This window comes from Woodsholea maritima DSM 17123 (assembly GCF_000382325.1).
GTDB lineage: Bacteria > Pseudomonadota > Alphaproteobacteria > Caulobacterales > Maricaulaceae > Woodsholea > Woodsholea maritima.
In genome coordinates, this window is sequence record NZ_KB908056.1 from 561796 (window position 1) to 619466 (window position 57671).

General features: G+C 57.9%; 47 protein-coding genes (2 of these 47 only partly in view). 32 read left to right on the top strand and 15 right to left on the bottom strand.

Annotation, left to right across the window (positions count from 1 at the left end):
• Both H151_RS16795 and gcvA read right to left on the bottom strand, forming a co-directional pair.
• Positions 1–939, bottom strand: partial view of a methyl-accepting chemotaxis protein gene (locus H151_RS16795; RefSeq protein WP_169336697.1) — the 5' portion only. Its footprint begins 756 nt before the window's first position; only the first 939 of its 1695 coding nucleotides appear in the window; its start codon is at positions 937–939; its stop codon lies beyond the left edge, outside the window.
• 116 nt (positions 940–1055) lie between these two features.
• A complete protein-coding gene (gene gcvA, locus H151_RS0102690) occupies positions 1056–1982 on the bottom strand; it encodes a transcriptional regulator GcvA (RefSeq protein WP_019960086.1) in 927 nt (308 codons plus the stop codon).
• Positions 1983–2086: 104 nt separating this feature from the next.
• On the opposite strand from gcvA, the gene cysG reads away from it, so the two are divergent.
• From cysG to H151_RS0102825, 27 genes are all read left to right on the top strand, one after another.
• On the top strand, positions 2087–3493 hold the full coding sequence (gene cysG, locus H151_RS0102695; protein WP_019960087.1) for a siroheme synthase CysG: 1407 nt from the start codon (positions 2087–2089) through the stop codon (positions 3491–3493).
• The gene (locus tag H151_RS15275; RefSeq protein ID WP_019960088.1) at positions 3493–3768 is read left to right on the top strand and encodes a DUF2849 domain-containing protein; all 276 of its coding nucleotides are present in this window, start codon (positions 3493–3495) and stop codon (positions 3766–3768) included. Before cysG ends, H151_RS15275 begins: the two co-directional genes overlap by 1 nt.
• Positions 3769–3780: 12 nt before the next feature.
• Entirely contained in the window at positions 3781–5415 is a 1635-nt protein-coding gene (locus tag H151_RS0102705) for a nitrite/sulfite reductase (protein WP_019960089.1), read from the top strand.
• A complete protein-coding gene (locus H151_RS17290) occupies positions 5405–6514 on the top strand; it encodes a phosphoadenylyl-sulfate reductase (protein WP_019960090.1) in 1110 nt (369 codons plus the stop codon). Before H151_RS0102705 ends, H151_RS17290 begins: the two co-directional genes overlap by 11 nt.
• A gap of 6 nt (positions 6515–6520) precedes the next feature.
• Positions 6521–7552, top strand: a complete 1032-nt coding sequence (locus H151_RS0102715) for a cysteine synthase A (protein ID WP_019960091.1) — start codon at positions 6521–6523, stop codon at positions 7550–7552.
• Positions 7553–7580: 28 nt separating this feature from the next.
• Entirely contained in the window at positions 7581–8360 is a 780-nt protein-coding gene (locus tag H151_RS0102720) for a ferredoxin--NADP reductase (protein WP_019960092.1), read from the top strand.
• 142 nt (positions 8361–8502) lie between these two features.
• The gene (locus H151_RS0102725) at positions 8503–8874 is read left to right on the top strand and encodes a glycine zipper family protein (protein WP_019960093.1); all 372 of its coding nucleotides are present in this window, start codon (positions 8503–8505) and stop codon (positions 8872–8874) included.
• Positions 8875–9078: 204 nt separating this feature from the next.
• A complete protein-coding gene (locus H151_RS0102730; RefSeq protein WP_019960094.1) occupies positions 9079–9951 on the top strand; it encodes an AfsR/SARP family transcriptional regulator in 873 nt (290 codons plus the stop codon).
• Positions 9952–10288: 337 nt separating this feature from the next.
• A complete protein-coding gene (locus H151_RS0102735; RefSeq protein ID WP_156823345.1) occupies positions 10289–10552 on the top strand; it encodes a hypothetical protein in 264 nt (87 codons plus the stop codon).
• On the top strand, positions 10552–12798 hold the full coding sequence (locus tag H151_RS0102740) for a phage tail sheath family protein (protein WP_019960096.1): 2247 nt from the start codon (positions 10552–10554) through the stop codon (positions 12796–12798). The genes H151_RS0102735 and H151_RS0102740 overlap by 1 nt, the downstream gene beginning before the upstream one ends.
• Before the next feature lie 45 nt (positions 12799–12843).
• A complete protein-coding gene (locus tag H151_RS0102745) occupies positions 12844–13356 on the top strand; it encodes a phage tail protein (RefSeq protein WP_019960097.1) in 513 nt (170 codons plus the stop codon).
• 24 nt (positions 13357–13380) lie between these two features.
• Positions 13381–14202, top strand: coding sequence for a hypothetical protein (locus H151_RS0102750; RefSeq protein WP_019960098.1), 822 nt, complete (start codon positions 13381–13383; stop codon positions 14200–14202).
• Positions 14199–15254 (top strand): hypothetical protein, encoded by a 1056-nt coding sequence (locus H151_RS0102755; RefSeq protein WP_019960099.1) that lies wholly within the window; start codon positions 14199–14201, stop codon positions 15252–15254. Before H151_RS0102750 ends, H151_RS0102755 begins: the two co-directional genes overlap by 4 nt.
• A gap of 2 nt (positions 15255–15256) precedes the next feature.
• Complete coding sequence (locus tag H151_RS0102760) at positions 15257–16303, top strand: DUF4255 domain-containing protein (protein WP_019960100.1); 1047 nt, start codon at positions 15257–15259, stop codon at positions 16301–16303.
• Entirely contained in the window at positions 16304–17683 is a 1380-nt protein-coding gene (locus H151_RS0102765; RefSeq protein WP_019960101.1) for an ATP-binding protein, read from the top strand.
• On the top strand, positions 17680–17919 hold the full coding sequence (locus H151_RS0102770; protein ID WP_019960102.1) for a hypothetical protein: 240 nt from the start codon (positions 17680–17682) through the stop codon (positions 17917–17919). The genes H151_RS0102765 and H151_RS0102770 overlap by 4 nt, the downstream gene beginning before the upstream one ends.
• Before the next feature lie 2 nt (positions 17920–17921).
• Positions 17922–18554: a hypothetical protein gene (locus H151_RS0102775; protein WP_019960103.1), complete on the top strand. Its 633-nt coding sequence runs from the start codon at positions 17922–17924 to the stop codon at positions 18552–18554.
• A 3-nt stretch (positions 18555–18557) separates the two neighbouring features.
• Entirely contained in the window at positions 18558–18896 is a 339-nt protein-coding gene (locus H151_RS0102780; RefSeq protein ID WP_019960104.1) for a hypothetical protein, read from the top strand.
• Complete coding sequence (locus H151_RS0102785) at positions 18893–20047, top strand: phage late control D family protein (RefSeq protein WP_019960105.1); 1155 nt, start codon at positions 18893–18895, stop codon at positions 20045–20047. The genes H151_RS0102780 and H151_RS0102785 overlap by 4 nt, the downstream gene beginning before the upstream one ends.
• Before the next feature lie 12 nt (positions 20048–20059).
• Entirely contained in the window at positions 20060–20887 is an 828-nt protein-coding gene (locus H151_RS0102790) for a phage baseplate assembly protein V (RefSeq protein WP_040758583.1), read from the top strand.
• Positions 20884–21282 carry a GPW/gp25 family protein gene (locus H151_RS0102795; RefSeq protein WP_019960107.1) on the top strand — a complete coding sequence of 133 codons (399 nt, stop codon included), beginning with the start codon at positions 20884–20886 and terminating at the stop codon, positions 21280–21282. The genes H151_RS0102790 and H151_RS0102795 overlap by 4 nt, the downstream gene beginning before the upstream one ends.
• 21 nt (positions 21283–21303) lie before the next feature.
• Positions 21304–22482: a baseplate J/gp47 family protein gene (locus tag H151_RS0102800; protein ID WP_019960108.1), complete on the top strand. Its 1179-nt coding sequence runs from the start codon at positions 21304–21306 to the stop codon at positions 22480–22482.
• A complete protein-coding gene (locus tag H151_RS17920) occupies positions 22479–25409 on the top strand; it encodes a baseplate J/gp47 family protein (RefSeq protein ID WP_019960109.1) in 2931 nt (976 codons plus the stop codon). The genes H151_RS0102800 and H151_RS17920 overlap by 4 nt, the downstream gene beginning before the upstream one ends.
• Positions 25406–27013: a hypothetical protein gene (locus H151_RS0102810; RefSeq protein WP_019960110.1), complete on the top strand. Its 1608-nt coding sequence runs from the start codon at positions 25406–25408 to the stop codon at positions 27011–27013. The genes H151_RS17920 and H151_RS0102810 overlap by 4 nt, the downstream gene beginning before the upstream one ends.
• A gap of 34 nt (positions 27014–27047) precedes the next feature.
• Positions 27048–30866, top strand: coding sequence for a hypothetical protein (locus H151_RS0102815; protein ID WP_019960111.1), 3819 nt, complete (start codon positions 27048–27050; stop codon positions 30864–30866).
• Positions 30867–30875: 9 nt separating this feature from the next.
• A complete protein-coding gene (locus tag H151_RS16800; RefSeq protein WP_019960112.1) occupies positions 30876–32360 on the top strand; it encodes an eCIS core domain-containing protein in 1485 nt (494 codons plus the stop codon).
• A gap of 9 nt (positions 32361–32369) precedes the next feature.
• On the top strand, positions 32370–36437 hold the full coding sequence (locus H151_RS0102825) for an eCIS core domain-containing protein (protein ID WP_019960113.1): 4068 nt from the start codon (positions 32370–32372) through the stop codon (positions 36435–36437).
• Between the two features lie 4 nt (positions 36438–36441).
• Here the strand turns inward: H151_RS0102825 and H151_RS0102830 are convergent, their stop codons facing one another.
• The gene (locus tag H151_RS0102830) at positions 36442–37098 is read right to left on the bottom strand and encodes a DUF599 domain-containing protein (protein ID WP_019960114.1); all 657 of its coding nucleotides are present in this window, start codon (positions 37096–37098) and stop codon (positions 36442–36444) included.
• A 185-nt stretch (positions 37099–37283) separates the two neighbouring features.
• On the opposite strand from H151_RS0102830, the gene H151_RS0102835 reads away from it, so the two are divergent.
• Positions 37284–39128 (top strand): ABC-F family ATP-binding cassette domain-containing protein, encoded by a 1845-nt coding sequence (locus tag H151_RS0102835; RefSeq protein WP_019960115.1) that lies wholly within the window; start codon positions 37284–37286, stop codon positions 39126–39128.
• Positions 39129–39429: 301 nt separating this feature from the next.
• Here the strand turns inward: H151_RS0102835 and H151_RS0102840 are convergent, their stop codons facing one another.
• Positions 39430–39897: an Lrp/AsnC family transcriptional regulator gene (locus H151_RS0102840; RefSeq protein ID WP_019960116.1), complete on the bottom strand. Its 468-nt coding sequence runs from the start codon at positions 39895–39897 to the stop codon at positions 39430–39432.
• A 113-nt stretch (positions 39898–40010) separates the two neighbouring features.
• Between H151_RS0102840 and H151_RS0102845 the strand changes: the two genes are divergently transcribed.
• Positions 40011–41210, top strand: a complete 1200-nt coding sequence (locus H151_RS0102845; protein ID WP_019960117.1) for a methionine gamma-lyase — start codon at positions 40011–40013, stop codon at positions 41208–41210.
• 3 nt (positions 41211–41213) lie between these two features.
• On the opposite strand, the gene H151_RS0102850 is transcribed toward H151_RS0102845, so the two are convergent.
• The 4 genes from H151_RS0102850 to H151_RS0102865 form a co-directional block, all read right to left on the bottom strand.
• Positions 41214–42590 (bottom strand): DUF5690 family protein, encoded by a 1377-nt coding sequence (locus H151_RS0102850; protein ID WP_019960118.1) that lies wholly within the window; start codon positions 42588–42590, stop codon positions 41214–41216.
• A gap of 26 nt (positions 42591–42616) precedes the next feature.
• Complete coding sequence (gene phnX, locus H151_RS0102855; RefSeq protein WP_019960119.1) at positions 42617–43435, bottom strand: phosphonoacetaldehyde hydrolase; 819 nt, start codon at positions 43433–43435, stop codon at positions 42617–42619.
• Positions 43436–43548: 113 nt separating this feature from the next.
• The gene (locus H151_RS0102860) at positions 43549–46152 is read right to left on the bottom strand and encodes a TonB-dependent receptor (RefSeq protein WP_019960120.1); all 2604 of its coding nucleotides are present in this window, start codon (positions 46150–46152) and stop codon (positions 43549–43551) included.
• 141 nt (positions 46153–46293) lie between these two features.
• Positions 46294–47196, bottom strand: a complete 903-nt coding sequence (locus H151_RS0102865; RefSeq protein ID WP_019960121.1) for a LysR substrate-binding domain-containing protein — start codon at positions 47194–47196, stop codon at positions 46294–46296.
• A 260-nt stretch (positions 47197–47456) separates the two neighbouring features.
• Between H151_RS0102865 and H151_RS0102870 the strand changes: the two genes are divergently transcribed.
• Complete coding sequence (locus H151_RS0102870) at positions 47457–48614, top strand: TIGR03364 family FAD-dependent oxidoreductase (RefSeq protein WP_019960122.1); 1158 nt, start codon at positions 47457–47459, stop codon at positions 48612–48614.
• A gap of 3 nt (positions 48615–48617) precedes the next feature.
• Here the strand turns inward: H151_RS0102870 and H151_RS0102875 are convergent, their stop codons facing one another.
• From H151_RS0102875 to H151_RS15290, 3 genes are read right to left on the bottom strand one after another with little or no spacing between them, the layout of a single operon-like run.
• The gene (locus H151_RS0102875) at positions 48618–48989 is read right to left on the bottom strand and encodes a hypothetical protein (protein ID WP_019960123.1); all 372 of its coding nucleotides are present in this window, start codon (positions 48987–48989) and stop codon (positions 48618–48620) included.
• Positions 48990–49004: 15 nt separating this feature from the next.
• A complete protein-coding gene (locus H151_RS0102880) occupies positions 49005–50399 on the bottom strand; it encodes an MBOAT family O-acyltransferase (RefSeq protein WP_019960124.1) in 1395 nt (464 codons plus the stop codon).
• A gap of 2 nt (positions 50400–50401) precedes the next feature.
• The gene (locus tag H151_RS15290) at positions 50402–51271 is read right to left on the bottom strand and encodes an SGNH/GDSL hydrolase family protein (protein WP_019960125.1); all 870 of its coding nucleotides are present in this window, start codon (positions 51269–51271) and stop codon (positions 50402–50404) included.
• A 273-nt stretch (positions 51272–51544) separates the two neighbouring features.
• Between H151_RS15290 and H151_RS0102890 the strand changes: the two genes are divergently transcribed.
• The gene (locus tag H151_RS0102890) at positions 51545–52723 is read left to right on the top strand and encodes a BaiN/RdsA family NAD(P)/FAD-dependent oxidoreductase (RefSeq protein ID WP_019960126.1); all 1179 of its coding nucleotides are present in this window, start codon (positions 51545–51547) and stop codon (positions 52721–52723) included.
• Between the two features lie 4 nt (positions 52724–52727).
• Here H151_RS0102890 and H151_RS15295 read toward each other — a convergent pair whose 3' ends face one another.
• Genes H151_RS15295 through H151_RS0102910 form a run of 4 tightly spaced genes read right to left on the bottom strand, consistent with a single transcriptional unit; the run spans position 52728 to position 56852 of the window.
• The gene (locus tag H151_RS15295; protein ID WP_019960127.1) at positions 52728–53396 is read right to left on the bottom strand and encodes a GntR family transcriptional regulator; all 669 of its coding nucleotides are present in this window, start codon (positions 53394–53396) and stop codon (positions 52728–52730) included.
• Between the two features lie 33 nt (positions 53397–53429).
• The gene (locus H151_RS0102900) at positions 53430–54866 is read right to left on the bottom strand and encodes an aldehyde dehydrogenase family protein (protein ID WP_019960128.1); all 1437 of its coding nucleotides are present in this window, start codon (positions 54864–54866) and stop codon (positions 53430–53432) included.
• A 31-nt stretch (positions 54867–54897) separates the two neighbouring features.
• Positions 54898–55905 carry a 4-hydroxyproline epimerase gene (locus H151_RS0102905; RefSeq protein ID WP_019960129.1) on the bottom strand — a complete coding sequence of 336 codons (1008 nt, stop codon included), beginning with the start codon at positions 55903–55905 and terminating at the stop codon, positions 54898–54900.
• Positions 55905–56852 carry a dihydrodipicolinate synthase family protein gene (locus tag H151_RS0102910; protein ID WP_019960130.1) on the bottom strand — a complete coding sequence of 316 codons (948 nt, stop codon included), beginning with the start codon at positions 56850–56852 and terminating at the stop codon, positions 55905–55907. The genes H151_RS0102905 and H151_RS0102910 overlap by 1 nt, the downstream gene beginning before the upstream one ends.
• A 209-nt stretch (positions 56853–57061) precedes the next feature.
• On the opposite strand from H151_RS0102910, the gene H151_RS0102915 reads away from it, so the two are divergent.
• On the top strand, positions 57062–57671 hold the beginning of the coding sequence (locus H151_RS0102915; RefSeq protein ID WP_019960131.1) for an NAD(P)/FAD-dependent oxidoreductase. It continues 665 nt past the right edge of the window; only the first 610 of its 1275 coding nucleotides appear in the window; its start codon is at positions 57062–57064; its stop codon lies off the right edge, out of view.

Consider the following 57671-nt stretch of genomic DNA (forward strand, 5'->3'; position numbering starts at 1 on the left):
CTCCATCGCTTCAGCCGATTGGCGCACCGCAGCCAAGGCCTTATCCGCGGTGGAATCGAAGGCCTTCACAAGACCAGCAATCTTTTCAGCCCGCGCGGTTTGCGCCGCGACGTCTTTTTCACGCTGCGATTGGAGGCGGATATTATCCTCGCCCTTCTCTTTGAAGAGCTCCAGGCTGCGCACGATATCGCCCAGCTCATCCCCGCGCTCCAGCGCCTTGATGTTGATCGAGTAATCGCCATCCGCCAACAATGATGTCGCTTCAGCAATCTTAGCCACAGACTGGCTGGTCATCCGGCCAAAGATAAAAGATGCACCTAAGAGGATGATACTGATCACCACGGCCGTGCCCATGAAGAGCATGATCGCGGTACGGGCATTGGCTTCTTCCGCACTTTTTTGGGTTTCCGCGACTTGAAGCGCGGTATTTCCCAAGCCCTGCATGTCCGAGCTTAAAACCCCGAAGGTTTCATCAAAGCGCTTCAAGAAATTCACTGCGCCCGCGAAATCCAGCTCCAACATTGAGCCAACAACTTCCAGACCGCCGCGATATAGCTCTAATTGTTCAATGGTGTGGGTCAACGTTTCCTGGTGCGAGGCTAAAACCGCATTGCCCTGCAAGCCCTGAAGATGAGAAATCAACTCACCAATCTGGCGGTCGACTTGCTGAAACTGCGCGGTGACATTTAAATTAGGGTCAGCCGCGCTTTGTGAGACGATCCGATAGACATTGCCATTGATCATCTCAAACTGGGCACGCGCATTTTGCACCTGAACGCCAGCTTCCATGGTTTCAGCAATAACCTCACGCCCATTTGAGGCTTGGTTAAGGCTCTGCACGCCGATGAACGCGGTTGCGACCAAAGCAATCAAGGCGATAACCGGTATGACGGCAAACTTTATCGAAAAGGGCCAGTCTTTCACCTGGGTTATATTCATCGACTCACTCCAAGAAACCCCATCACTGATCTTATTCAAATAAGACCAAAAGGTGAGCGGATGCTTAACCACGACTGTTAAGGCCATCATGAAGTGTGAAAAAGATGCTTTAACCTCTAAAGCTCGTCCATGGCATCTTGGAAGCGAACCGCTTCGGCCAGGATCCAATCCATGAAGGCCCGCGCTGCGCGGCTCAGCGTGCGGCCCTTGGGCGTAATGACGTAATAGGCGGCCCCAACATCCAGGCTGCCGCCGGGAAAAATACTTTCCAGCTTCCCGGCGCGGACATAATCCTGCACCAGCGCCCGGCGGCCTAAAATCGCACCCTGACCGGCAATCGCCGCATCAATCACCATGCTGGCCTGATCAAAGCGTAGCCCACGCGCGACATCGGCGCCATGGGCCGCGCGTGAGGCAAACCAGCTGCGCCAATCTGCTCCATCGACCTGGGTTTCCGGCGAAAGATCATGGATAAGGGGCCATTGATCAAGATCGCCCGCCGCATGGGGCATGCCACAGCTTTTCAACACACTCGGCGCAGCGACGGGAAAGACTTGTTCTTTCATCAAGCGCTCGGCATTAACCCCGCGATAACCGCCCTCCCCATATCGGATGGAGAGATCGACCTGACCGCTTTCGATATCGGCCAAAGCCTCATTGGCCTGGATCCAGACCTCAATATCAGGAAAATTTGCATGAAAACGCGCCAGGCGCGGATTGACCCAGCGCGCGGCAAAGCCCGAGGGAAGGCTGACCGTCAGGCGTTCACCTTCGCGTGAACCGCGCATGGCCTCTGCCGCTTCGCCTATCAACTCAAAGGCCCGGCCCAAACGATCCAGACCCGCCGCCCCGGCCTCTGTCAGCACGACTTTGCGGCCCGTTCGCTCAAACAAGTCCACGCCCAACATGTCTTCAAGCTGGCGTATTTGTTGGCTAATCGCCCCGGCCGTCACGTTCAACTCGGCCGCCGCCAGCGCAAAGCTGCCGCAGCGCGCCGCCGCTTCAAACGCGCGCAGAGCATTAAGGGAGGGGAGAGCGGGCATGGTCGACCTTAGTTTTTCTATCCAATAAGGACAATATAACTCGTTTGTATCATTTTTTCTATACTCTTATGTAAGGGCTTCATTCTTTTGCAGGAGGCCCCGGCATGCAGACCTTTATGCCCGCGCTTAATTTGGACACTGTGACCATCGCCGTGATTGGCGAAGGTGAAGCGGCTGAAAACAAAGCCCGTTTGTTCATGGCCGCCTCTTGCCGTCTGATCTGGTTCACCCTCAACCGCAAAGCCGACATTCCTCGCGATTTGGCGAGCCGCGCCGAAGTGCGTAAAGGCCCGATTGCCTGGGGTGCGCTAAAACCCGCCCGTTTGGTCTTTATTGGCGTGCAAGATCGCGCCAAAGCCACCCATTTTGCCCGCCGGGCCCGTCGCTCAGGCGCTTTGGTCAATGTCGTCGATACGCCGGATCTGTGTGACTTTACCACCCCCGCCATCGTCAATCGGGGCCCGGTCAGCGTGGCCATCTCCACCGGCGGGGCTGCGCCCATCCTGGCGCGCGATGTGCGCTCAGCGGTTGAACAAGTTCTCTCTCCCGGTCTCGGCCTGTTGGCGCAAACCGCGCGCGATCTACGCGATGTGGTGAAGGCGCGCCTGCCGCAGGTTGATGATCGCCGGCGCTATTGGGAAAAGGCGCTGCGCGGTGTAGCCGCCGAACGCGCCGCTGAAGGCAATGCCCCGGCGACCCGGCGCGCCTTGATCGAGGTTTTGAACCGCAATGATGAAACCCGCAAAGGCATTGTCCACATCGTGGGGGCCGGTCCTGGCGATCCAGAGCTGATGACCGTGCGCGCCGCGCGTCTTATTCGCGATGCTGATGTGATTGTTCATGACCGCCTGGTCTCTGAAGGTGTTCTCGATCGTGCGCGCCGCGATGCGATCCGCATTGATGTGGGTAAGACCAAGGGTCACCACCCGGTGCCCCAGCGCCAGATCGAAGAGATTATGATCGAGCACGCCCAAAAGGGTTTGCGCGTTGTCCGCCTGAAGGGCGGTGATCCGTTTATCTTTGGGCGCGGCGGAGAAGAGCTGGATGCATGCCGTCAAGCTGGGATTGAGGCCTATGTTACGCCGGGGATTTCGGCGGCACTGGCCTGCGGCGCGAAGGCGGGCGTTTCTCTCACCCATCGTGATCATGCCCAGGCCGTGACCTTGGTATCGGGCCAGCCTAAACCCGGTGGGCGGGATGCCGATTATGCGGCGCTGGCCAGTGAAAACCATACCGCCGTCTTCTATATGGGCGTTGGCACTGCGGACAAGATCGCCAGCCGCTTGATCGAGGCCGGTCGCCGGGCCGATACGCCGGTCTGCATCGTAGAAAAAGGCACTTTGCCCGATGAGCGCGTGCTCTACACCACGTTGGAGGCCTTGGGCGATTTCATTCACAATGCCGGGGTCAAAGGCCCTGCCGTTCTGATCGTCGGGGAAGTCGCCAAAGCCCAGGCCGATATCCGCGCGCGTGAAACCTTTACGTCTACGCTTGCCAGAGAGGTCGCCTAATGCTCGCGATTACCGCAAACCGATTGGATGATGGCCGTGTGGTCTATCGCACGCCCCTGGGCGCTTGGAGCGCACATTTAAGCGAAGCTGAGCTGTTTGAAACTGCGGCTGCGGCCGAAGACGTTTTGAAACTCGCCCTCAGCGAAGAAGGCGTCGTCGTCGATCCCTATACGATGGATGTCGAGGCCGGGGTGCCCGGTGGCAAGAAACGCATCCGCGAAACCATCCGCAATACCGGGCCCAGCGCCAGTACCGTTCTAGAGCTAAACGCATAAGAGGCTTTCATCATGTATCAGTATGACGAAATTGATGAAACTTTGGTGCGTGAACGCGTCGCCGAGTTTCGTGACCAGGTAAAACGCCGCATCACCGGTGAGTTGAGCGAAGACGCGTTTAAGCCGCTACGCCTGCAAAACGGGGTCTATCTGCAACTGCATGCCTATATGCTGCGTGTGGCCATTCCCTATGGCACATTGAGCGCTGATCAGATGCAGGCCCTGGGTGAGATTGCCCGCGATTATGATCGCGGCTACGGCCATTTCACCACGCGTCAGAATATCCAATACAATTGGCCGCGCCTGGTTGATATTCCAGACATTCTCGACAAGCTGGCCGGGGTGGGCATGCATGCCATCCAGACCTCGGGCAATTGCGTGCGCAACACCACCACAGATCCCTATGCCGGGGCCGCCGCCGATGAAGTTGCCGATCCGCGCCCGTGGTGTGAGTTGATCCGTCAATGGTCGACCTTCCACCCGGAGTTCAGCTTCCTGCCGCGTAAGTTTAAAATCGCCGTGGTCGCCTCCAAGGCGGACCGCGCCGCGATCCAGGTCCATGATATTGGCCTACGCCTAAAGACCAATGCGGCCGGCGCGCTGGGCTTTGAAGTCTTTGCGGGCGGCGGTCAGGGTCGTACCCCGCGCCTGGCGGTGAAGCTGAATGACTATGTCATCGCTGAAGATCTGCTGGCTTACATCACCGCGATCTTGCGGGTCTATAACCTCGCCGGTCGGCGCGATAACAAATATAAAGCGCGCATCAAAATCCTGGTTGAAGAAACCGGACCCGAAGCCTTCACGGCTGAGGTTGAGGCTGAATTTGCCAAGCTGCAAGGCGGGGATCTGACCTTGCCAGCCGAAGAGATTGCGCGGGTGTCAAACTTCTTCACCCCGCCACCGGTGGAAACGCGCGGCTTTGACCTCAAAGCGCAAAGTCAGGCGTTCCAGATCTGGGCCGAACGCTCGGTTAAAGCCCATAAGACCGAAGGCTGGGCCTCGGTCCTTATCTCGCTCAAGCCCGTCGGCAAGGTTCCAGGTGATGCCACGGCGGAACAAATTTTCGCCATGGCCGAGATTGCGCGCCAATATGGCCTTAATGAGCTGCGCGTTACCAAAGAACAGAATATCGTCCTACCCCATATCCCTCAGGCCGATCTGCCTGCGGTCTATGAAGCGCTACGCGCGGCCAATCTGCACGCTGATAATGGCGGGCTGGTCACCGACATCATCTCCTGCCCGGGGCTTGATTATTGTAACCTCGCCAATGCGCGTTCCATCCCGATTGCCCAGGCGATTTCAAACCGTTTGAGCGAAACCGGGCTCGACCGCGAAGCCGGGGAGTTGACCTTGAACATCTCAGGCTGCATTAACGCCTGCGGTCATCACCATATCGCCAATATCGGCCTATTGGGCGTCGATAAGCGCGGGGAAGAGTTTTATCAATTGACCCTTGGCGGGGCTGCGAATGAAAACGCCGCCATTGGTCGGATCGTGGGACCGGGCCTCTCTGGGGAGCAGGTTCCGCAAGCTATTGAAGATGTCGTGCGTACCTTCATTGCGCACCGCCAGGACGGGGAAAGCTTCAACACGACGCTGGCCCGGATCGGCTTGGACCCCTTTAAGGAAGCCGTTTATGCGCATTGATCTTGAACACCGCCCCGCCTTGGATCTTGACACCGCAGAAGGGGTCAATGAAGCCAATATCCATGTCCGTTTAGAAGGCAGTGTGGATTGGGAGCGCGTGCGCGCCTTGGCCCCGCGCGTTGAGCGCTTCGACATTCACTTCCCTAAATTCGCCGATGGGCGCGGCTTCTCCATTGCGGCACGCCTGCGCGAAGATATCAAATTCCAAGGTGAGGTTAGCGCCAGCGGTCATCTGATCCCCGATCAAGCCCGTATGCTGACCCGTGTTGGCTTTGACAGCGTTGCGCCGAACTCAAACCCTGAAGATCCGGCTTGGAAAAAGGGCCTCACCACCTTTTCTGAGGTCTATCAGCCCTCCAATGATCGCCGCTCCACGGCCCTAGAAAAGCGCACGCTGGCCGCTAAGCAAGCCTTGGTCGATAGCCTCAATAAGCGTCTTCGCGGGGCCCCGGCCGATGAGATCCTGCGTGAAGCCACACGCCTGTTTAAGGGCCGCATTGCCACGCTGTCATCCTTTGGTGCTGAGGCCGGTGTGTCCTTGCACCTGGTGTCTCAAGTCGCCCCCGATACCCCGGTTCTGTTCCTGGATACTGAGCGCCATTTTGACAAAACCTTGAAATATCGCGATCAATTAAGCGAGCACCTGGGCCTGACGAATATCGTCAACATCCTTCCCGATGCGGATGAAGCCGCTGAAGACGATAGTGATAATCGCCTCTGGCAACGCGATACTGATGCCTGCTGTGATCTTCGTAAAGTGCGCCCCTTGGATCGGGCTTTGAAAGGCTATGACGCCCTGATTACGGGCCGTAAGCGCTTTCACAGTGCGACCCGGATGAGCTTGCCACCTTTTGAGCTGCTCGATGGGGTGATCCGCGTCAATCCGCTGATTGATTGGGACCGGGATCAAGTGCTTTCATATTTTGAAGAGCATGATATTCCTGAGCACCCAATGAAGGCTGAGGGCTATCCCTCCATCGGTTGCTGGCCCTGCACCCAGCCGGTGGCCGAGGGCGAAGATATTCGCGCCGGTCGCTGGGCAGGCAGTGAAAAAACCGAATGCGGGATCCATTTTTCGGCCAAATCGAAAGTGGCATAACATCTGATGACCCGCGCTAATCCTGCCATTGTGGACCTGATCGGGTCCACACCCCTGATCCGTTTGCATGGCCCGTCTGAGCGTACGGGCTGTGAGATCCTGGGCAAGGCAGAATTTCTTAATCCCGGGGGCTCGGTCAAAGACCGCACCGCGCTGGGTATCATCCGCGAGGCGGAACGCTCTGGCGCGCTAAAACCCGGCGGAGTGATTGTCGAGGGCACGGCAGGCAATACCGGAATTGGCCTGGCGCTGGTTGGCGGAGCTTTGGGCTATGGCGTTGTCATCGTCATGCCGACCACGCAAAGCGCGGAAAAGAAACAAGCCTTGATGGCATTGGGCTGTGAAGTGATTGAGGTCGACCCGGCCCCCTTCTCCAGCGAGAACCATTTCGTGCACACCTCGCGCCGTCTGGCCCAAAAGCTCAATGAAACTGAGCCCTATGGGGCGATCTGGGCCAATCAGTTTGACAATCCCGCCAACAAGGGCGTTCACGCGGCCACGACGGGCGTGGAGATCTGGGACCAGACCGAAGGTAAAATCGATGCCTTCATCTGCGCCGCCGGGACCGGCGGCACTATCGCCGGGGTTAGCGAGGCTCTACGCGCGCGCAAGGATGACATCATCATTGGCCTGGCGGACCCGGCAGGGGCTAGCCTCTACAGTTATTATACCACCGGAACGCTCGCCTCTGAAGGCTCCTCGATCACCGAAGGCATCGGCGTGGGACGCATCACCGGCCAGCTGGATAATTTAAAAGTAGACCATGCCTTTCGCATCTTGGATGAAGACTTCCTGCCGGTTCTGTTTGATCTGGTGACCGAAGAAGGCTTGTCCTTAGGGGGATCAGCTGGCGTCAATGTCACCGGTGCCATCGAACTTGCCAAAACCCTAGGCCCTGGCAAAACCATCGTGACCATGCTGTGCGACAGCGGATCACGCTATGCCGGGCGTCTTTATAATCCGGACTATCTTCAGGCCCGGGGGCTACCCACCCCACCCTGGCGGTCCATATCCCGTGCCAGCGGCCTGATCGGCTAAGGCGTTCTATAAAAACTAGAGAGAGACCATGTCCGCTTTCTACGAAGAAACGGTCTTATCCGTAAAACATTACACAGACACTCTGTTTTCTTTCCGCATCACACGCCCGCAAGCCTTTCGCTTTCGCGCGGGTGAGTTTGTGATGATCGGCCTTGAGGGCGAGAAGAAGCCGCTGATGCGGGCCTATTCCATCGCCAGCCCCACCTGGGATGAGGAGCTGGAGTTTTACTCCATCAAAGTTGCTGACGGGGCGTTGACCTCTCGTCTGCAACACATCAAGGAAGGCGACAAGATCCTGTTGGGTAAAAAGCCCGTGGGCACCTTGGTCACCGATGCCTTGACCCCTGGAAAGCGCCTGTTCTTTTTCTCCACTGGAACCGGCTTTGCGCCTTTCGCGAGCCTGATCCGCGAGCCAGATGTGTATGAGCGCTTTGACGAAGTGATCGTCACCCATACCTGCCGGACTTTGGCGGAGCTTACTTATTCGCGCGATCTGGTTGAGAGCGTCTTGAATGACGAGCTGGTCGGCGAAATGGCCAATGGCAAGCTGCGCTATGTGTCTTCCGTGACCCGCGAAGATGGGCCTTTGATGGGCCGCATCACCGATCTTATTGAAAACGGTAAGCTGTTCGAAGTCCTGGGTGAGTCTAGCCTTGATCCAACGAGTGATCGCGTCATGATTTGTGGCTCATCAGCGATGCTGGCCGATACCCGCGCCATCGTCGAGAAGTTCGGCTTCAAAGAAGGCTCAAATGCCGCTCCGGCCGATTATGTGTATGAGAAAGCCTTTGTGGGTGACGGCATATAACATCATATTAACTTTGCCTTATTTTGATCCTAAAAAGGTCCGATCAAATCTTGATCGGGCCTTTTTTGCGTCCTAGTCGGGGTGTTTACTCCCCCTCAAGCAAGAGCCATGGGGGCTCTCTTTTCTTTAAAGGCTTGGGGCCATGAAACTCGTATCTGTTATCACTTTGGGCGTGATTGCCCTTTCCACTGCAGCCTGTGCAAACTCTGGGGCCAGCTATCGTCCGATCGTGGATGGGCCACAAAGCGCGACCTATGAAAGCGATCTGGCCGCCTGCCAAGGCGTGGCGCAGCAACGCTCTTACCTCAATGGCGATGTACGCAATGACGCCCTGATCGGGGCCGCCGTTGGCGGTGCCATTGGCCTGGTCACCGGCGACAGTGAAGACGCCTGGGACGGTGCTTTGGGGGGCGGCCTGATGGGCGGGGGAGCGGCCATGCACGAAACCCGCGGTGAGCGCCGCGACATCGTCATCGAGTGCATGAAGGGCCGCGGCCACAACGTCGTGGGCTAAATTCAAAGCTTAAGGCCTTTCAAGGCTCTGACGTGATCCCCATCACGTCAGAGCCTTTACCGTATTTAGGTCCGGACAAAAAAGTTTTTTGCCCCGCCATGCACTTATCAGATGCAAGCGGTAAATTTGCTCGCCCTTGGATAGACTCTCTTTTTTTGCGAACTTACACTAGCCTCATTCATCCATGAGAGGGGCTAAGCAACCATGGTTGCGGCTTTGTCATTGCACATTATGGGCCCGCATCTGATGCGGTTAGATGGCAAGGCGCTGGCCTTAAGTGTCAGCGGACCGTCGCTGTCAATTCTGCGATATGGCCTGATTTATCCCACCCAGCCCATGCGCCGCGATATGCTGATGGAGCTGTTGTGGGAGGGACTTGATCCCGATCGACGGCGACACGCGCTCAATTCTGCAGTCTGGCGTCTGCAAAAAGCGCTCCAAGATATCGAAGGCATCGACCTCCTCACAGATAAAGACAGCTTGCGTTTCATGCTCGCGCCCGGTTTACGCACCGATATTCAAGCCCTGAGCGCCGCCGTCGAAACCGCCGAGATTAGCCCGCAAAGCCTGGAGCAATTAGGGCAACTCCAATGCCAGCTCGATGACACCCAACCCACACTTTTTGGCGGCGATATTGAAGACTGGGCCTTGAGCGAGCGCGAACGGGTGATGGGCCTGCGCATCCGGGGACAAATCCTTTTGATGCAGGGACTGGGCGAGCAGAAACGTTATGAAGAGGCCCTGCGCTATGGCCGCGCCATCCTGGATGAAGACCCCTATCGCGAGACCGTCCATTGTGAGCTGATGTGGCTCTATGTCCTCAATGGCCAACGCGCTAAGGCCATTCGCCATTTCCTCAGCTATCGTGATCTTCTGGGCTTGGAGCTGGGTATTGAACCGATGGCGGAAACCTGCGCGCTGTTTGATCATATCCGCTCTGGCCTGAATGGCGCTGTCACGCCCACACTGTGCGCGGATTTTAGCGTTTCAAGCTTTCACGGTGTGCTCCACTCGATTGAGCAATCGCGCCACGATATTTATCGCGCCTTATGCGCGCATACCCGCCAACCGGCTTAGCTTTATCTTCTCCCCCCTTTAGACGCGGCGCTGGATCCAAATCCGTCACAGCGCGTTTTCTATTCATAATTTCAATGGATACGCTCCTGCGGTTGACGTCGAGGGGGAGCTTATCTATGCACAAACCTATAGCGCTAAAAAATATAGCGAATTTCTCTTTGTTCTTATTGCTGTGAGCCATTGGTGAGCATAGCGCGCGCATCGCCTTATCGCGCGAACACTCCATCACAAGCCCTCATCAAGCCGCATAAATCGCGCCTGGCTATCCTCACGCCATGTCTTGGGCTGACCTTCAATGGGGTCAGCTCAGGTCCAGCCTGACCGAAGCGAGCCCGTTTTGAATGATCAACACACGTCCAACGGTTCAAGCGATGAGCGTTTCGCATCCAGCGATAGCGCCAGTTTTATCGTGCGGGTGCGGCGTGAACGTGCCCGCCTGGATGGGCCTGCCCAAGGGTTCCGTTTGGAAATCGAAGACGTTCAAAACGGCGAGCGCAAAATCTTCACGGCCTTTGATGGCCTGGTTCGCGATCTGCGCCAGCGCCTTGGCCCTTATATCTCGGCAAATGCCGCCAGCCCCCACCCCGAAGGAGAGCCCTGATGTATAAACATCCTGGCGTTTATATCGAGCATGTCCCTTCAGGCCTCCTCGCGATTGAGGCGGCCTCTACCTCTATTGCCGCCTTTATCGGTCATGTGCCGCGCGGCAATCTGATCACGGCCAATGCTGAAGAGGGCGAGCCGGTCTATATCACCAATATCAGCCAATATGCCCAAGCCTTTGGCGTGTTAAATGACCAAGCGGGCGGCATTCGCGATGGTGCGAACCCGGATTATTTCGGCCATAGCGTCGCCTCTTTCTTTGCCAATGGCGGCACCAAAGCCTATATCGTGCCGGTTGGGGATGGTAATGGCGATAAAGCCAGTGCGGCCTTGGTCGATCCCTTTGATAACACAATGGCCTTTTACTTCACTGCGCGTTCGGCCGGGGTGTGGGCCAATGATCTGTTTATTGAGATTGAACGCACTTTGGATGATGCCGATCCGGCCAATCATCTCTATGGCATCAATATTGGCCAGAAGAATGAGAAGGGGGAGATTGAGGCCTTGGAAGCCTTCTCCAATCTCTCGCTGAACCCCGAAGCGGGTAATTATCTCGCCGCCAAAGTCGAAGATGAATCCGCACTCATCTCCATCCGTCATCTCGACATTACCGATGGCGATGCCGGACGGCGCAAGGCCCTCATTGGGGCCTCAATTGCGAGCCTGGATCTCGCAACGCTCACCAATGCCGATCAACTGACCTTGAAGCTCAATGCCGGGGCCGAGTTCACGATCAATCTCGCCGGCGGTTATGGCGATCTGGCGGCCATCGCCAGCGATATTCAAACCAAGGTGCGCGCCGGGGCCGGTGAGGCGCGTACCGGCTTCACCGCAGCCATCACCAGCGATAAGCGTCTGTTGATGATCCCTGGCGGAAATGTTGCCAACCCTGCGATTGCGGCCAAAGGCTCTGCCACCGCGCTCAAGCTGGGTCTTGACCCCACCGTTCATCGCGGGCGTCCCGTTGGGGCGATTGATTTCGCTGCCCTTAATGGTCAGAGTGTGACCCTGACCGTCGGTGCAAAAAATGCCGTGGTCAATCTCGCCAACCCCGCCAATCTCGCCGCCGTCGCAACACAAATTCAAGATGCTGTACGCGCTGCGCCCAATGCGGTCGCCAGCTTCTCTGCCGATGTGGTCAATGACCGCTTGGTGATGCGCACGAACGACGCCTTTGTCGCCAGCGCCGTTCAGGTGACCGGCGGCACGGGCGCAGAGACCGTTGGGCTTTTTGCCGCCGATGCTGGGGAGCTTCGTCCCACCGCCGTCAATTATCCTGAAAGCTATAATGGAGCCACCAACAGCGCCGAAACCCGCATGGCCGGTGGGCTGGATCATGGGGCCCCCAATGTGGCGGCCTATCGCGCGGCCTTCATTCGCCTGAGGGATTATCGCGACATCTCCATCGTGCTGACACCAGGTCATCACTGGATTGAGGGCGGGGATAACTCCATCATCGAAGCCGCGCTCGCCCATTGTGAATTTATGCAGAACCGCTTGCTGTTGATTGACCCGCCGCGCCCCACCCAAGCGACCAAGCTGGAAACCCCCAAAGACATTAAGGATCTGGGGGCACCCACCTCGCCTTATAGTGCGCTCTATTATCCTTGGCTGACGGTGGCCAACCCCCATTATGATCCCGATACCGCCGCCAATAAGCCCAAAACCGTCGACATTCCCCCGTCCTCCTTTGCAGCGGGTCTATGGGCGCGCACGGATGCGCGGCGCGGGGTTTGGAAAGCTCCTGCCGGGCTAGAAGCCAGCGTGCGCGGTGCGCTCAGCCCGACCGTGCGCATTGGCGATGATCTTCAGGACAATCTCAATGAGTGGGGCGTCAATTGCCTGCGCTCCATCATTGGGCCAACGGTGATTTGGGGCGCACGCACCCTGGCCACCAAGACCAAGCCAGAATTTCGCTATGTCCCGGTGCGTCGCACCCAGAGCATGATCGGGGAAAGCCTTTATGGCGCGCTGCAAACGGTGGTCTTTGAACCGAATGATCACAAGTTGTGGTCCGCACTGAAAGCGGCCGCCGCCACCTTCATGGAAAGCCTGCATCGGGCCGGGGCTTTCCAGCCCGCCAAAGCCTCCGAAGCCTTTTATGTCCAATGCGGGTTAGGCGAAACCATGACCCAGGGCGACATTGATGGCGGCATTGTGCGTCTGGTGGTCGGCTTTGCGCCCTTGAAACCGGCGGAATTCGTTGTCGTTCAGATCAAACAAATCGTGGGCCGTTCGGCCTAGGGCACGCTGCGTATGCGACCCTATAGACGTTGAAGGAGACTTGTCATGCCCGCACCGATGTTCCCCACGAACGCCCACCGCCATGATCCCTATCGCACCTTCAAATTTCAGGTGACGATTGATGCCAAAACCGTGGCGGGTCTGTCGAAAATGGGCGCGTTGAAACGCACCACCGAACAGGTCAAATGGCGCGCTGCCGGTGATCCCTCATACCAGCGTATCATGCCAGGCGGATCCAGCTTTGAAGCCGTGACTTTGGAGCAAGGGCTCAGCCATGACACGATTTTCGAAGAATGGGCCAATGCCGTCAATAATGTCGCCGATGGCGATGCGGGGATGAGCCTGTTAAAATATCGCCGTGAAGTGGTGATCAATGTGCTCAATCTGCAAGGCATTCCGGCGATTTCCTATCGCCTGCGCCGGGCCTGGGTTTCGGAATATCAGGCCCTGCCGGAATTTGATGCCAACAATATGAATACGGTCGGCATTCAATCCATCACCATCCAGCATGAAGGCTTCATACGCACCAGCCCGGCTGAAGATCCGGCAGAAACCTAAGGCTAAGCGCTAAAGCGTGTCATCATGGCTGAGCTTCGCCCCGTCACCACCCTCGCCCTGACGCATCCGCGTTTTGTGATGCGTGCGCTCAATGGCCATGTCGAATTGGCCATTGCCGAGGCCCTGCGCCTGAGTACGCGCGCGCATCAGGTGACGGGGTTGATCCTGGCCAGTTTAGAGATGCTGGAGGGCGAAACGCCGCGCCGCGATCAGATCATGGCGCTCGGCTCCGGCCCCCGCGCCTGGCTGGTCCATAAAATCGCCCTGCGCTTTTGGCCCGATCTCACCTGGTTTGAAGGCCAATGCCCGCACTGTGATGCGCCCTTTGATCTTGATCTTCCCATCGCACACAGCCCCTTTACCCCTGCGGGGCCGGGCTATCCCGTGATGGAAATTGACACCCAATTGGGTAGACGCACTTTTGAAGCGCCCAATGGCTATCACGAAGTCGCCCTCGCCCAGGCGCTCGATCAAGATCCGCTCGCCGATCCGCGCCCGATCATGGCCGCGCTGTTGAGCCTCCACCCCCATGCGAAGGCCGAGGCTGAGGCCTTCTCAAACGCCGATCTCGACCGGCTTGATGACGCGCTTGATACCCTGTGTCCTCAATTGGCCGATTGGGTCGAAACGCCCTGCCCCAGCTGCCAAGCGCCCTTGGAGCTCCTGCTTGATCCCTTCACCTTTGGCTTGCCGCGCGAAGGCCAGATCCTGCGCGATGTGCATATTCTGGCGCGCAGCTATGGCTGGCGCGAGGGCGAGGTTTTAGACCTGCCGCGTAATCGGCGCTCACGTTATGTCGACTTCTCCCGCCAGGGCGGACCTTCGCGCGCGGAGGCAGGGTTATGAGTTATCTCAGTCGATGGGCCAGACGCGCCGCGCCCAATCTCATACCCTCAACGCCTTTACGGCCCAAGGGCTTACCGCCCAGCGTGGCACGTGCTGAAACCCTTGAAGAGGAGCCGCCCGTTCAAGCGAAACCTCTGACATCCAGCCTTCATCGCGAGGTGAAACCCGCCGATGAGGACGAGGGCATGCAGGCCAAACCCCTCCTCAACCGTGCGCCCGCAGAAGAAGAGACAAGCGAGCCCGAAGCCCAAGCGCTCCATCGCGCACCGATAGATGAGCCCCAGGACGCGCCGCAAGAGGAGGCCGTTCAAGCCAAGCCTTATGCCGCGCCCCGTCTGACCCGCGAGGCCGCACAATCCCCCGAAGAGCCCGCAGAAGAGACGGCGCAGCCGCTCTCGCGCGTTCTTCATCGCGCCGCTGACCCGGTCCCAGAAGACACAGAAAAGCCCCAAGCCCAGGCCCTTCATCGTGCTGCGGCTGACCCAGTGTCCGAAGAGCCCACAGACGACGCTGTCCAGGCCAAGCCCCGCCTTCACCGCGCGCTTCCCGTTGGGATGGAGGAGGTGACGCCCGAAACCACGCCCCAGCCCGAATTCGCCGTTGGTGAAGAACCCGGGCCCGAAGTGCAGGCCAAAGCCCTACCCACCGCGCATCCATTCTCGCGCCCCACTCCAGCGGCAAAGCCTGCCCATCCCACGATTGCCGATGTTCGCGGTCTCACTCCGCTGACACCGTCGGCCAAAACCTTGCCCCCCGAAAGCCCGGCAACAGGCGCGAGCGACCGTCCTAGGGTCGAAGGCGCTCAATCACCCCCGCCTTATAGGCCGCAAGACAGTTTCACGCCCTGGCAGGAAGCCGACAGCTTCGCCTCCAATTTGGCAGAAACGACGCATTATACCCCACAACCCGCCAGTCAACCGACGGAGGTCACGATTGAGCAGGTCGATGTCATCATTCATGATGATGGCAGCCGCCCCGCGCCTTCAGCCTCCGCGTCCTCTCATCCGCGTCAAGACCAACGCTTTCGCGCGCAATTCTTGGGGGGGCTATAGCCATGGCTCTTGCCCCCACCTCGCTCTCGCTTGCGGTGCAAGGCATCGCCGATGTGCTGGATGCCCATTTTAACGGCGATGTTCAGATCTCTATTGATACGCCCTTGCGAGCCCAGGAAAATGCCAAGGGCGGGGATCGGCCCTATCTCAATCTTTTCATTTATCGCATTGCGCCGTCTGGATTTCACAGTGATCTCGGCCCGGAAGACCCGGCGTTTATTCGGCTTTATGGCCTGTTAACGCCGTGCATGACCAATCAAAACGGTGAAACCGGCGATGAGGAATTACGCATTCTGGGTCATGCGCTGAGGGTTTTGCATTCCCAGCCCATTCTGCCGCTGGCCGCTTTGCCGCCCGCTCATGGCGGTGGGGATCCAGACTTTCGCACCGAGCTGGGTGAGCCTCGCCTGACCCGCTATCGCCTGCAAACCCTGATGCAAGCGCCCAGCATGGAAGAGCTTAATCATATCTGGACCACGCAAGGCGGCGATCTGTCCTATCGCCTGTCCGCGGCTTATGAATTTGCGCTGGTGCCGATTGAGCCCCTGACCCTTCGCGAGCCCGCCGGGCCGGTCAGAAGCGGGGTCATTGACCTCACCCCATCCGTGGCACTTGATCGCGATCCGATGGCACCGGGCGAGAGCCTTTTGGGCTTTGCCTTGGCGGGAGACACTCGCGATACCGCGCCGCCGGAGGTTTGGCAGCCCATCTTATTATTTGCCGAAAACGACACCTTCACCACCACCCGCGCGCAGGCCGCAAATAGTGTCAGCACCCCCATAGCCTTAGTCGGCGCGCCGGGAGCGGCCCTCGCGCTCGACATGGTGTGGAGCCAAAACGGTGTCGCCCAAGCGCCCAGCCCCACCCAGAAAATCGTGCTCGCCACCCACAGCCTTACCGATCCTGCGGCCCGGCTCAATCTCGCTTTGCCCAATCCCTGGCCCGGCGACCAGGTAGTGATCCGGGTCCGCCTCGCCGATGGGGCGGGCATACCCGTGCCCCACGCGCCCTTCGCCAATACCATTACTCTGAGCGCGGAGGCCCCTTAGATGACGGTTCAAACCCATCCCAGCCCCGCGCCGCGTGATCCCAATGCCCTGGACATTGAATGGCAAAGGCTCTCCATCCTGATTTCCATCGCTGAAGCGACCCGTCAGGGCCACACCCTGCCCGAGGATTTTGCGGCGGGTTTTGATGCGGTCAATGGCGAAACCGCCAAGGCCCGCCAGGCCGGGATCTGGGCTCCCCTGGCGGAGTTTTTAACCGAAGCCCAGCGCCAGGCCATGACCGCGCTGGATCTCGACATTTTGGTCTGTGCGCTCGCCTGTGATGGACGCCCATCCTTGGCTCCGCGCATTGCCGCACTGCAACCCCAGATCAGCCACCAAGCGCCCAGCCTGGCCTTCCTGCAAGAGGTCTTGATGCTCGATAGCGGAGCGGATCTGGCGGCGCTCTTTGATCGGCTTTCTCCGCGCTCGCCCTTGGTCAGCGCGGGCCTGATCACGGTTGAGGGCGATGGTGCAGCCCAAGCGGTGAAAGTCCATGGCGGGCTTGCCACAGCCCTGTTAGGCCGGCCAATTCGCGTTTCCGCGCCGCCCGGTGCGCATCTCAATCTGCAACGCGGCACCTGGGCGGATTTGATCCTGCCCGACAGTGCGATGACGGCGTTAAAAGACTATCTGGCCTGGATTGAGCATCGCCGAACGTTAAAACGCTGGGGCGTCACACGCATGGGCGGACCGCTCGCCTTATTTGCCGGACCTTCGGGAACTGGCAAGACCTTTGCGGCGGCGGTTTTGACCCAGGCGCTCAATGAAATCAGTGGCGAAAGCTGGAGCCTTTACAGTCTCGATCTCGGTCGGGTGATGTCGAAATATGTGGGGGAGACGGAGGAGAATCTCAACCGGCTTCTCGACGCGCTTAATGGCCAGCCCGCGATTTTGCAGATTGACGAGGCCGATGGCCTCTTGGGTAAACGCGGTGAGATTTCCGATGCCCGCGATCGCTATGCCAATCTGGAAGTCTCGCACATGCTATCGCGGTTTGAGCGCCATGACGGTCCGGTGATCCTCACCACCAATTTGCGCTCCAATATTGATCCGGCCTTCCTGCGCCGGTTTCAGCTGGTCGTGGATTTCCCTGCGCCCGACCGCGATGCACGCCAGGCCCTGTGGGCGCGTTTGATCCCGCCCGGGGCTCCGCGTCAAGACGATCTTGATTTCGCCGATCTGGCCGAAGCCGCGCGCCTCTCCGGTGGCGCAATCCACAATGCTGCGCAATATAGCGCCATCCTGGCCGCCGCCCGTGATGAGCCGCTCGCCCCTCATCATATCGCGCGCGCCGTCTGGGCCGAGCTCAACAAGGATAACCGCCAGGTCCGGCGCTCTGAATTGGGCGCATTAAGTGTGCATCTGGAGGGCGTGCTATGAGGATTAAGCGCGTCACCCTGACCTTACCCGCCGCGTTGACCCCTCAGGCCGGGGACAGCGCGCGTGTGATCGCCAAGGCCCTCGCGCAGCATTTGGCGCAGCATCCCGACCAAGCCCAAAGCGCTTTCACCCTGCCCGCCCAGGGCGGCAATGCGCAAATGGTGGCCTGGACCCTCTCCAGCACGCTCACCCCAAATCCGACACCGTCTTCCATGGCGAAAAAGGGAGGGCGATAATCATGGCTGTGCCCACCCGCGGGGTTTTGTTTGAATATGGGATTTCCATTCCACCGCTCGCCTTGGTGTTTGAGTTTAATCCCAAGGATATTTCACGCACCCGCACCGTGACGGTGCGCACCGGGGATTCGCCCGGATCGCGCGGCGGCTATGACTTCCTTTCGCCGTTGGAAACCCCGCGCGTGGCCCAGGGCGTGGAGATGCAGGCCGAAAGCTTCTCCATCGAGATCATGCTCGATGCCAGTGACCGCATGGGCGAGGGCGATGCCATCGCCACCACCTTTGGCGTGCAGCCCCAAATCGACACCTTACGCTCCATGGCGGAGCCCAAAACCCAAGGGCCCAGCGGGGTCAAAACCCTTTCCAGCCTGGGCCTGGGCGGCGCGCGCGCTTTTGAACGCCAAGAAACCGCCTCGGTCCTGATTTTCGCCTGGGGCATGCAGATCCTGCCGGTATTCTTAACGGGCGTGGCCCAGCGCGAGGCCTTGCATCTGCCTAATCTGCTACCTTATCGCGCCACGATGGGGCTGACCTTTCAAGTAATTGAATCCTCCAACCCCTTCTATCTCGCCGACAAGGTCCGCCAGACAGCGATGACCGCGCTCAATCTCGTCACTTTAGGACAGGGGATTTAGATCATGGCGTTTTTCAAAGGCTCCTTTTACGAAACCACGCCGCTGTTTGAAGCCGATGAAGACGGCATTTTGATCTTTAAGGGCATTCGCGCGCGCCGCCGCGATACCCCCGACCCGATACTGGAGCATTCCATCGAAGCAGGAACGCGCCTGGACGCCTTGGCCCAGCATTATTACGCCGATACGCGCGCCTGGCGCCGGATTGCCGACGCCAACCCCGATATTCTGTTTGCGGAGGATTTGATCTATCACCGCGCGCCTGAAGACAATGAGCGTCTGGAGCGCTTGGGCGAATTGCGCCTGATCCCGGCGCGCCGGGATGCCAAGCGGGGGGGCATATGAGCTTTCTCGCCGGCCTTCTGTCTACACCTTCGCGCCTCCCCGCCAGCTGCCTGATCGAGGTGGGAACGGGCCTGGAAGATATTGGTGACCTCGCCAATTTGGTCTCCACGGTGGAGATTGAAACCTCGCGCGAGGGGGCCAGTGCGGGCAAGATCGTGATTGATGACCGGCGCACCGAAACCGGGGTCTGGATGGCCGCCGATAGTGGACTGTTCACCCGTTGGGCTCCGATCAAAATTACGGCGGACTTTCAAACCCATAGCGAAGAGGTGATGCGCGGCTTCATCACGCGCCTCAAGCCCAGCTATCCACGCAATGGCGCGGATGCCAAGCTGGAAATCGAGCTGATGGATGAGAGCGCGGCGCTGGACCGCGAGCATCAACGTACCATTTGGGGCGATCCCGCGCCGATGACCGATCAGCTGATCATTCAGACCCTGATCAGTGATCTGGGCCTGGTACTCGATCCGGCTTCGGGTCAGGGCGCATCCAGCCGCAGCCTCAACCAGGATAGCCGCCCGATCCAGTTCATGCGCGAACGCGCACGCGCCAATGGCTATGAGCTGATCTTCTCTGAAGGCACAGTCTATTTCGGGCCTTGGCGGCTAGAAGGCGAGGCCCAGGCCCCGATGATGGTCTATGCCGGGCGCGATACCAATTGCCTAAGCTTTGAGGCCGAGGATCAGGGCCAAAGCCCTGACGCGGTGCAGTTTGATCAAGCCCCCGCCAGTGATGGTGCCAGCCCTGTAACCCAAACTATTGAACCCGACCTTGCCCCCCTCGGCACCACGCCCATCGCTGAGGAAGGCCGCGATGTCGGCACACCCAGCGTTTGGCGCATCAGCCGCGAAGGCGATGAAACTGAGGAAGAAATTACCGCGCGCGCCCAGGGCCTCGCCAATCAGCATAGCTTCCGACTTCGCGCGCGCGGAGAGCTGGATGGCGCGCTCTATGGTCATGTCTTGAAGGTTGCGCGCCTGGTGAGCGTGGATGGCGCAGGCACACGCTATGGCGGGCTTTATTATGTCGACAAGGTCAATCACGTCTTCAACCCCGAAGGCTATCGCCAGCAATTTGAGCTGATCCGCAATGCCACTGGGGATGACGGCAGTCTAGGCGGGGCCGCTTCGGCCCTGTCGGGCCTGTTTTAGGGAGGGATGATCATGGATGGACATCACGCCCTGGAACGCACAATCCGCGCACAGCAAACCAAATATTACGGCAAATATCGCGCCTTCATTTCGGATAATAAAGACCCTGAACAGCGCGGCCGGTGCAAGCTGATCATCCCCAGCGTTCTGGGTGAAACCGTCACCGATTGGGCCTTGCCAGCCTTTGCCTATGGCGGGGGTGCGGATTTTGGCTGGATCGCGGTTCCGCCACAAGATTCCCAGGTCATTGCGGAATTTATGGAAGGCGATGTCTCAGCCCCGCTCTGGACCGGGGCGTTCTGGCGCAAAACCGATGAGGTGCCAGAAGCTTACAAAGCCAATACCGAGCCCAGCGCCAAAGTGCTGCGTACCGAAAGTGGCCATCTCCTGGTCTTTGAAGACAAAGAGGGCGAGGAGGTGATCACCCTCACCTCAAAAGCCGAAGCGCAGATGAAACTCGACGAAAAGGGCTCTTTCCAGCTAACCGATGCCAAGGGGGCCATGCTCTATCTCGATGCCGATAAGGGCGAGGTCACGATTGAAGACTCCCATGGCAATTCCATGGTGATGAGTTCCAGCGGCATCGCCTGCAAAGACGCCAATGGCAATGAAATCAAAACCGAAGGCAGTTCCATCACCGTCAAAGGCTCCACCATCACCATTGAAGGCAGCTCGGTGGCCGTCGGCGGGGCGGGCGGCGATCCGATCATCAAGGGCAATAGCTTCATGGCGCTCTTCAATACGCATATGCACACCTGCACCGCGCCGGGCAGCCCCTCTTCACCGCCCGTGAAACCCATGACCCCGGCTGAGCTGACCACCAAGAGTACCGCCTCATGACCCAGCTTCCCCCTCAACGTCTGCCGCGCACGCGCTATATGAGCTTTCCCTTCCGCATCGAGGCCGAAGGCGCGGCGCAATCCGAACGCCTGGCCCATATCCGCGAGCGGGTCGAGCAAGTGCTCTTCACCAGTCCAGGAGAGCGGGTTTTTCGGCCCGAATTTGGCTTTGGCGCGCGCCGCCATGTGTTTGAGCCCAATGCCCCGGCGCTGTGGGAAGCGGCGCGCAACCGGCTTTATGGCTCCCTGGCGGAGGCCCTGAAAGGCGATGTCGATCCGCAGACCTTGCGCATTGAAGTCGGCGCACCGCCCGGTCAGCCCGCGCAGCTGCGCGTGGAGATCACCTATATCGTTGCCGCCCTACAAACACAGGAGAGCCACGCCTTCACCCTTTAGGGCGAAGGCCGCATTATCATTATGGCCCAGCTGAGCGAACCTGATCTGATCTTTGAGCGCGGTTGCCCCGATTGTGGGGAGCGGCGCATCCGCCTGCCCCTACCTTTCCCCGGCGTCAGCGATGACCTTGACTGGCTGGCGCGTGATTATGACAGCCTGCGCCTGTTCATGATGCAAGAGCTCGCCCACCGCTATCCCCATCGCAAACACTGGACGCCCGCCGATATGGAAGTGGTGCTGGTGGAGGTCTTGGCCGCGGCCCTCGATCGCGTGTCCCATACCCTGGATGCCATACAGGCTGAGCGCTTTTTAGAGACGGCCAAGCGTCCGCAATCGGTGCGCCGCCTGTTGAAACTGATCGGGTATGACGCGGTTTTAAGAAGTCCCGAAGCGATTTTCGATCCCGCCTCCTCGCTCACGCTGGAAGATCAGCTCGAAGCCCATTGGCGCGCCCAGCCCGACGCCATGGAGGCCGCCCGCCAGGCCGGGCCGCGCCTGACCGGTGAGCAATTGCGCATGGTGACGCTCGCCGATCATGAGACTTTGATGACCCGCCATCCTCTGGTGGCGCGGGCCAAGGCGCGCTTGATCCGCACCACCGCCTGGTCGAGTATTTTGATCGCCATCCTGCCTGAAGCCGGGCATGAGCTCGATTTGCCTTTGTTTGGGGGGCCAAACCCCATCGCGCCAGAGCTGTGGCGTGAGGTTGAGCGGTTTCATTCCGATCTGCGCCTTCCCTTGCGCGCGCGCCAAGATCAGCCCACGCCGCGTGAAATCCTGCGCACTTTGATTGAGCGCTATCGCATGGTCGGCAGTGAGCTTTTCTTAGAAAACGCTCACCCCGCGCCGATCACCTTCACCCTCTCGGTACGCTTAAAGCCGGGCTATTTCCGCAGCGAAATGCGCCATGCCCTCAACGCGCTTTTGTCTGCCGAACAGGGCGGGTTTTTCGAACCGGGCCGTTATGGCTTTGGCCAGGACATTTTCGCCTCAGACATCTTTGACGCCGTCATGGCCCTGGATGGCTTGGAAAGCGCCTGTCTCAACCGGTTTAAACGCGTCGGCCAAAACTGGCCCGATCGCGCCGGGGAGGGCCTGATCGCCATTGGCGAGCATGAATATGTCCAATGCGAAAATGATCGCGCGCAGCCGGATGCAGGCCATTACCGCCTGGTCCTTCATGGTGGAGAAGCCGGATGAGCCTGCCCCCCTTGTCCCAGATCCGCGATTATACCCGCTGGAACCGCGCCGGCCGGCCCCGCTTCGACTATGTCGATGGCGATCCTGCCGTTTGGTTGGAGGAAATCCGCATCGCGCTGTTGACCCGCTATATGCGCGGCACACCGCTCGATCAGCGCCAGGACGCGCTCTTCCGTGAGCTCTTCATGCGCCTGGAAAGCGGCAATCAGGATCAAGCCGATCTGTTGGCGGCCGCCGCGAGGGTCAAATGGGCGGCCCTGGCACCGTCTGCGCCAGATCGTGCGGAAAATGGCGCTCAACGCAATGAACGCCTGCGCCAGCAATATAACGCCCCGCCAGGCAATTACGCCTGGGAGATTGCGCGCGCCTTCGCCCGCGCCCTCCATGTGCAGCTGGGCCATCTCAACGCCTATGCCAATGAAGGCTATCTGCGCACCGCCACCCAATGGGATAATGTGCGCAAGCTGGCCGCCATGGTGAATTATCAACCCTCACCCCCGGCCTCGGCGACCAGCCATGTGGCGCTGGACCTCAAAGCCGATAGCCCTGAAGTCGCCCTCGCCCCCGGTCTCGCCATGAAGCATACCCCGCCCGAAGGCGGCGCGGCGCTGATCTATGAAAGCGTAGAGGCCTTAAGCGCACATCCGGGCCTAAATCTTCTTCGTCCCTTGGGCTGGAACCATAATCAGACTTATCTTGATTTCACCGGGTCAAATACCTGGATCAGTGAAAGCGATGAGGGGATGAGCCCTGGCCAGCTGGCCGTGCTGCTGCGCTATCGCGCCAATGGCACAATCCACACTCAGGCGCGCGCGCGGGTCACCGCGGCACGCTTTGATAAAGCCACCGGGTCCGCTCAGATCACGCTCAGCCCCGGTCCCGCGGGACAATGGCGTAAAGATCGCACGGTTTTATATCTCAATCCCAAGACCGTGCTGGGGGTTTTACCGCGCTCCAGCCCCGGGCGTCTGGTGATCAAAACCGAACGCGCCGGGCAATATGCCCAGGGCACGATTGTGCGCATCACCCGCGAAGATGGCCGACGCTTTCGCGCCGTGGTCGCCCATTCTGCCGACCTTTACCTCACCGTTTTAACCCCTCATCGCCCCGAAGGCAGTGTGCAGATTGAACGCTATCTCCCCTTCGCCAGCAGCACATCAAGCTTTGAAACCCCCTCTTCGATCAACCAGCTCTTCTTCAAAGCCAAGCCCGATAGCGGATTGTTGATCGTCAGCGCGGGCGTGTCTGCCAGTCGCCAGGGCACCCATATCTTCACCCGACCTGCCAATGGCATGGGCCCTGGCTATGCGCTTAATAGCGATCCCGATGCGCCGCGCGATAGTGGCAGTGTGATAGGCCCGCCTGAGGCGCTTAGCCCCGATGCCCCGGCCCATGAGGAGACCCGCGTCATCATTTCCGGTAAGCCGCCGAAAAATGTCAAAGCCGGGGATTGGTTCATCAGTGAAGTCGGGGATGGGCGGATGAAAGCGCTGCAGCTTCTGGCCTTCAAAGAGGAAAAGACCCAGACCCTATTACAATTTGACAAGCGTATTCATGGACTTGCCCCCGATACGCTCCTCCATGGTCCCTTCACCCAGACCTTACGCCCGCTTGAGTATGATCGCGATCAGCGCGCGGCGTTTTCAGGCCTCACCCTGACCCTCGCGCCCGTGCCAACGCCGGCCTTGGCCCTCATCAAACCGGGGCGCAGCCTGATCATCGACCATGAGGCGGGCGCGGGCGAGGATGCCCGCCTTGTCAGCGTGAAGCGCCTGGTCAAAGTCGGCGCGCACTGGACCCTGGAGGTCACAGGGGTGGATGATCTCACCGGCTGGATCTCAGGATACACAGTCATTCGCGCCAATACGCTGAGTATATCCCATGGCGAAACCAAGCCCGCCAAAGTGCTGGGCTCCGGCGATGGTGAGCAGGCCCGTCAAAGCTTTGACTTTGCCATCAAAGATCTCAGCTTCATCCCGTCCAGCGTCGCCGAAGCCGGGGTCGCCCCGGACCTGACTGTGCGCGTGGGCGAAGAAGCCTGGAGCTATCGCGACTATACCGACCCCAGCGCCGAAGGCACGCCCAGCTATTCCATCACCTTGAATGAAGATGACACGGTGCGCATCCATATGCGCCGACGCCTGCCCAGTGCGCGCGATAATATCCGCATCACGCGCTATCGGGTGGGTCAGGGCCTGAAGGGCAATAACTGCCCCAGCTATAGCCTGACCCAGCCGATGAAAAAGCATCCCCATATCAGCGCCATTCATCAACCCTTTCAGCTGGCCGGTGGGGCCGAGCGCGAGGATGTCGCCTCGATCCGCGATCAGGCCCCCGCGCGCCTGGCCGCCAATGGCCGCGCCGTCAGCTTGCAAGATTTCGCCCGTCTCGCCGCGCGCCATGCCAGCGTCTGGCAGGCCCGCGCCCAGCAAATCCCCACCCCTCATGGGGCAGGTTGGGTGCGGCTCACCATCGTACCGGCAGGCGGTGGATTGGTCTCTGACAGCTTACAAACCGACCTGATCGACACGCTGACCCCCAAAGCCCTGCCGGGGCTTCGCCTCAGCGTGATCGGCTTTCAAGCGGTCAAGCTTGCCCTGGTCGTCAAAGTCCATGGCGATTGGGCGGTCTATGATAAGGGCGAGGTGCAAAAGCGCGCACTCTCCAGCCTGGTGACACGCTTCACCCTCGCCCAGCGCGGCCTGGGTCAGGTGTTTTATATCTCAGAGGTTTTAAGCGCCTTAGAAGGCGTTGAGGGTGTGACCGGGGCAACGATTGAGCGCCTGGCCGTCAAGGCCGGTAGTCCTGATCCGCGCCGCATTGCCGATACCGATGGCAAGCCCTCAGCGGTTTTCCCGACGCTTGATCAAGTCGCCTATATCGACAGCGCCAATGATATCAGCGTCCTGACGGAGGTCTTACGATGAGCGATCTCAAAAGCCGCGCCGGACATATCCTCTATCACGAATTGCCCGAGGAATATCGCTATCGCGATAACCCGAGCGAAGGCGAGCTGGGCGATTTAGAAGCCTATCTTCATGCCTTTGGGGCGGTTTTGGACCTGACGCGTGAGACCTTAGAGCAGGCCTATGGCGATGCCTTTGCCGAGACGGCGGATAATGGGCGCTCCATCCAAACCTGGTTGATCCCTTATCTGGCCGATCTGATCGGGGCAGAGCTGATGGCCCCCAATCCTGCGCATCGCGCAGAGGAACTTAATCAGACCATTGGCTGGTTCAAAACCAAAGGCACGCTTGATTGCGTCGACACCATTGCGGACACGATTAGCGGCGTTGAAAGCGTGGTGGTCGAGGGCTGGCGTAAAGTGCTGATCACCCCCTCGCCTCAGACCCCGCCCTTTACCGCCGCACCTGATCTGAACACCAACGAAGATCCCGGTGGACGCCCGCTCGCGCCGTTGGGAACGCCAGATCTCAGAACCCCGTCACGCGCGATCGTCGATCCAAATGGCACCAACCCGCTTTATTATCTTGCGCGCAATGGCGGGCAATATTGGAAGCCCAGCACGCGCCGGGGCGTACCGTGTTTTCCAGCCAGCTATGATGATGTCATGGTGCGCACGCCCGATTTACGCGACCCCGCGCGCCACCGCGTTGGGCCCAGTGCCAAGCGGGTTGTGGTCCATGTGCGCCCGCCGCAGGGTCTGATCCGCGAAGGCATGCCCACGCTTCAAATCGCCAATGCGCCGGATCCGGCCAATCCCTTGGGTCTCGACCTTGCCAGTGATAGCGTGCAAATCGTCAATCCCCACACACTCTGGACCCATTTTGGCCAGCCCGCCGACACCACCCCCGCACAACTGCGTTTGGAAGGCGATCTGACCTTGCCAGCGGACTGCCGGGTGCAGCTGGAAGATGTCATCCTTTTGGGGCGCCTGCGCGTCTCCGCCCCGGTGCCAGAAGCCAGCACCCGCGCGCATTTGCGCCGCTGCGCAATCGAAGAGCTGAGCTTGATGACCCCCACTGATCCCTCACCCTTGGTGGAGGCCAATGACTGTCTGATCGGAGAAATTATCTCCGCCGGGGGCTTTGCCCAATTGGTCGAAACCACCGTGCTGGGCGAAACCCATTTGGAGCGGCTTTGGGCCTCGGACTGTATCTTTCAAGGCGATTTGATTGATGTCACCTGCGCTGAAGGCGGCAGCTGCATCCGCTTTTCACGTGTCCCTGATCTTAGCGATCTGGCCGGGTGTTATTTCGATGACAGCCCCAATAATACCGATGCGCCGCTGCATTTCGTTGATCTTTATTTCGAAGATCCCGGCGGCTGCACATTACGCGCGGCGCGCTTTGGCGAGCCGGGCTGCGCCGTTCTCGATCTCGATACCGATCTAGCCATCCGCGAAGGCGCGGAAAATGACGGCGAGATGGGGGTCGGCAATCATCTTTATCTATGTGCGCAGCTGCGCGCCATGACCCATAAGCTCAAAGATTTCCTGCCCTTGGGCCAGGACATCGCCCTTCACTATGATGCCCGGCTGGCCCGTCCACCCGCGCAGATTGCACCATGACCACGCCAATGATGACGACCAAGGGGAATTAGTCATGAAAGCCCGCGTAACGCGCCTCAACCAACGTCCCGACCCCCTCCTGAGTGGTCTGATCCATCATGAGGGCGAGATGGTCACGGCCAGTGATCTTAATGATCACGGCTTCCACGCCACCTTCAAGCGCGAGGAGCTAGGCCTTCTGACCCTGCGCGATGGTGTCCCGGCCGAGGGGGGTGCCATTGCCCTTTCACCCACCCATGTGCCCAGCCTGCAACCGGGCTATATCGTCGCCGACGGGGTGATCGGGGATTTGCGCCCCGGCCCTGATGCCAATCCAGCGCGCGATGCGGCCCTCTTTGAATCTCAAGCTGACCTTCCTGAAGGCCCCGCCTGGCCCGAGGGTGAGGATCATGTCCTCTATGCCGATATCTGGACCCTGGCCCAATCGGCCCTGCTTAACCCCGATCTGATCGATCCGGCCCTTCATGGGGCCGATACCGCCATGCGCACCCGCACCGTGTGTCAGATCAAAGCCGCGCCCGCCGATGCGGTGGAAGATTTGATGTATGGCGCGGGCCGCTTTCCCCAAGTGGGTACAGGAACGCTGGTCGCGGTGGAGCGCAATGAAGCCGCCCTCATTGATCTATGCGATCCGTGCTCGGACGTTATAGGCGATCAAGACGGCGTCACCCCGCCCAATGCGCTGGTGCGTTTTGAGGTCATTTCAGTCGAGGGCCCAGCCCATGCGCCAACAAAAATCACCCTCGCCTGGTCCATGGAAAATGCCTCCATCACCGTGCCTGTGGATTTCAAAGACCAGATCAAGCGTGCCGGGGCGGTCTATGAATTTTATTCCGACATTACCGAGCTGCATCGCGGCGTTTTCGCCACCCCCAGTGATGCCAAACGCCCGGCCTTCATTGATGATTTCGATGATGCCCCCAATCCGGCCCAAGACCATGATGGCTCGCCCTGGCCCTTTATTCGCCGCTGGGATGGCTGGTTAGAGCTTGATCTCAATGGCGACGCTGTCACCCGCACCTTGGGCGCGGGCTTTGCCCATGACATCCAAGACCGCGTCTTTACGCTGTCTACGGACTATTTCGAAGCGACCTTGGATCTCGATCATAAAGCCATTATCGCCGGGGATTATTGGCTGATTGAGCTACGCCAATTTGCCCAAGCCGGGGCCCGTGTGCATGTGCCCCAGGCTCTACCCAGCGGACCGATCCATCATTATTGCGTGCTGATGCATCTCGATGAGGATGGCGAAGCCAAACGCCTGTCTGACACCGATCGCCGCCGGGTGTCCTTCCCCGCGCTCTCCAATCTACCGGCTAGCCATGTGGGCCTGGATCATCGGTGTACGAAACTCTTTGGCAATGCCGAGAATGTGCAAGATGCCTTGCGCAATCTGTGTTCTATCGCCGCCGAAGATATCGCCTTTAACAATCAAAACTGCCCGCGCCTCTATGCCGGGGCCGATACCGTTCAAGACGCGCTCGATAATCTATGCGGGCTCAACGCCGAGTTGATTTTCTTTGATCCCGCCGCCTGTCCGCGCCTTTATGGCAATGCGCAAACCGTGCAGGAGGCGCTGGCGGCCCTATGCGAGATGGACGCCAGCAAAATCCCCTTCGACCCGGCCGCCTGCCCTGATCTTTATGGCAATGCCCAAACCGTGCAGGAGGCCTTCAATCGGCTATGCGCCCTGAAAGAGGGCCAAGATTACACGCTGTTGCTGCGTTATTTCTTCGATTGGGGCGTGGTGTGTGGGATCTTGGTGCGCTTCATCGAACGCGCGCGCTTACAGATCACCAAGGGCTATATCCTGGATCAAATGGGCCGGTTTGAGCGCTATCGCGGGGAAACCCTCGACCTTAATGAGCTTTTGAAAGCCGATCAGCGCACGCGTGTTCACTATGACAGCCCGCAAATCTTAGGTGCAGACTTACGCAAGGGCGAGGTCTGCCTGTGCCTAGCCTATGATGATGGCGAAACCGCCGCCCAGCATGGCCACGAAGCCGGGGTCTATGTCCATCTGGTTTCCAAGCGCGATCTAGGCCCACTGGTTCAGCGCTACCGCGATGTGGTGCGCGAATGCCTGGAGAATATCAAGACGGTCAATTTTAAAGACACGCTGAACAATCGCGCCGGAAAAACCCGCGAAGTACGCCATACTATGGCGATGATGCTCAATCAAAGCGCGGTGTATGACGGCGTCATTGCCTTTGATGAGGAAGAAGGTGCCCTTGCGGCAGAATTCATCAAAGAGGCTGAAACCGCCTATCACGCCATCGCCAATGAAGAGGAAAAAGAGGTTTTGAAGCTGCGCATGGAAACCGTGCGCGACACCATCAAACTTTCGGATTTCGTCGGTGAGGCCAAGGCCATTGCCCGCGCGCGGCTCAACAAGGCCCTGTTGGGGGCGATTGCGCTTTCTGATGAAGAACGCCGCCAACGCTGTATCTGTGAAAACGCTTTCCCGCCCTGCCCACCGACCAAAGGGGGCCAATATGATCGCTTTGTGCCGATTGCCTGCCTGAAAGGCGAGCTGGAGGGCGATGATCAAATCTTCCTGGAGCAGATCTGCCCCTGGCTATGTCGCAAGCAAGCCATCACGTTGAAAACCGCGCAATATTGGGAGCTGTGGGAGCCTAATCTCAGCCGGATCTATGAAACGGTGATGAGCGAATGCTGCAAACCCAAGCGCCAAGATCCTCCGCCCATCACCTGGGTGCCTGATGATGGAACCTATATTCCCTATGATCCCGGCAAAACCGGCGGCGATTGGTCCAAGCCCGGCAGCTATAAAGAGGTCAATCCCGATTATCGCCGCCTGATCCAGATTGAAGGCCAGCCTTTAAAGGCCGCCAAGGCGATGCTGGAAGGCTTCGGGCTCAGCGTGGGTGAGGCGATCGACACCGCAACCCCGCAAGGCGTGAAAGCCCTGCGCGAGCATACCGGGAAGCTCAATGTACTTGAGCTGATCGAGGATAATTCCGCCCGGCCCGGCGATGAAGCCATCATCGTGATGAATGGCGGCGCGGCGCGTGGCTATCTGATCACCCAAAAGGGACATGGCTCTTATCCCTTCAAGCCGATTGAGGGCCGGATCACCCAGCCCGCAGGCGATGGCACGGGAACGGGCGGTGTTACGCTGCCCAATATTGATCTGGAAGGTCTGCGCGAGCGCCTCAATAAAGCCCAATCGGATAGTGAGAAGCTGGCTGAACGCCTGGAATTGCTGATCAAAACCCGCTCCGACACGACAAGTGCGGTTGCAGAAACCCGCGCGGAGCTGAGCGCGCTGAACCCCGAAGTCACGCAAGCCCATCGCATGGTCAAACAGCTGCAAGAGACGCTGGGCCGGTTGACATCAGAGCGCGAGAGCCATGAGGCCGAAGTCAAGGCTTTGCGCGAAGACCTCACGGGTCTGCGCAAAGAGCGCAGCGAGGCTGAGGAGGCCGTCAAAACGCTGACCCGCGATCTGGGTAAGCTCTCGCAAAGTCGCGACACTTTGATTGAGGCAATTGGCGAGGCCAAGCAGGAGTTTAAACGCGTGGAAACCGATGCCCGCGCGGCCGGTCTCGCGTTGAAATCCAATCAGGAGGCGCTCGAAGCGCTGCAAAAATCCCATGCCAGCTTCATGGTCTCAATCAAGGAAGATCAACCCATCACCATGGTTGAGGGGGTCAATGCTGAACTGACAGGACGCATGGCCGCCTTGGGCATTCGCAGCGTCAAAGACCTGTCTCGGCTGACCCCGGCCACCATCCGCAAGCTGGAAAGCAGCGATCTGATGAGCCGGGCCGAAGCTACACGCCTGATGACCGCTGCGCGGGTCTATCTGACCCCGCGGCCCCAAGGATAGGAGACCACCATGGCCTCGCATCGTCGGTTACGTCGGCGTATGGCCGGTGCCAAGACCCGCAGCCGCAGCCGCGCCCGGCCCGCGAACCCGGCACCCACCCTGGCTGCGCGTCAATCGGTGAAAGCCCAGATGAGCGAAACCGGGCTTTCCAGCCCGGTGATGATCGGTGCCCAGAACGCCCCGCAAGAAAAGGTCGCCGATCAATTAGCCGGGGCCGCGCTTCACCCCTCGGCGCTTACGACCCAAACCTCCAGCGCGGCGATGCCCGGTGCCAGCGCGCGCAACATGTCCCTGCCCGCCAGCCATATCGGCGATTTCAAAGCCCCCCCGGCCGCGCAGACAAGCTTGAAACAGATGACCGGGGGCCATGGGCTCGCCCCCGCGCAACAAGCTTTCTTTGAACGCCGCTTAGGCGCGGACCTCTCTGGCGTGCGCCTGCATCAAGGGGCTGCGGCCCACGACGTCTCCAACAGTCTCCATGCCGAGGCCTTCACCTATGGCCGCGATATTGGTTTCTCCAAAGAGGCCCCCTCGCTCTCCACACCCGCGGGCCAGCAGCTGCTCGCCCATGAGCTGAGCCATGTCGCCCTGGATGAGGGCAAAGGCCCTTTACGGCGCAGCTCTGATTCCGGCGAATATACCGAGGAAGAACGCCGCGCCATGCATGAAGGGCGCATAACCGGCACCGATGAAGGCCGACGGCGCGCCGCCGCCATGGGGTTGGAACCGGGCGATATTGTCTTCCGCCTGGGCAGTGCAAATTTAGCCCGCATGATCGGTGATCCGGTCACCCATGGTGGGATTTATATCGGCGATGGTAAAATTCACGACATGGTGGGCTTTGGCAATCGCGATGTAAGGGTCGAAAACTTCTTCTCCGAAGCTGAAGATGCCAGCGTCTACCGGGTGTTGCGCTTTACCGGGCCGAGAAGCGACCTCATCATCCCCCATGTAGTCAGCAATATTCGGGCCCGCAATTTCCGCCTGCCGACCGACAGTGTACCGTGGAATCTCTTCTCCAGCGCCGATGATTACCGCACTGCGACCTGCCTGGAATATGCCCACGCGCAATTCCTCTATGCGATCTGGGAAATCACACAAATGCCCTATAACGCAGAGATCGCCGGTGAAATTCAAAGCGCCTACTTCCGTGACGGTGAAGATCAACCCGCCAATTTGATCCAGGCCCAAACGCTCACTCAAACCGGCTATGACCTTTCCGGGGCTATGCTGCCCGGCTTGATCATGGGGGCTGCGGATTATCTCGCCGAAGATGTCGATGATCAGGTTTTCCAAAACCGATGGGAAGGCGAAAGCCGAACCGAGATGATGCCAGGCGCTTGGCTCAGCGGCGGATTTAGTGGAGGCGGCTTTGGCATGGATAGCCCGAGCTATGATGTCCCGCAAACCCGCACCACGCATACCCTGCGCGCCTTTACCTATTCCAGCTTCGTCAACGCCACGCGCTTTTTCACCCTCGTGGGGAGCAATTAAAGGCGCGCCATGAAAGCCAAGCTCGCCCCGCCCAAAGTCCAAACCGGCAAAATCACGACCAAGGTGAGCGTTCGCGCCCCGGCCCAGCGCGCGCCGGTTATGACAGAACTCTCTCGCGCACGCCTGCAACCCAGCCTGAAAGTGGGTCCGGCCAACGACCCGTTAGAGCATGAAGCCGATGCGATGGCCGATCGCGTGCTGGCGATGTCGGCCCCCATCCAAGCGGAAGCGCCCCCGCCTTCAGAGAATAGACCTAGCAATCCCAGTGATGGCGGTGCAGCGCCATCCACACCGAGCGCTCCGCCCCTATCGAATGAGGCCCAAGGCCCCCATCGCCTCCATCGTGATCTCGGCGGGCAACCCAATCTCGATACGCTGGATGCGAATCCAGCCCTGGATGCCGCCGAGCAAGAGCCCAGTTTGGGGCCTGATGAGGATGTTAAAACCGATACGCTCGATGGCGATGATATGGGCGAGATCGAAAGCGGCAAACCTGATGCGGTGTCCAATGACGCGGCCAGCGAAGGTGCCGTCCAGGCCAAACCTATTGCGCGCGATCCGCAAGATGGCCTCACCATGGGGGCCGAGGGCGGCATTGCCCCCCATGATGTCAGCGCGCGCGTTACCCGTCCTGGTGCGGGGCGGCCTTTACCTGCGAGCGTGCGAAACTTTATGGAGCCGCGCTTTGGTGAAGATTTCTCAGATGTCAGAATTCATGATGAAGCCCAAGATCACGCCACCGCGGCCAGAATTGGGGCACGCGCCTTCACCTATAAAAATCGCATCTGGATGGGCAAAGGCGAAAGCGTTGATAATAAACGCCTGATGGCGCATGAGCTGACCCATGTGGTCCAGCAAACCAAGCGCGGGACATCCAAACACGCCTCTACACCCCAGACCTCAGACGCCAAAGCCCATCGTGAAGTCACGCCCAGCCTGCAACGCGGGTGGGTCGCGGATAAGGCCGAAAGCTATGCCCGCCAAGTGCCGGGATATACTTTAGTCTGCGTCCTGTTAGGTAAAAGCCCGATCACCGGACGCACCGTTGTGCGCAATGCGGTCAACATCATTGGCGGCTTCTTGGGTCTGATCCCGGGTGGCACCTATGTGTTCGATAAGCTGCGCGAAGCGAAAATCATCGAAGAAGCCTATACTTGGGTCACCTCGCGGCTCTCGCAGCTCAACCTCACTTGGAGCCGTGTCAAAGGTCTCATCAAACAAGCCATTGATGTTTTCCCGACCTGGTCGCCCTTGGAGAGCATCAAGAAAATCTTCGCGCCTCTCATTCGCGACATTAAAACCTTCGCAGGCGAAATAAAAGACAAGGTCTTGAGCTTTATCATCAAGGGCGCGTTAAAGCTCGCCGGTCCCTATGGCGATAAAATCTGGAAATTCGTCCAGAAAGCCGGAAATATTATCAAGATCATTTTTGAAAACCCCATCGGGTTTGCCAAAAATTTGATCGGCGGCATCGTCGGCGGCTTTAAGTTGTTTGGCCGCAATATTATCGAACATCTCAAACGCGGTTTGTTGGGCTGGCTATTCGGCGCGCTCTCCAGTGCTGGCTTACAACTCCCCGCCAAGCTGGATTTTAAAGGCCTGATGTCCATCGGTTTGCAGGTCTTAGGGCTCAGCTATGACAAATTCCGCACCAAGCTGGTCAAACGCTTAGGGCCAAAGGGCGAACAGAAAGTCGGCTTTTTAGAAAAATCGGTTGAGGTTGTTAAGATCCTCGCCACGCAAGGCTTTTTGGGCATTTGGAAGAAAATGCTCTCCATGATTGATAATTTCAAACAGACCCTCATCGGCAGTATACAGACCTTTGTCATCCAGACCGTGATTGAGGCCGGGATTGGTTGGTTGGCGGGTTTATCAAACCCCATCGGTGCGATTTTCCGCGTCATCAAAGCCATCTATGATCTGGTGAAGGTCTTCATCGAGCGCTTTGACGAAATCGTCGCCCTGGCCAATACGATCTTCGATTCCATTGGGGCCATTGCCGCGGGCCAGGTGGCCGGGGCCGCCAAGCTGGTGGAAAAAGCCATCGGGGCCACCGTGCCGGTCGTCATTTCTTTCCTGGCAGGTCTGTTAGGCCTGGGTGGACTACCGGGCCGGATCAAGTCGGTTATCAAGAAAATTCAAAAGCCGATTGATAAGGCTTTAGATAAGCTTCTGACTTTCCTGGTTAAAAAGGCCAAAAAACTACTGGCTAAGCTTCTCGGCAAGCTCAATTCCAAACGCAAATTACCCGGCGCAAAATTCAAAATTGCCAAAGTTCAGCACCGCCTGTTTTTCAAAACCAAGGGCCGGGGAAAGGCCGCAAAATCAGAGCTTTGGATCAATACCAAAGCCACCCCAGTGAAAAAAGCCACTCAAACCTTGCGTCAAGAGGTTCAAGAGGATCAACCCGCCCAGGCTCAACAAACCCTCGCCTTTGCCCAGGCGCGCGATAAAGAAGCCACCACCTTAGAAACCACCGCCAATCAAGTCGCCCAAGCCCCTAAAGATCGCTCCACCCGGGCGCAAAATACCAGCGCCGATACCGCCTTAAACGCCGCAGCGCAATCGAGCGAAGCCGAGGCGCAGCAAGTCCTCAACCTCGCCGGAAAACCAGGCTCCAGCATTATCGCCAAGCCTGATGAAGACGGGGATAAAGACCATCCTGAAGAAAGCTATATCCGCTTTATTTCTCTGCGTTCAAAACTGGAAGGCACAGTCAATTCCTATTCAGCGCTCAGAAAAAGCATTCAAAGAAACATCAATGAGGCCAAAGAGTATTATGAAGCCGACCATGTGCCCAATCAGGCCGTGTTGCAACGCATTCAAAAATGGATGATGGATACCGGCAAGGCCGCCTCAACCTCCGCCGCCAATAAAAAGCCCCCGATGCGCTTGGCCCCGCCCACGAAGAACGGGGCATCCTTGGGCAGTGAAGAGGAGCTGGCTCAAGATTTAGGGCTGTTATCAACACGCAATGCCTATGAAAACGCGGAAAGTTTTCCCGCTATTTTACTGTTCAAGGAAATTCACGATTACAAGAATAGTAATTTCCCCAATAAGGCTGATCTAACGGCGCTGGATAAAATACTGACCCCGACGGCCACAACAGCCCACATCAAGACCTTCTTAAAAACCCATATTGACCAAGAGATTGACCGTATCAAGCAAAGCTATGGCGCAAAGCCCGGGCAAAATCAGGCAGACCGCGATATCATCACGACGGCATTAGCGAACCTGCCGACCTTAAAGACCCGCGCCATTGAGGCCCTGAATTTAGGGGCCGCAGCCGCCACGACCCAGACGACATCCGCAACACCGGCCAAGGCTGAGCGAACGCCGTTTAAAGCCGGGAGCGGTCATATGCTGATTGATCCCAAAGGCAGTAGTGAGCAGCCCGACTTCACGCAGGTTGAATGTCGCCCCTTCATCTACCACACCGGAGCGGGCGGAGGTGCAAAATTCGGCGTCCTTCAACTCGATCACAATATTGATCAAGTGTTTCATAGTCAGGCCAAGGCGGCGAAGTTTGAAACCCTGCTACCTGATGATGTTATGACGGCCCATGTCAAAGATGGCGATCAAATCAATGGTAATCCCAAACCCTCTGAGAACTGGGCCGCCGTCAAAGCCCATAAAGTCTTCACGCCCCATGACAAGATGAGCCTAACCGCCAATCAAGTGGATACTTTAATGATTGCCCGGCGCGTCCACAGCGCGTTGTCGAGCCTGTCCCGCGACAAGCCGACCGTGAACAGTGAATACCAAGGCTTGTTACAGGCAAAGGCGGCCAATATTGGCACGAGCATGGCCCAATCCCAAGATGATGCCCTGAAACAAGCGCGCGATCATGCGAAAGATGCGCTGAAACCCTATTTCCAAACGCGCTTCAATGACCGTGCGGCTGAGATTGAGCGCATCTATTCCGGCGATGAACTGACTAAAATCGCAGAAGACAATGGCGGCGGCGATAAAGGCGTAGCGGCCCAAACCTTCTTCAGAAATAAAGTCCTGGCACATTTGCCGACATCGCTTCGCCATATGCGCACGCAAAATGACAGCCTGTTTGGACCGAAATAACCGTCTACATCACGGCTTTATAGGCGCGCGAGAGAAATTGACGACGCGCCAACACCACCACAATCAACGCCGTGGCCGCCATCAAAGCCCAAGGCCCGACAAACCCACCCAAATACCCGATTGAGAAAAAAAGCGCGCGTAGCCCGCGGTTAAAATGACGCCCCGCGAGTGAGCTCATCCGTGCGGCACGCGCAGCGGCCCCGTCGACATCGCCATCGCCCGGCTGTGGGATGGCCCCTATCAAAATGGCGACATAATTGAACAAACGATACGCCCAGCCGAATTTAAAGAAGGCATAGGCATAGATTAGCATCAGGCCGAAAACGCGAATTTCCCACTCAATCCGGTTCATCTCAAACCCAAACTGAAAATCGGTAAACGCCGTCATCACTTGATCCGTGGCGCTCAACAAGGTGAACCCGGCCCCGATGCCCAATAAAGACGTTGAGGCAAAAAAGCTGGTCCCATTGTGCAAACTGGTCATGATCGCCGTATCGGGCATACGCAAATCGCGCTTAGCCAGAACCGCCATCCATTCACTACGGCGCTTTTCCATCGCATAGGTCAGGGTCTTTTTGCGCCAGGGGCTATAATCCACCAACCAGGAAAAGCTGGCCGCACACACCAGAAAAAACCCAAATGCAATATAATCCAGCGCCATGATAATCCTTTCAACCCATAAAGGGGTAAGCTTGGTGATGTGGACCTAAACCCCTTCCGGTAAAAGCGCCTTTTCCACATAGCCGCCATGAACAATTGCGAGACAACAACCTATCACCCCTATCCGACCTGCGGGCTGGATATGACAAAGGGCTTAAGTTTCGCTATGCGATCAGGTCTTCTTAGATGGATAAAGATCGCATTATGGCTGGCCTGCCCCTCATCACGCTAAAAGACATTCACCTGACCTATGGCGTATCGCCGCTGTTACAGGGCGCGGAATTTTCCGTGGCGGAGGGCGAGCGCGTCTGTCTGGTCGGGCGCAATGGATCGGGTAAATCAACCCTGATGAAGATCGCCGCCGGCCTGATCGAGGCCGACAAGGGCGAGCGCTTTATTCATCCCGGGGCCACCGTGCGCTATCTGCCGCAAAGTCCAGACCTGGCGGGTTATAAAACCGTGCTCGATTATGTTCAGGCCGGTCTTGCGCCCGGTGATGAGGATTATCGCGCCCATTATCTGTTGGAGCATTTGGGCCTGAGCGGTGAGGAAGACCCTGGCCAGCTATCAGGGGGTGAAGCGCGCCGCGCCGCGTTGGCGCGCACGCTGGCCCCCAATCCTGATGTGCTCTTCCTGGATGAGCCGACCAACCACCTGGATCTTCCTGCGATTGAATGGTTGGAAGAGGAGCTCAAATCCATCCGCTCGGCCCTGGTACTGATCTCCCACGATCGGCGCTTCTTGATGGATCTGACGCGCAAGACCTTCTGGATTGATCGCGGCCAAACACGTGAACTTAACAAGGGCTTTGGAGCCTTTGAAGCCTGGCGCGATGAGATCTTCGAACTCGAACAAATTGAAATGGACAAGCTCGACCGCAAGATCGAGCGCGAAGAACATTGGGTGCGCTATGGCGTCACCGCGCGGCGCAAACGCAATGTGCGCCGCATGGCAGATCTGGCCGATCTGCGCCAGCAACGCCGTGATCATCGCGGTCCCCAGGGCCTGGCAAAGATGGAAGCCACCGAGGCCAAGGATAGTGGCAAGCGTGTCAGTGAGCTGACGCACGTGTCCAAAGCCTATGGCGATCGCTTCATCGTCAAAGACTTCTCCAGCCGCATCGCCAAGGGCGACCGGGTCGGTCTGATCGGACCCAATGGGGCGGGTAAAACCACGCTCCTTAATATTATCATCGGAGATCTGGCCCCCGATCAGGGCGAAGTTAAGCTCGGCACTAATCTGGAAATCGCCAGCTTGGATCAAAAGCGCGCCGCGCTGAAACCCGGCTGGACCTTGGCCGAAGCGCTGACCCAAGGCGGCGGCGATCAGGTTGAAGTCAACGGCCAGGTCAAGCATGTGCGCGCCTATATGAAGGACTTCCTCTTCCCGCCAGAGCAAGCCAATACGCCCGTTGAAGTCTTGTCAGGCGGCGAAAAGGCCCGCGTCATGCTGGCACGCGCTTTGGCGCTTCCCTCAAACTTCCTGGTGCTCGACGAGCCGACCAATGATCTTGATCTTGAAACGCTCGATCTGTTGCAAGACCTGATCTGCGACTATCAAGGCACCGTGCTGATCGTCTCGCACGACCGTGACTTCCTCGACCGGGTCTGCACCAGCGTCATCGTTGCCGAAGGCCAAGGCGTCTGGCAAGACTATGCCGGGGGCTATTCGGATATGGTCGCCCAGCGCGGCATTGGCGTGGAAGCGCGCAAGGCAGAAAAGAAAGAGGAGAAGGCGAAATCTGCCAATTCCTCCCCCAACGCGCCCAAGAAAGCCCAAAAGCGCAAGATGAGCTATAAGGATCAATTTGCGCTGGAAAACTTGCCCAAAGAGATTGATGCTCTGGACGGAAAGATTGCCAAACTGCAAGACGAGCTGGCCGATCCCAGCCTGTTCACCGCCAAGCCTGATCGCTTCGCCGCCGCCTCTAAGGCCTTGGAAACCGCGATACGCGATAAAGATGACAAGGAAGAGCGCTGGTTGGAGCTGGAAGCGCTGCGCGAAGAGATCGACGCGGAGAATGCGAGCTGATCCTTCGTCATTTCGGATTAATCCTGAACGAAGATATTATACGAAGATCTGTCATCCCGGCCAAGCGTCGCGCTCAAGTAGCCGATAGGCGGTAGCGCACTAAAATATGCGAGCCGGGGTCTGTTGAGATTGCCCTTTAAAGTATATAGATCCCGGCTCAAGGCCGGGATGACAGATTTGGATTGCCAGGCGACTTCGGCAATGACGCGCGCAAAAAAATTTCTTTATTATGCCCAACCGACACGCGTCCCCGGACTTGATCCGGGGTCCAGACCTCATGGGTCATCCCAAAACGCCCCGCCTAGCCCTTCACGATCGGCAAGACGCCGGTGCGTTTGACAAGACCATAGGCAAAGCTGGTTTCCACCCCGGCGATACCCGGCACGCGGTGCAGCTTGTTACGCATAAAATGCTCATAGGCTTCATGGCTCTCCACCACAGCCTGCATCAGATAATCTTCTGAACCGGTGATAAGATGGGCTTCGAGCACTTCATCGAGCTTTTGCAGGCCCGCTTCAAAGCTTTCGACCAGATCACGCTCATGGCTTTTAAGCCGTACCCGGATGAAAGCCGTAATTGGTAGGCCATAGGCCCGCCGATCAACGGCCGCGCTATAACCCGTAATCACCCCATCGGCTTCAAGATTGCGAACCCGTCGCAGGCAAGGCGAGGGCGATAGCCCCACCGCCTCAGACAGGGCCTGATTGGTCATTCGCCCATCACGTTGCAGGGCGCGGATAATTCGTCGATCTGTCGCATCAAGTGCCATAATTGGCAGATTATGCTAATTTTGAACCTTTGACGAGTGTAAATTGGCAGGACGGCGCAATGAACTTGCGCCACTGTCTCCCCCGCATAGTGACCGATCGGGGAGGATTGGATATGGATGGATCGCCCTTTTCAAACAAAACAGGCTTTGCCACACGCGCGATCCATCATGGCTATGCGCCCAAGGACGCTGGCGGGGCGCTGACCCCGCCCGTGCATATGAGCTCGACCTTCACCTTCAACACGGTTGAAGAGGCGGGCGCGGCGTTCAGCGGCGAGCACCCGGCCCATTTCTATTCGCGCATTTCCAATCCCACGGTGGAGATTTTGGAACAGCGCATGGCGAGCCTGGAAAATGGTGAAGCCGCGGTGGCCTTTGCCTCCGGCATGGGGGCGATCACGGCTGTGTTGTGGAGCTTTTTAGCCCCCGGCGATGAAATCCTGGCCGATAAAACCCTTTATGGCTGCACCTATGCTTTCTTGAAGCATGGTCTAGCGAAATTTGGCGTCAAAGTGCGCTTTGCCGATCTCAGCGATGTCAAAGCCGCCGCCGAAGCCATGACCTTCAAAACCAAAATCGTCTATTTCGAAAGCCCCGCCAATCCCACCATGCGCCTGGTCGATATCGCGACCGTGTCGGCCCTGGCCCACACCCATGGGGCCAAGGTGATTGTCGATAACACCTATGCCAGCCCCTATCTGACCCGTCCGTTGGATTTGGGCGCAGATATCGTCGTTCATTCGGCGACCAAATATCTCGGCGGCCATGGCGATCTGATTGCAGGCCTGGCGGTGGGTCGCCACAGCGACATGCATGAGGTGCGCGTTTTTGGCCTGAAAGACATGACCGGGGCGGCCATGTCGCCCTTCACCGCCATGCTGGTGATGCGCGGGCTTAAAACCCTGCCCCTACGCATGGAGCGTCATAGCGCCAATGCTATGGAGATCGCCCAAGCCTTAGATAGCCATCCCAAAGTGGCAACGGTTTTCTATCCCGGCCTTGAGAGCTTCCCCCAAAAAGATCTCGCCGCGCGTCAAATGCGCGATTTTGGCGGCATGATTGCGTTTGAGCTAGATTGTGATGCGCGCGCGGCCATGCGCTTCATGAATGCCCTGAACATGATTGCGCGCGCAGTCAGCCTGGGCGATGCCGAAAGCTTGATCCAGCATCCCGCCAGCATGACCCATTCCACCTATACCCCCGAAGAGCGCGCCGCCCATGGCATCAGCGAAAGCCTGATCCGGCTTTCGGTGGGCTTGGAAGATGTTGAGGATATCCGTGCGGACCTGTTCCAGGCCCTGCACCAGATCTAAGCCCTACTCTGCCGCCACACCGTTGAGGGCAGCCTCACCCTCATGGCGTTTGGCCTTGGCGCGGAAATAACGATCTGCACCAATCATAAACACCACCCCAACCCCTGCGGTAATGTAAGACAGCCAGATAAAGACCTCGGGCCAATTCATCTCTGGGGTATAGACCGAGCGCACCAAGAGGAGCGCCACCGTACCGGCATAGCCGCTGGCATCCGCGACATAGATCAAGAAGCCCGCATTGGCCTGCATCCGACTGGCCGCAATCAGGCGATCAAAAAGGATGCAGTTAAACGGGACATAGCCCGCATAAAGCCCAATGCCCGAGGTCATCATCCACATAAAGGGCGAGATCCAGCCCTGGTGGAAGGCGAAGGTGGACAGCCCCAGAAAGCCAAAGCCCCCCAACACCATGGCGAAATTTAAATTCAATGCGCGCCAATTATTCTTGATAAAGATCATCGCGCCGATAATCACCAACACCACCACGGCAGCAGGTAATTCACTGGCTGTCAAACGTCCCGCAGCATCCAGAATGCCTAGATCGGCCCAGAAATCCGCGGCGAATTTATCGCGAAAATCACGAAACACCGTCAGCAAGACATAGGCTGTCACCAATAAGAGGATACCCGGCCCGAAAGCCGCAAGCAGGGCGCGGCGCTGCGCCCCATCCATGGGCTTACGCTCAACGCGTTCGGCAATGTCCTGAGCATTGGGTGCAGGAAGCGCAGACAGCATGATCACAGAGATCACCAGAACCGGAAAGAAGAGAAGCCCCGTGACGGCGGGCATCCAGAATTCCGGCACGCCATAGCCATTCATCAAAATCTGACCGACGCTTTTCACCGCCCCCGAAGACACGATGAAGCTGGCGCATAACATCGCGCCCAGCAGATCGGTCAGCCTGCGCCCTTCCAGATAGGAAAACACCAGCCCCCAGATCATGCCCAAAGGCAAACCATTAAGGAATAACATCGGCACTTTTAGCGGGGCTGGAGCCATAGCAAAACCGATCAGCGCAACTTCGGATAAAGCAATCAGGATAATGATCGCCGCGCCGCGCCGCGCCGCCGTCATTTCAGACACGATTTTGACGCCGAGGAATTTCGACAGGGCATAGCCCAAAATCTGCGCCGCCGCGATGGTCGCCTTAAAATCAAGACCATAGGTCCAGCCTTCGACCATGTCATAGGTCGCGGCGGAAAAGGGCTTACGAAAGGCGTACATGGCGAAATAGACGCTGAACGCAAACAACCCGCCCCATAGGGCAAAGGCCCAATCCGGGGCGGTTGTCAGGCGCGCACGAAGGCCCGCTAGCAGCCCGGTGGGGTTAGGCGATGACGCCTGTGAAGACATCGCTTCATCCTGTGCACGTCCAACCATGTCCCCACCCCTTATCCTAACAGCGCTTAAATCTGCGCGGGCATCTCACCGGCGCGAATACGCTGATCTAACTCATCCAACAGGGCTGGAATGTCCGCGACACTGTCTACGACATAATGGGCCCCGGCCGCCTTCAAGACGCTGCGTGCGGTTTGCAAACGCGTCTCACGCTCGGCTTGATCCAATTGTGTATACGCTTCAAGTGACAATCCTATTTCATTGCCTGAGGCGGCCACACCAATGGTCCAGCATCCGGCATTGCGCCCGGCGACGATCCCGACCGGGGCATCATCGACTTTCACACAGGATGATGTAGGCCAAACCCCTAATTCAATGAGGTTTTTCCAAATCATGAACGGGGCTGGGCGCCCTTCTGAGGTCTCGCCCGCACACACTGTAAAATCTGGCGCATAGCCTTGGTTTTTCGCCAAAGGCAGGATGTCGCGCATCATATCGCGCGTATATCCAGTGGAGGAGCCGATTTTCACCCCGCGCGCGCGCAGGGTTTCAACCAAGTCCACCGCGCCCGGGATCAGGGCCGAACATTGCGCCGCAGCGGCCTGCATCAAGGGGCCAACGGCACTAAAAAGACGGCTCACATCATTGTCCGTCGCGGGGGTGCCTTTGACGGCCGTCCATTGGTCTGCCACCCGAGGCTTAGCCAGAATGGCGCGAATGTGGGCATCCTTGGCCTTACCCATGTCGGCGCGGGCGTCTTCATCTGTAATGGCCACGCCTTCATCGGCGAAGACCGTTTGCAAGGCCAAAACCGGGGCACAACAGCCATGATCCACCATGGTCCCTGCCCAATCAAAAATGAAGGCTTTCACGCTCATATCATCCATCCTTTATTCAAAAAGCACGACGCTCTTGCCAGGGGGACTAGCAAGAGCGCCATAGGTGAGATCTTGCCGTGTGGAGGACCACCCCAAGGCAAGATCACAGTTCACTCACCAGCTTAGAAGAAGCTGTAGCGCAGGCCGAACATGCCCCGCATGCCGTAATATTCCAGCTGATAAGGACGGGCCTCATCACCAATGAAGTATTTCAGCGTTGAGCCGCTCAGATTGTAAAGGTCCATATAGACCTGCAATTGTTCAGTGACATCGTAAGAGGCGGAGAAGTCCACAGAGGTGTAATCCCCGTAGAAGCCATCGCTGTCGGCATCATCGCCATGCTCTTCGATATATTCACCTTTGTAGTTCATCGCGATACGCGCTGACAGGCGGTCATCTTCGTAATAAACGGCAATATTGCCCAGATTATTGGCCTGACGCGGGATGGCAGGATTATCCGCGCGCCCTTCCAAGGTCATTTCAGACTGCATATAAGTGTAGTTCGCGCTAACACCCAGATTGCTCAACAGGCCGGGTAAGAAGTCCAGCTGGCGCTGAACATTCAATTCCAGACCATAGAGCCACGCATCGCCCCCGTTTTGCGGCAGACGGAAATCAACGCCCGTATTGCCACCATAAGTGCCGGTCGTGGTCGAGACGAAGATCGGATCGGTGATGTCTTTATAGAAGACACCGCCAGAGACCATGCCGAAGCCATCAAAGTAATGCTCAAGCGAGAGGTCATAATTGATCGAATAGGTCGGGTTGAGGTTCGGGTTACCGGCGACATATTCATTGTCATGCTCAGCATAGACACCGCCAGGGGTCAGCGTACCGAAATCAGGACGCGCAAAGGTCCGGCTGATCGCACCGCGAATTTGGGTGTTATCATTGATCTCATAGGTCGCATGGATCGATGGTAAGACAGAGGTATAGTCTTTGGTGCGCGAGACTGGGGTCAGGCTGTCACAGACTAGGGTCGTATTGTTGAAATCACAATCTTGACCCGACACAGTGGTTTCAGTGCGCGTAACGCGAACACCGCCCACCAAGGTCAGACGCTCAATCCCGGTATAGGTGCCCATGGTGTAGACAGAGAGGTGATCTTCCTCAACGTCGAAATTACGCCCCAACGCACCGCCGTTTGACACCAGCGCAGATTCATCAGCGGTTTCAGCCAAAGTGAATTTCTGCTTATTGTCACGCCACCACGCCGAGATTTCATCAATCGGCACAACGGGTGAGAAGTCTTTCTGATAGCGATCGCCGATAGACTGATCACCATCAAGATAACCATCACGGCTAGGCTGGCTGATAGTGGTGAAGTCTGCCAAAGTGGGCGCAGGACCAAAGGCGTCATTCCAATAGTAGAACTCATCGGCGAAGACGGCCGTGCGTTCTTTGGTGCGATAGTGCAGGCCAGACTGCAGTTGGAACTGAGAATTGAAGTGATAGGTCCAGTTAAGCTGCGCCACGATCGGGTCGCGCTCATTCACATCCACCTTATAAAGCTCGACATTGGCGATCTTCATCGCGGCGGGATCGTGCGCAAAACCGGCAGGCAGGTGTGTTGAGATCGCCAAAGGATCATCAGAACCGCCATCGATTTCGTTATAGACGTAATTCCCGCCGGTGCCGTCGGTTTTACCCAGGCCCACATAGCCGACATTTTTCTGGTCAAAGCGCATCACGAAGTATGCGTTTTCACCGCCGCCGGGGATATCACCATATTCGAATTGGTTGTCATAGGTCGACAATGACCAATCCACTTCACCGAAGCCGCCGAAATCATGCTCACCGCCCAGCTCAACGCCCCACATGCGGGTGATCATTTCAGAGTGGATGTTTTGAACTTCCACGCGGTCCTTGTCGAAACGATAACGGTGCTTGTAATGCACCTCGTCATCATTCAAAGAGCCGTAAAGACCATTGATATAAAAACGGTTATTGGCATCGGCATTGAACTCAGCGCCGAAATTCAAACCCGTCGTAGTGCGGTTACCGGTGTAATCGCGCAGCTCCAGACGGCGGATCCCGCCATCACCCACGCGGCGAGGCTCAACATTGTCGGTCGCCCAATCACGGCTCCAATAGGTGGCGTTGACCACGAAACCAAAACGCTCATCGGCGGTGACATCGCCGAAATAAACATTCAGCATTTCGCTGGTCTGACCATCAATCTTGTCGTTGAAACCGGCCCCAACGGTCACGTCCAGAACGCGCTGAGAAGGGGCAGTACGGGTCACGAAATTCACATTCCCCCCGATTGCATCGCCTTCCATGGCGGGGGTGACGGCTTTAGACACTTCAACGCGCTCAATCATCTCGGTCGGGAAGAAGTCAAAGGCGGTCGCGCGTGATGTGGTTTCTTCTTCCGCAGTCGGCAGGCGATTGCCATTGATCGACATCGAACTCCACTGCGAGGGTAGACCGCGAACGGCCACGAAACGGCCCTCGCCCTGGTCGCGCTCAATAGAGACGCCCGGCACGCGCTGCACGGCTTCGGCGGCGTTACGATCGGGCAGCTTGCCGATACCTTCAGAGGATACAACATTGACGATGTTATCAGCTTGACGTTGCTGATTGATCGCGGCTTGCTCGCCCTGGGCGATACGACCCAGAACGCGGATCACTTCGACCTCGCCTTCGCCTTGGGTTTGCGCGAATGCAGGCGCGGCGCACACGATAACGCCCATAGCGGCGCTGAGATATAAAGTCGATTTCATAAATTACCCCCTAAAGTTGAAACCCTGATGATCCACCGTCCCCGGGTGGATCGCCCCTCAAAAGCCAGACCCAGCCGGATCTGGCCAATTCATTCTTTGCATGAGGGATATAGCCCAAAGGCCAACTATTCAGTATACTGATTATTTATCAGTGCGATAGCCTACCGATAGGCGTATGACCTCAACCGCTTGCAAGGCCACTTGCGTCAAGGGCGCGCGCCGACGCTCCATCGGATACACTAAATAAGAGGTTAGATGGACATCCTCGCCCTCGATATCGAGGGGCTTGAACACGATACGCTGGTCCGGCGGACATTCGCGTTCATAGATAAAACTCATCCCCACACCGCGCGCAATGCCTTCGCGAATGGTCTCACGGGTATGCATCTCCAAAACCGCACGCGGAACCAGTTTGTGATGGTCCAGCAAGCGCTCCATGGCGCTACGTGTACGCGAACCCTCTTCGCGCGAGAGAAGAACATCGTCAGTTATGTGACGTAACGGATAAACCGCGCGCTCGGCCATCGGATGATCGAAGGGCAGCGCCGCACCCAAGCGGTCACGATGCAGAGGCACGCGCAAGAAAGCATCATCCGTAGGCGGATCAGCATTGATCGCCACATCGACCTGGGCTTCGCGCAATAATTGGAAAGAGGTGTGCGCATTGGCCATGCGCACGGTGGCTTGCAAATCAGGATGGCGCGCGCGTACGGCCGCGATTAATTCTGCAGCCAGAAAAGGCGAGTCCGAGCCCACCCGCAACATGCCTTTGACCTCAACCGGATCATGGCTCAACAGCTGATCAATCCGATCGCTGGTTTCAAACATTTTCTGCGTCAGTTCAAACAGCTCACGGCCCGTCTGCGTCAACTGCAAGGGTGTGCGCCGACCTTCAAACAGCGCGATCTGGTGGCGATCTTCCAGCGCCTTAATCTGCTTCGATAAGGTGGGTTGAGAGACATGCAGGCGACGCGCGGCCTGGGTGACGCTGCCTTCGCGGGCGACAAAGTGGAATGCGCGCAAATGTTGATAACTAATTGTCATCGCCTGCCTGAGTTGGTGAAATCCATCCGGCGAGGCTTTATCTGCCTTTTATGACAATTGCGTCTCATTTACATTCGATTATGATAACAGGCACGGCGAACCCTTCGCTATTCTTAGCCGCTCTATTCAGGCTATAGGCGACATGCAAAGAATGAATTTGGCCTTCGCGCCAAGATTGGCTAACCAAGCCCTCCCTTATCCGTCTACCGCCTATCTGTTGGCTCGGATTAGGCTTTCTGCACTGGAAAAGGATCAAGCCGATGCGTGCAAACCGCTATGACCTTGTCATTATCGGGGCCGGAATATTGGGTCTGGCGCACGCCTATCACGCGGCGCGACAAGGCCTTAAGGTTGCTGTTATTGACCGCGACGCCCAGGCCAATGGTGCATCGGTACGAAATTTTGGTTTTGTGACTGTGACCGGACAGCAACGCGGCGATTTCCATAGCCTGACCCGGCGCACGAGGGACATCTGGGCCGAGATCGCCCCCCAAGCAGGCATCGTGATCCATCATCATGGCCTATTGGTGAGCGCCCAGCGCCCTGAGGCGATGGCGGTGCTGCAAAGCTTGATGATGACCGAAATGGGTGAGGGCTGCACCCTGATGGACGCGGAGGCCGTGCGTGCGCACTATCCTCAGCTGACCCCCACGCAGTTGGAAGGGGGGCTATGGAGCCCCCATGAAGTGCGCGTCGATAGTCGCAGCGCCATTCACCAGCTGACCCGCTGGTTGGAAGCCGCCCATCAGGTAGATTTCCACTGGTCCACCTCGGTTCATGGCGTTCAAACGGGCCATGTCGCAACCTCGCGCGGGGCGTTTAATGCCGATCATGTCATCGTCTGCCCCGGGGATGATCTAGCAACGCTGTATCGCGAAGTCTTCCAGCGCCACGAAGTGACCCGGTGCAAGCTGCATATGATGCGCTTGGCCGATCCGGGCTTCACCTTGCCGGGCGCGGTGATGAGCGATCTCTCACTGGTGCGCTATCTGGGCTATGCTGAGCGCCCTGAAGCAGCAGCGTTGAAATCACGCCTGGAGCGCGAGCAAGGCGAGCATTTAAAGCAAGGCGTCCATTTGATTGTGGTTCAAAACGCCGATGGCTCGCTGGTGGTGGGGGACACCCATCATTATGGCGATACGCCAGACCCCTTTGCGCCGAGCGCCTATGATGATCTGGTCTTGGAAGAATTCGAAAACGTCTTTGGCCGCCCAGCCCCAGCCGTCTTGGAGCGTTGGACCGGCACCTATGCGTCGAGCCCCAAACAGCAATTCTTCATCGAAACCGTAGAGGAGCGCGTGCAGCTGGTCGTGGTGACCTGCGGGGCTGGCGCATCCAGCGGCTTTGGCATTGCCGAACGCAGCCTGGATCAATTACTGGGCCACACCCAAGCACCCCTGAGTGCCCAGGCCGAATAGACGCTAATCCTCACGGCTTTCTGTCGCGGCTTCTTGCAAGGTTTCCGCGTCCTGATGGCCCGTGGGTCGCCAGGTCAAAACCTGAGCCCAGCTCAGCGCCAACAGATCTTCGCGGCGCGCCTGAACGAAGCTGCGCGGGCCATCAAAGCCTGCCAGTCCCGTTCGATCATTCCAGACATCACTGATCTGGCGCAAAGTCTCACTGGCCCAGCCCGGCGGCTGACGCGCGGCCCAGCGCTCCAACGCGCTCCCATTCAGCAAGAGCAGCACCAAGGCGATGACGGCCATGACCCGGCCCGTCCAGATCCGCGTGCGCACATGGATGACATCATCCTCAGGGCGGACATACAGCGGATCGCGATGATCGGTTTCCATACTCACCTCCCCCGCCTAGAACTGGAAATAAATGAAGGGGGCAACCCCTTCTGGGCGTAAAAATTCTACGATCAAAAAACCGCCCGCCAGGATCAATCCCGCCACCAGGGATGGCAGGCGCGCCATGGTGCGCGCGGCATGTTCCACCGCGCGCGGCGGCAAGGCATGTAGGCCCAGCCCCAACACGATTAACAACACAATGGCCGGGCTCGCCACCTCGATAGGCTGATCCCAGCGCACCATGGCACCAAGATAACTCATCGCCGCATCAAAGCTGGGCGCGCGGAATAAAATCCAGGCCAGACAGATCCCGTGAAAGGTGATGACCAGGCTGATCAGGCTACGTTTCTTATCATCCAGGCCCAAGACCCGCTCCAGCAACAGCGCCACGCCATGAAAAACGCCCCAGGCCACAAAGGTCCAGGCTGCGCCATGCCACAATCCACCCAGCAACATGGTCAAGAACAGATTGCGTGCGGTCACCCAGACCCCACCGCGATTTCCCCCTAAAGGGATGTAGAGATAATCGCGCAGCCAGGTTGAGAGACTGATATGCCAGCGCCGCCAGAAATCCTGAAAGGAGCGCGCACGATAAGGCTGGTCAAAATTGCGATGAAAGCGATAGCCGAGCAGGGCCGCACAGCCGATGGCGATATCGGAATAGGCCGAAAAATCGCAATAAATCTGTACGGCATAGCCATAGACGGCCATCCACAGATCAAAGCCGGTATAGAAGCTGGGGTCGAAGAACACCGGATCAACCAGATGTTCGGCCAACTCAGCCGCGATCACGGTTTTCTTGAACAGGCCCCACACGATCAGAAGAAGGCCCAGGCTCGCCGCTTCGCGGTTGAGCCGCGGGCTTTGCTGCAGCTGAGGCAGAAAGTCCTTTGCGCGCACAATCGGGCCCGCAACCAATTGCGGAAAGAAGGAGATATAGAGCATGACATCGAGCAGGCGACGCTGCACCTGCGCCGTGCCGCGCTTAACATCCACCACATAGGAAATGCCCTGAAAGGTATAAAAGCTGATCCCCACAGGCAGGATAATCTGCAACCATGGCAGGTCACGCTCAACGCCCAGCGCGCTCAAGACCGGGGTCAGGTTTTCTAAGAAGAAGCCATAATATTTAAAGAAGCCCAGAATGATCAGATTGATCACCACGCCCAGCACCATATAGCCATAGCGCGCGCGGCCATGGGTGGCCGATCCAATCGCGCGCCCAATCAGCCAATTGAGAAACGAACTGGCAAATAACAACCCACAAAACCGCCAATCCCACCAGCCATAGAAGACATAGCTCGCCGCGACCAGAAACAGCTTGCGCCGCCCATTTTCATGCTCCAGGCCCCAGCTGACCGTGAACACGATCAGAAAGAAAATCCCGAAAATGAGCGTGGGAAACAGCATGCTTAAGGCGTCCCTTGCGCGGTGTCGGCGCTCACCGCGCGGCACATATAGGCCTGGCCATCAATCACGACGGATAGCGCATCATTGAGCGCAGCCAAATCGGCGGGCACGGGCGCGGGGCGTTCTAGGGGAAGATAGCGCAAAGCCTCGGCCTGATCACTGACCCAATCGGCAACCCCCGCCGACATCAGCCGATAACCGCGCAAAGTAAAATGGATACCATCATCGGCGCGGATCAGGCGCGGCGTACCGGCACCATCGGGCAGATAAGCATTATAACTGCCGTCTTCGGCCATGGTGGCGCTACGGATTTCCAAGAAGGGATAATTAAACGTCTCTGCGCGCGATTGAAAAATCCCATTGAGGAATATCGTATTATTATCATAACGATCAGAGCGCATACGCGGCAGGCCGACCCAGGCGATCTGTGCACCGTGTTCGCGCAGCATTGTCGTCAGCTCATCAATGCGCGCGGCATAAATCTCCTGCCAGCCGGCGGAGCGGAAATTATACACCGCTCCATCTTCGGCGATGCCTTGCATGTCATTGGCCCCGAACATAAAAATCGCGATGTCGATATGATGTTCAGCCAATTGATCGCGCGTTTTATCGGCGACATCGACATAGGTGTAATTGGTAATGCCTGTTGAGACTTCAGAGAGCTGTAAGACCTCAGCGATATTGGGATCATTGCGCAGATGCCAGTAAAGCCCCGCCCATAAGCCATCGGCCAGGGAATCGCCGAACACGCCCACAGTGACTGGATCGCGTTCAGGCCGAGGCTCGTCCTGCGCAGCCGCGCCCGCCACCAGCGCCAACGCCAGGCTCAGCCCCAGGCATAACCCTTTGGCGCATTTCACAACATCACGCATATAACCCCCGTCACCCAGACCCCAGCCCCCAGACCTAGCGCATGGGCATGCCACCCCCCTATCTGTCCCCCAGATAAGCGGTTCTTCGTGATTAAAAGCATGAGGAGTATTCGCCTGGCAAGCCAAAGATTACTTTTATCTTAAGCGCTATGGTTAATAAGGGGTTAGCGACTGTACGCCCATAAAGGCGTCACACCCCTTCCCTGGCTATTGTTTCGACTTCGGTATACACCCAGCCCCCTTCATCCCCTTCACCCGCGCGCGAGTACAAGCATGGATTATGATGTCATCATTATTGGGGCCGGGGCGGCCGGATTGATGGCCGCCATCGAAGCGGGCAAGCGCGCGCGCAAAGTCCTGGTGCTCGATCACGCCAAAGCCCCCGCAGAAAAAATCCGCATTTCCGGGGGTGGGCGGTGTAATTTCACCAATATCCATGCCGGGCCGAATAATTTCATCTCGCAAAACCCGCATTTTTGTAAATCCTCGCTCAAACGCTATAGCGCTCAGGATTTCATCGCATTGGTGCGCCGCCACCGGATTGATTTTCATGAGAAAACCTTAGGTCAGCTCTTCTGCGATCACTCCGCCAAGGATATTATCGCGCTGCTGCTCACCGAGATGCGGGCCGCAAAGGCCGAGCTGCGCTTGGAGACCTCGATCACGCGGATTGAACCTATCAGCGATGGCGGTTTTCGCATAGTCACCCCAGATTTTGCCAAAACCTGTACCAGCCTGATTATTGCCACAGGCGGTAAATCCATCCCCAAAATGGGGGCCACCGGCTTTGGCTATGAGATCGCACGCCAGTTTGACATCCCCCTTGTGGAGACACGACCAGCGCTCGTGCCCCTGACCTTCGAAGGCGAACGCTTGGAGGCGTTTCAAGCCCTGGCCGGGGTCAGCCTGCCTGCGCGCGCCAGCCATGGCAAAACCCGCTTTGATGAGGCACTGCTGTTTACCCATCGCGGCCTGTCCGGCCCCGTCATCTTGCAAATCTCATCTTTCTGGCGTGAGGGCGACAGCGTGCGCCTCTGCCTCCTGCCGGGGGTCGACATCTTCGAAGCTTTAAAAGCTCAGCGCCAGATCAACGGTCGCCAAGCGCTTTCTACCGCGCTCGCCACTTTGCTTCCCAAACGCTTGGCCCAAGCCATCGGCGAAGAGTTTCAAGAGCTTAAAAATCTCGCAGATTACTCCGACAAGCGCCTGCGCCAGGTTTGCGCGCGCCTGCAAGAGTGGAGCGTGACACCCGCAGGCTCTGAAGGCTATCGCACCGCTGAAGTGACTTTAGGCGGGGTCGACACCCGCGCCCTGGACAGTCAGACCATGATGGCCAAAACCGTGCCGGGGTTATATTTCATCGGGGAAGTCGTCGATGTGACCGGCTGGCTGGGCGGCTATAATTTCCAATGGGCCTGGTCATCAGGCTGGGTCGCGGGTCAATCGGCCTAAGCCCCTATTCGCGCGCATCCTCAACCGGATCAGTGTCCAGCTCTTCCAATAGATCATTCATCGTGCATTCGAGATGGGTCAGCACATGGTGGCGCGCGGCCTCGGCATCACCGGCCAGACACGCCTCAATGATCTTATTATGCTCCTCATTCGGGCGGCCTTGATGGAGCGAAAGGTGCAGGCGAATATAGCGTTCACACAAAGTGTGCATGCGCTTGACCACTTCGATGGAGCGCACCCGGTTAGAGCCTTCGATCAACAGGCCATGGAAGCGCTGATGCAGGGCCGAATACTCATCACTGGGGCCCTTATCAGCCATGGCTTTGAGGGAGTCATCGAGCACCTTTTTGGCCTCGATGAACAGTTTTTGCGCCGCCGGTGAGCGGGTCGCATCCGCCACCAGATCAGGCTCAATCACCATACGGATATGGTAGATGTCTTTCAGCTCCACCGCGCTCATCGCGCGCACGACAAAGCCACGGTGCGGCATCACCGCGACCAGGCCTTGGGATTCCAATTGCAACAGCGCTTCGCGCACCGGAATACGGCTGACCTGATAGCGTTCAGCGAGCTGTTCTTGGCGTAAGGGATCACCGGCCTTGTAAAAGCCGGTCAAAATATCATTGCGAATTGCAGCACTTAGGCCCGCGGCCAGGGTCCGTCCTTGCAGCATGATCCCTCAACTTTGCATGGTTAGCACCTTCACTTACGCCGTTTGGTACGCTGTTTTAACGACCGTGTAAAATTCTCGTGCATATGCGCCCTGCTCGCGCGGACCATAGCTTGATGATTTACGCCCCCCGAACGGGACGTGATAATCGACCCCCGCGGTCGGCAGATTGACCATCACCATCCCGGCCTTGGCATGGCGTTTGAAATGCGTGGCGGTTTTGAGCGAGGTCGTACAGATCCCAGCCGACAAGCCAAATTCGGTGGAATTGGCCTCATCCAAGGCCGCAGCATAGTCTGCAACACGGATGATACTGGCGACAGGACCAAAGATCTCCTCGCGATTGATGGCCATCTCGCGCGTGGTGTGATCAAAGAGCGCAGGCTGGAGATAAAAGCCCGGTGTGTTTGCAGAAACAACCGTTCCCCCGGCAACCAATTTCGCGCCTTCAGCCTTTGATTTTTCAATATAAGAAAGCGATTTATCAAGCTGGCTTTGATCGGCCAGTGGCCCGATTTGCGTTGAAGCCTCCAGCGCATCGCCGACTTTCAAGGCGGCCGTCGCTTGCGTAAGTTTGGCGATAAAGCGCTCCGCAATGGCTTGCGTGACGATCAAACGCGAGGACGCCGTACAGCGTTGACCCGTGGAATAAAACGCGCCTTGAACCGCACAATTAACCGCAACATCCAGATCCGCATCATCGCAAATGATCAGCGGATTTTTGCCGCCCATCTCCAGCTGCACCTTCGCTCCGCGCGCAGAACAGGTTTTCAAGACATGCTGGCCCGTCCCGACAGAACCGGTAAAGCTCACGCCATCAACGAGATCATTATCAAGGATTTCCGCACCAACTTCGCGCCCCTTGCCCATTACCAGGTTGAAAACACCCTTAGGAAGGCCAGAACGCGAGAGGATCTCGCTCAGCGCCCACGCCGAAGCCGGGGTCAGTTCGGCCGGCTTGAACACCACCGCATTGCCATAGCATAGCGCCGGTGCGATCTTCCACGCTGGAATAGCTATCGGGAAATTCCATGGCGTGATAATCCCAATCACCCCCAGGGCTTCACGGGTGATTTCTACGCCAACGCCGGGACGTACGGAATCGAGTTTTGCGCCATCCTGACGCAAAGCTTCGCCTGCGAAATATTTAAAGATTTGCCCCGCGCGGGCAACCTCACCAATGCCTTCTGGGCGGGTTTTACCTTCTTCACGCGAGAGCAATTCACCCAGCTCGTCTTTACGGGCCAACACTTCACTGCCCACAAAATCAAGCACATCAAAGCGTTGCTGCGGGGTTGAGAGCGACCAGTCAAAGCTAGCGGCATGCGCCGCCGCAATGGCCTTGGCCGCGTCTGCGCGCGTGCCGCTGGCATAATGACCGATCACATCATCGGTGTTGGATGGATTGATATTGGCCTGGGTCTGCGTGCCGGCCACCCAAGCCCCATCCATGTAATTATCAAAGTGTGACATAGTCCTCTCCCGATGATCGTTTGAGTTAAAGTTATAAGACTTGAAAGCCATGGTGGAAGGGATCGCGTGCATCCACGCGGATCGTATTAAGACCGGTCTGGCGCGCCCACCCGGCAAAGCTCGGCTGGATCAGCGTGCGCCCCTCCAGGGTCGCAACACACTCAACCCGGCCCTTAAACACCGAACCGATATAGCTTTCATGATGGAAGTCTTCGCCCACACCAAGCTTTCCCAAAGCGTGCAGCTGGGCCATGCGCGCACTGGTGCCCGTGCCACAGGGGCTTCGGTCAATGGCGCGATCGCCATAGAAGACGGCATTTCTGCCATGATGGGCGCGATCCAGCACAGCGCCCGTCCACATCACGTGGGAAATGCCCTGAATGGTCGGATCGCCATAGTGCACAGGGGTATAGGCTTGGCGCGACAGTTCACGCACCAATGGGCTAAGGCGCAGAATATCGCCCGCATTTAGGCTTTCCAGCCCTGCAAAATTCTGCTGCGGGTCAATGATCGCATAGAAATTACCGCCATAGGCAATATCAAGCTTAAGGTGGCCCAGCCCCGGCACATCCACCTCTAACCCCGCGCGATCAAGATAACTGGCGACATTATAAAGGCGCACTTCTTCGACGAGCCCGCCTTCAGCGCTATATTCAGCACGCACCCGACCGGCGGGCGTATCAATCAAGACCACACCGGCTTGGCGCGGACGGATCAAGCCATGCTCCAGCCCCATCGTAATCGCCCCGATGGTGCCATGACCACACATCGGCAGGCAGCCGCTGGTCTCGATATAAAGAATGCTGACATCCCCATCGGGGGTCGTGGGGGGATAGAAGATCGCCCCGGACATCATGTCATGACCGCGCGGTTCAAACATCAAAGCCCGCCGGATCCAGTCATAGCGCGTCATGAAATCCTGACGCTTGGCGCTCATCGTGTCGCCGACCAGAAACGGCCCACCGCCTGCCACCAAACGCACGGGATTCCCACAGGTATGCCCATCTACACAGAAAAAGGTCGAGGCGAAATCACGCATTAAGCGGCTTTTGTGTTCAAGAGCTTATCGAGATCGGGCCGCGTGGCGGCGGCCTGTTCCACCCTGGCAATAACCTCAGCGCGGATCGCACCCGTCAAGACCTGACGCGGGGAACGCACACGCTCTGAGCCTCGGCCCATCACATGTTCGGCGAGCTTAATGCATTGAACAAGATCGGAGCGAAAATCGAGATGGAGCAGCGGCATGAACCAGCGATAAATCTCTAAGGCACGCGCATAATCGCCCCGTTTGGCGAGTTCATAGATCGCCACGGATTCTTGCGGGAACGCATTGGTAAGGCCCGAGATCCAACCCTTCGCACCCAGCATCAAGCCCTCTAACGCGACATCATCCAGGCCCGCGAACAGAATAAGACGATCGCCCAAGGCATTATAAAGATCGGTGAAGCGGCGGGTATCCTCAGAGGATTCCTTCAAGGCTACGATGGTCTCAATCTGGGCCAGGCGGGCGATCATATCCGTTGATATATTCATGCGATAGGCGGCCGGGTTATTATAGAGCATGATCGGCAGATCACTGGCCGCGCTAAGCCCTTCAAAATGGCTGAACAATTCCTCATCATGGGGCATATAGACCATGGGCGGCAGCGCCATCAGGCCACTCACCCCGGTTTTTTGCGCATCCTTGGCAAAGCTTTGCGCGCGCGGACCATCAAATTCGGAAACGCCGACAATCGTGGGCACCCGGCCCGCAGCGGCCTCAACCCCGGCACCCAGAACGGCGCGCTTCTCCTCAGGCGTCAGCGAATTGTTTTCCCCCACCGTACCCAATAAGACCAGGCCATGAACGCCATCACGGATCAAGCCATCAATCACGCGCGCCGTTGCATCAAGATCCAAGGCCCCGCCCTCATGAAATTGCGTCGTCACGGCCGGAAAGACCCCATGCCAACCGCGTGCATCGCGATGCGTGTGTCCAAGCGTCATTTCGCCTCCCTCGCCCCGATGTGGGGGCTAGACATTAACCTTTTAGCGTGGCTCTTTCGATCCGTATATCCATCCAATTGACGCGCCAGCGCCGGTTTAGGATATACAGCTTCAGGCCCACTGGCGCGCCGACTTGACCGACGCCCCTCTCACTTTGTATACAATCTACAATTATCCTCGCAAGCCCTCTTTTGCATACGGCCCCGCTCATGACCCAGACCGCGACATCCTCCTCTGCCCCCACCTTTGATATCGCCGTCATCGGGGCCGGGGTGATCGGGCTCACTCACGCTTTAGAGCTCGCCTGGGCCGGACAAAAGGTGGTAATTATCGACCAAGAGGCCCCCGGTCTTGGCACATCTTTTGGCAATGCCGGCCATATCGGCAATGAGCAATTAGACCCGCTGGCGAGCCCCTCCACCTTTAGAAATCTGCTGGGCTATCTGTTACAAAAGGACGCCGCCGTCTCCTTTCGCTGGGCCCACGCGATGGCGGCCCTACCTTGGATGATCCGCTTTGGCTTATCGTGTCGTAAGGGCCAGTATCATAAAGGTTTAAAGGCGTTATCTGCTTTACAAGCTGATAGCTTACCCGCCTGGGCCGATCTGCTCACCCGTTGCGGCGCGCCTGACTTACTGATCAGTCAGGGCAATTATATGGTGGTGGAAACCGAGGCCGCCCTCGCGCGCGGGCGCGCTGAACAGCGCCATTTATCGGAGCTGGGCGTGGCGTGTAATTGGCTGGAAGCGCATGAGATGCGCGAGCATTTACCCCATGCGCGCCATGCCATGGCGGGCGGGATCCGTTTCCATAAATCCG

Excerpts from the sequence above, each read along its gene's own strand:
- H151_RS0102725 (WP_019960093.1), top strand. The coding sequence starts at position 8,503 with ATGAAACTCGTATCTGTTATCACTTTGGGCGTGATTGCCCTTTCCACT.
- H151_RS0102810 (WP_019960110.1), top strand. The coding sequence starts at position 25,406 with ATGAGCGATCTCAAAAGCCGCGCCGGACATATCCTCTATCACGAATTG.
- H151_RS0102745 (WP_019960097.1), top strand. The coding sequence starts at position 12,844 with ATGCCCGCACCGATGTTCCCCACGAACGCCCACCGCCATGATCCCTAT.
- H151_RS15275 (WP_019960088.1), top strand. The coding sequence starts at position 3,493 with ATGCTCGCGATTACCGCAAACCGATTGGATGATGGCCGTGTGGTCTAT.
- H151_RS0102715 (WP_019960091.1), top strand. The coding sequence starts at position 6,521 with ATGACCCGCGCTAATCCTGCCATTGTGGACCTGATCGGGTCCACACCC.
- H151_RS0102825 (WP_019960113.1), top strand. The coding sequence starts at position 32,370 with ATGAAAGCCAAGCTCGCCCCGCCCAAAGTCCAAACCGGCAAAATCACG.
- H151_RS16800 (WP_019960112.1), top strand. The coding sequence starts at position 30,876 with ATGGCCTCGCATCGTCGGTTACGTCGGCGTATGGCCGGTGCCAAGACC.
- H151_RS0102760 (WP_019960100.1), top strand. The coding sequence starts at position 15,257 with ATGGCTCTTGCCCCCACCTCGCTCTCGCTTGCGGTGCAAGGCATCGCC.
- H151_RS0102815 (WP_019960111.1), top strand. The coding sequence starts at position 27,048 with ATGAAAGCCCGCGTAACGCGCCTCAACCAACGTCCCGACCCCCTCCTG.
- H151_RS0102890 (WP_019960126.1), top strand. The coding sequence starts at position 51,545 with ATGGATTATGATGTCATCATTATTGGGGCCGGGGCGGCCGGATTGATG.
- H151_RS0102780 (WP_019960104.1), top strand. The coding sequence starts at position 18,558 with ATGGCGTTTTTCAAAGGCTCCTTTTACGAAACCACGCCGCTGTTTGAA.
- H151_RS0102755 (WP_019960099.1), top strand. The coding sequence starts at position 14,199 with ATGAGTTATCTCAGTCGATGGGCCAGACGCGCCGCGCCCAATCTCATA.
- H151_RS0102800 (WP_019960108.1), top strand. The coding sequence starts at position 21,304 with ATGGCCCAGCTGAGCGAACCTGATCTGATCTTTGAGCGCGGTTGCCCC.
- H151_RS0102790 (WP_040758583.1), top strand. The coding sequence starts at position 20,060 with ATGGATGGACATCACGCCCTGGAACGCACAATCCGCGCACAGCAAACC.
- H151_RS0102730 (WP_019960094.1), top strand. The coding sequence starts at position 9,079 with ATGGTTGCGGCTTTGTCATTGCACATTATGGGCCCGCATCTGATGCGG.
- H151_RS0102900 (WP_019960128.1), bottom strand. The coding sequence starts at position 54,866 with ATGTCACACTTTGATAATTACATGGATGGGGCTTGGGTGGCCGGCACG.
- H151_RS15290 (WP_019960125.1), bottom strand. The coding sequence starts at position 51,271 with ATGCGTGATGTTGTGAAATGCGCCAAAGGGTTATGCCTGGGGCTGAGC.
- H151_RS0102910 (WP_019960130.1), bottom strand. The coding sequence starts at position 56,852 with ATGACGCTTGGACACACGCATCGCGATGCACGCGGTTGGCATGGGGTC.
- H151_RS0102840 (WP_019960116.1), bottom strand. The coding sequence starts at position 39,897 with ATGGCACTTGATGCGACAGATCGACGAATTATCCGCGCCCTGCAACGT.
- H151_RS0102905 (WP_019960129.1), bottom strand. The coding sequence starts at position 55,905 with ATGCGTGATTTCGCCTCGACCTTTTTCTGTGTAGATGGGCATACCTGT.
- H151_RS0102740 (WP_019960096.1), top strand. The coding sequence starts at position 10,552 with ATGTATAAACATCCTGGCGTTTATATCGAGCATGTCCCTTCAGGCCTC.
- cysG (WP_019960087.1), top strand. The coding sequence starts at position 2,087 with ATGCAGACCTTTATGCCCGCGCTTAATTTGGACACTGTGACCATCGCC.
- H151_RS0102860 (WP_019960120.1), bottom strand. The coding sequence starts at position 46,152 with ATGAAATCGACTTTATATCTCAGCGCCGCTATGGGCGTTATCGTGTGC.
- H151_RS0102750 (WP_019960098.1), top strand. The coding sequence starts at position 13,381 with ATGGCTGAGCTTCGCCCCGTCACCACCCTCGCCCTGACGCATCCGCGT.
- H151_RS0102880 (WP_019960124.1), bottom strand. The coding sequence starts at position 50,399 with ATGCTGTTTCCCACGCTCATTTTCGGGATTTTCTTTCTGATCGTGTTC.
- phnX (WP_019960119.1), bottom strand. The coding sequence starts at position 43,435 with ATGGATGATATGAGCGTGAAAGCCTTCATTTTTGATTGGGCAGGGACC.
- H151_RS0102870 (WP_019960122.1), top strand. The coding sequence starts at position 47,457 with ATGCGTGCAAACCGCTATGACCTTGTCATTATCGGGGCCGGAATATTG.
- H151_RS0102720 (WP_019960092.1), top strand. The coding sequence starts at position 7,581 with ATGTCCGCTTTCTACGAAGAAACGGTCTTATCCGTAAAACATTACACA.
- H151_RS0102835 (WP_019960115.1), top strand. The coding sequence starts at position 37,284 with ATGGATAAAGATCGCATTATGGCTGGCCTGCCCCTCATCACGCTAAAA.
- H151_RS15295 (WP_019960127.1), bottom strand. The coding sequence starts at position 53,396 with ATGCTGCAAGGACGGACCCTGGCCGCGGGCCTAAGTGCTGCAATTCGC.
- H151_RS0102705 (WP_019960089.1), top strand. The coding sequence starts at position 3,781 with ATGTATCAGTATGACGAAATTGATGAAACTTTGGTGCGTGAACGCGTC.
- H151_RS17290 (WP_019960090.1), top strand. The coding sequence starts at position 5,405 with ATGCGCATTGATCTTGAACACCGCCCCGCCTTGGATCTTGACACCGCA.
- H151_RS0102795 (WP_019960107.1), top strand. The coding sequence starts at position 20,884 with ATGACCCAGCTTCCCCCTCAACGTCTGCCGCGCACGCGCTATATGAGC.
- H151_RS17920 (WP_019960109.1), top strand. The coding sequence starts at position 22,479 with ATGAGCCTGCCCCCCTTGTCCCAGATCCGCGATTATACCCGCTGGAAC.
- H151_RS0102850 (WP_019960118.1), bottom strand. The coding sequence starts at position 42,590 with ATGGTTGGACGTGCACAGGATGAAGCGATGTCTTCACAGGCGTCATCG.
- H151_RS0102830 (WP_019960114.1), bottom strand. The coding sequence starts at position 37,098 with ATGGCGCTGGATTATATTGCATTTGGGTTTTTTCTGGTGTGTGCGGCC.
- H151_RS0102845 (WP_019960117.1), top strand. The coding sequence starts at position 40,011 with ATGGATGGATCGCCCTTTTCAAACAAAACAGGCTTTGCCACACGCGCG.
- H151_RS0102875 (WP_019960123.1), bottom strand. The coding sequence starts at position 48,989 with ATGGAAACCGATCATCGCGATCCGCTGTATGTCCGCCCTGAGGATGAT.
- gcvA (WP_019960086.1), bottom strand. The coding sequence starts at position 1,982 with ATGCCCGCTCTCCCCTCCCTTAATGCTCTGCGCGCGTTTGAAGCGGCG.
- H151_RS0102775 (WP_019960103.1), top strand. The coding sequence starts at position 17,922 with ATGGCTGTGCCCACCCGCGGGGTTTTGTTTGAATATGGGATTTCCATT.
- H151_RS0102785 (WP_019960105.1), top strand. The coding sequence starts at position 18,893 with ATGAGCTTTCTCGCCGGCCTTCTGTCTACACCTTCGCGCCTCCCCGCC.
- H151_RS0102865 (WP_019960121.1), bottom strand. The coding sequence starts at position 47,196 with ATGACAATTAGTTATCAACATTTGCGCGCATTCCACTTTGTCGCCCGC.
- H151_RS0102765 (WP_019960101.1), top strand. The coding sequence starts at position 16,304 with ATGACGGTTCAAACCCATCCCAGCCCCGCGCCGCGTGATCCCAATGCC.
- H151_RS0102770 (WP_019960102.1), top strand. The coding sequence starts at position 17,680 with ATGAGGATTAAGCGCGTCACCCTGACCTTACCCGCCGCGTTGACCCCT.